Source organism: [Clostridium] citroniae WAL-17108, from assembly GCF_000233455.1.
Lineage (GTDB): Bacteria > Bacillota > Clostridia > Lachnospirales > Lachnospiraceae > Enterocloster > Enterocloster citroniae.
In genome coordinates, this window is record NZ_JH376428.1 from 57,672 (window position 1) to 115,342 (window position 57,671).

Consider the following 57,671-nt stretch of genomic DNA (forward strand, 5'->3'; position numbering starts at 1 on the left):
GCATCTCTCCTGTTCAGCCGCCTCGTACTCCTTGAGGAAATGGCGGCTTTTATCTTTTCCTTTCACCATAAAGGTACAAATGCCGTATCCCACTCCAAAGGGGCCCTGATAGGTCAGGCGTCTGGACTCTACAGCCATGCCGTCCATGGCCCCCGCCATCATGGTAAAGCTTCTGTGGCCGCATTCCCCAGCCTTTTCACAGAATTCTTCCTTAAACTCCAAAAGCTGTCCAAACCGGGCATTCCCCATAATCTCCATGATCCGTTGGTCATACTCCGGCCCCTGGGCGCTGTACCCGTAAGGTCCGTCCCCTTTCAGCTTATGGGACAGATCTCCGCTGGCTATGATTACCACTCTCCGCCCCAGACGTGAGACTGCTTTTTCGATCAGCTGTCCGGCCTTGTAATGATCCGCAAAAGGCAGACCGGAACCACCTATGCGGACCAGCCTGTAATCCCTGTAGTGCTGGTTCACAAAAAACAGCGGTACCATGGTTCCATGATCCAGAGTCCTGTCCCGTTCCCCCTCCGTTCCCATGGGAAAATCCGCTTCATCCGCCAGACTGCGCAGTTCCTTTACCAGCTCCCTGTCATATTCAACCTCCACGGCTTCCTGAGGCGCAAGAAACTGACCGAAATCTCCCCTGGCTCCCCTTCCCGGGGAAATGTGAAAGTAATCCCCATACATTACCGCGTGAGGCGACAGCATCACAATGGTCTCGGGCCGGGATTGCGCCACCAGAAGGGCTGCCTCATGATATGCCTGGACGGTATCCCTGATCAACAGTTCCTGCCCCCTGCCAACAGCCGGTACGATAAGCGGCGGATGGGGCACCATAATTCCTGATATGATAGCCATGTTCTCTCTCCTTCCTTAGTCATGTCCTAAGTTAAGTATAGCATTCCCCATCTCATTTAAAAAGGGTCAATCTTACAGCGCGATCCACAGCAGAACGGCCAAAAAAGCCAAATTTACCGCCGTGAACCAGGCCAGATACCTGCCTCTGTACATGGGGTACAGCCTGGCTATATATTTATAGGAAATAAGACTGGCCATGGATGCGATCAGGGTGCCCAGACCGCCCAGATTCGTCCCCACTATAAGGCATTCCCATCTGTCTGTGAACCCTGACAGCAGCAGGGCTGCGGGCACATTGCTCAGCACCTGGCTGGCTGCCACGGCGGTAAGGATCTCCCTGCCGTTTAAGATATCCTCCAGCATACGGCAGAATGCGGGGACACGCCCCATATTTCCAATAAAGATAAAAAATGCCCCAAAGGTCGCCAACAGGGAATAGTCCACGGCCAGCAGCAGGCTTCTGTCTCCCATCCACACTGCCGCCAGGACAAGGATGAGAAGAAGCTGCCACGGCAGCATATGAGCCACACAGCATATGGACAGCCCAAAGAGGGCCGTGTATGTAAAAAGCGGTCCCAAGGGCAGCTTTTCCCCGGGACATGTTTTCCCTTCCCTGCATTCTTCTCCCCGTTTAAGTCCCCTGAATAATCTTCCCACAATGATCAGACCTATTCCCAGCAGCGCAAAGGATGCCAATGTATAAGGCATCATAAGGCCCACAAAATCCAGGGCCGGTATCCCGGCCCTGGAATACAGATACAGATTCTGGGGATTTCCAACAGGTGTCATCATGCTGCCCAGATTCGCTCCAATGGTTTGAAGCAGGACCACGGGCACCACCATGGCCTCCATGCCCGCCATTTTAAGTACAGTGATCCCAAATGGCACAAATGTGATAAGCGCCACATCATTGGTGATGATCATGCTGAAAAAGAAGCACAGATACACCAGCACGGCCGCCACACAGCCTGCCCGGCTGACCCTTCCCAGCAGTTTTCCGCCGGCTGCCCGAAACACCCCCAGCCGGTTAAAGCCGGCCATGACCGTCATAAGGCAAAACAGCAGCCCCATGGTCCTGTAATCCATGTACGCCAGATACTCTTTGTCCGGTTTCACCAACACCATGGATACCAGTGCCAAAACAATGGCTGCGCTGAGCACTGTTTCCTTTTTTGCAAACGCTTTTATCCGCTTCATACCATATGTCCCCATCCTTTGTTGTTTCATTCGATTGTTCCATCCGGTCTCCCTCAGGATTCCAGCCATAGGAATAATATCACCTACGGGAGAAAGAATCAATGAAGAATAATGAATCCTGCTCCAGGACTCTCCGCCTGCAGCGGGCCGCTTCAGCGGCATTTTCCCTTCCGCCGCAGTGCGGTTTCCGCGGAGCGTTTTTTATATCATAGGGAATTCCAGAGAATTTTCCTTTCATATAAAAACAACACGGACCGGCTGCATATCCTGCAACCGGTCCGTGCCTGAATTTTAAGTAAGGAAAATCAAAAATTATTATGCTGCAAAAGGAGCAAGCTCTTCCAGCAGTTCATTACATTCGTCCGTATGAAGAATAAGCTCTACTGTTTTGGATTTTGCCAGGGACAGCACTCCAACAACAGACTTTGCATCAACCACACGGCTGCCGCACTTAACATCTGCATCATATGCATAGCGGTTGATGATTCTCACGAAATTAATTATCTGGTCTGCCTGCTCGAACTTTACCATTACATGTTTCATCTTTTTTCACCTCCGTATAGTGATCTTGTAAGTCACTGTCAGGTGCATGGGGGATATGGCCCTTGCAGAGCCGGCATCTGACAATGGTTACTGCCTTTTTCTTCTGTAATTCTTTGTACGCTCTTATCATACCACGCAACCATAATGGAATTCCATGGTAATATTCTATTATATGCTGTAAAATTTTCAAATATTTTACCTAAAACTGCGTTTTCCAGTATTCCACGCTGCCTGCATCCACCCGGATGGGCTCGCCGGAAATGATTTCCATACCCCCTCCACGGCCCAATTCCAGCCTGTAGCTGCTGCCGTCCGGCAGCTTGATCTCCTGTCTGCTGGTCCCGCTCTGCCCATTGGTCCCGCTTTGCCCGTTGGTCCCGCTCTGACCGTTAGGATCACCCAGTTCACCGTTTGACAAGCCCAGGGAAAGATAGGCCGCTACCTCCCCCATGACCACAGGATCCCATATGTACATCACAGGGCAGACATCTTCCGCCCCATCACCGATGTGATCAGCCATCTGCCCCGGCAATCCCAGTCCGATGACCTTTACGTCCTTTTCAATACCCCGGACGCTGACCACATCCGCGGCAGCCTTGATCCCCTCTGTGGACAGGCAGCAGATCACCTTCATATCCGGGTATGTGTCCAGCAGCCGTTTTGTCTCCTCATAAGCGGTTTCATAGATTCCTTCCCCGAATGCTATGTCCACCAGCCTCAAATCCCGGTACCTGGTTCCCTCCAGTTCCTTTTTCATCCAATAGATCCACTCGTTCTGATTGGCCGACCGGCTTCCCGCAGACAGGATGGCCCACTGTCCGCTGCCCCCGCACACATCGCACACGGACTGTACCAGCTGCTGCCCCAGCTTCCCCGCGTCCACGGGTTTGACATAGATGCTCCTGCTCCCTGCCTCCGTATCCGCATCCAGCGTAACCACCGGTATGCCTTGATCCATTGCCTCCTTCAGTACAGGAGACAGGGCGTATTCATCATTGGCAGCCACGGCAATTCCATCCACCTGTTCGTGGATCAGGTTGCGGATCAGGCGTATCTGCTCCTGGGCCGTGGCATTATCCGGGTACAGGGTAATGCAGTTCCTTCCCGCCGCCTCGATCACCTGTCTGTATCCGCGGCTGGCCAGCTCATTATACCAATTATTCCTGGATTTCATGATGATGGCGTAGGTCCCCTTGTCGTGGACCTGCTCTCCATAGCAGGAACTCACGAAAATACCCACGATCATAAAAATACATGCCGCCGCCCACAGCCCGCGCTTGTCTTTCATTTCCAGCCACCACCTTTGTCCCAATTCTTTTTTCCAGTATATACCTAATGAGGTATTTTGTCTATTTTCGTTGCAAATTGCCGATTTCTTGTTAAAATGATTGTATGACTGAATGAAAGGTACGTGCATATAGATGAAACTTTTGATTGCTGATGATGAAAAACTGACCCGGGAGGGGATCCGTGACAACCTGGACTTACAGAGCCTGGGGATCACCCAGGTATTCCTGGCTGACGATGGGATCCACGGGCTGGAGACAGGCCTGAGGGAGCATGCGGATATCGTACTTACAGATGTCCGCATGCCCCGTATGAACGGTGTCCAGATGGCGGAAAAACTGCTGGCAGCTCAGCCGGATACGGTTATTATCTTCATGAGCGCCTATTCGGATAAGGAATATCTGAAAGCCGCCATCAAGCTGAAGGCAGTAAGCTATGTGGAAAAGCCCCTGGATATGGAGGAACTGGCCAGTGCCGTGAGGGAGGCAGTGGAAAACTGCCGCACCATGAGCACGCGCCAGGTGGCCGCCAGGAGCCATGAAAAGGAACTGCTTGGACACCTGTCCATGCTTCTCACGGAACAGAATACGGATTTTATGGAGGAGGCATCCGGGATCATCAACCGCCTGTCCCTCTCCATCACACCCACCACCTGCTTTTGTGCATTGATCGTGGAGAGCAGGACACCCTTAAGCCTGCTTCCGGAGCAGGGGATGGAACAGATCAGGAAATCATTTACCGGCTTTGTGGCCGACAGGGGAATGCATCAGATGTATCTTCTGAGAGCGGACCGGTACATCATCATTTTCCTGTATTCCGGCACCAGGCAGGAGGAAGAGGTGATCTGGTCCTGTGCCAAATTCCTGTCCGATCAGATCCGGGATTATTTCCTCTCCTTTATATCCGTGGGTCCCATGGTCAGCGGAATGGAGCGGGCCCATGTCTCCTTCCTGGACGCCCAGGAATATCTGAAGGAAAGCTTTTTCCATGAGTACGGCTCCATCCTCACAAAAGATATGGTCAATGTCCCCTTTCATCCGCCTGCTGACGTGATGCTTGACTTTACCGTTGCCCTGGCGGAAAAACAGGAGGAACACGCTCTTAAACTGGCGGACCGGCTGTACCGCTCCATTGTGCCCAGCAGCATGCTGGGAGCCAGCCAGGTAAAGGATATCTATTACAGATATTTCAGCAAGCTGGATGAGCACAGTATGAACAACTATATTTCCCTGTGGCAGAAGGAGGGCCTGCACGCGGAAAGCATCTGGGACGGTGTTATGGGGTGCGCTACCTTAAAGGAACTCCATGAGCTTTTATGCGCCAAGCTGCGCCTGTATTTTGAGCAGCTAAAGGCAGACAGCGGGGAGAACCCCATTGTGTTCCAGATCAAGGAATTCATACGCCAGAATTACGGAACCGCATCCCTGTCCGTGCCGGATGTCAGCGAACATGTCCACCTGTCCCCCAGCTATGTGTGCACCATATTTAAAAATGAAACAGGCCAGACCCTGAACCAGTACCTGACGGATTACCGGATCAAGATGTCCAAGCAGTTCCTCAGCGATCCCCGGTATAAGATAACCGATATATCCTCCAAGGTCGGATACAGCGATGGCAATTATTACAGCAAGGCGTTTAAAAAGCTGGTGGGGCTTTCCCCTTCTGAATACAGGGAGAAAATGCTGTCATGAAAAATCCCATTAACCAGCTGGTCCACCGGTACACCTATGACCTGCGGCTGAAGACAAAACTCATCATATCCCATATCATCCTGATCCTTCTGCCCACAGCAGTGCTGTCAGGTTTCTTTTTCCTGCGTATTTACGGGATCGTGATGAAGGACAACATACGCTCCGAGCAGGTACTCTCCTCCCAGACAGTCAACTCCATCGAGAACCTGATGTCCCATGTGGCTTCCTCCTCGGATACCATCACCAACTCCCTGTTTGTGCAGGATATCTTCCGTATCCCCACCGACATAGCAGGAAACAGGACCATTACCACCTCGCGGATGAACAGCCTGTTCCACCTGGCCCAGAACATCACGGATACATCCCTGATCACGGATGTGAAGATATACTATGATGACAAGGCTTACAACGACCTTATGCAGTACAACCGGGTGGGAAATGCCCTGTTCATCCCCATGTCCTCCATTTCCAGCAGCTACTGGTATGGGATCTACAGCTCCTCCGACCGCATCCACCTGCTCTGCCCGGAGCTTTACCTGACACCGGACGAAGCGGAAAAGAACGGGAAACTGGCTTATATTACAAGGATCCCCTACACAAACGCCGATCAGATGCCGGCCGGCTCCAACACCGCTTCCGCCTATGTGGCGGTCTATCTGTCCCGGTCAGCCTTTGACGATGTGCTGAGAAAGGATGCCACGGTAAGGGATGAGGCTGCATTTATCATCAATGAACGTGATGTGATCGTGTCGGCCTCGGACATGAGCCTGGCCGGCATGTATTTCATCCCCCAATCCCAGCTTAGCACCCGTATGGGCACGGAAAAGGAATTTTCCCTTGTATCATTCCTGGACAGCACGGCCTATGCCGCTTATTTTCCCATCAATGACACGGACTGGACCATGGTTTCCATTATCCCGGCCCTTCATATCACAGATGCGGGCAGGGGGATGATGATGCATTTTGCAGTTGTCTACCTGCTGTTCACCGCGGTCGCCATGTATATCTCATTCCAGCTGTCAAACTCCATTGCGGACCGTATCATTGCCGTGGCCCTGCAGATGGAAAAGGTGCGCTCCGGGCGTCCACAGCCCATGGACATTGAAGACACCGGCTGCGATGAGGTAGGTGTACTGGCCGATACCTACAACTATATGACCGAGGAGATCGGCCTGCTAATGGACAGTCAGAAACAGGCGGCCGATGACTTAAGACGTGCCGAGTTCCGGGCATTGCAGGCCCAGATCAATCCCCATTTCCTGTACAACACCCTGGACATGATCAACTGGCTTTCCCAGACCGGCCGCAGCGAGGAGGTCACCCAGGCCATCCAGGCCCTTTCCCGTTTCTACAAGCTGACCTTAAGCCGCAAAAGCCTGATGAATTCCATTGAGACGGAACTCCAGCACGTGAGCCTGTATGTAAAGCTTCAGAACATGCGCTACGATGACTGCGTCACCTTTGTGATCGATGTCCCGGAGGAGCTTTATGAATATACCATCCCCAAGCTCACCTTCCAGCCCATTGTGGAAAACGCATTTCTCCACGGCATCATGACCACGGAAGAAAAAAAAGGCAGCATCCTGCTCACTGGTTGGAGGTCAGGGGATGACATTGAGTTCATCATCTCTGACGATGGAGCAGGCATACCGCCTGAAAAACTTGATACTTTGATGTATGATGTGGACCATACGGACACTGATTCCGGAGTAAAGCAGCCCGCCATTCCCGGACACATTGGAATCTATAACACCAATTTGCGCTTAAAGAGTCTGTATGGCGAGTCCTATGGCCTTTTCTTTACCAGCACGCTGGGGAAGGGCACGGAGGTGACCTTTAAGATTCCGGCACGGCATATTACGGATTCCCTGGAACGGATGTAGGCTCACCGGCCGGACGCTGACTCCCCAACCGGACGCTGGCTCCCCAACCGGACGCTGACTCCCCAACCGGACGCTGGCTCCCCAAGAAGTACAGACTACCAAAGGAGATGCAGGCTCCTAGTTGACCCCTTTCACCTCCCAGCAATAGGACTCATAGGCCTGCACCAGATTCATGGACGCAGTCTCCTTGGCCGCCTGCTTTTGTGCGTAGGCGGCTTCCCCTTCCAGGTACTCTGTGTTGGAGAGCAGGCCGGCCGCCTGTTTTCTCTGAAGAGACTGGTAGATAAGCAGGGCGCTTTCATAGGACTCCAGGGCTGCCTGGTATTGGATGACCCTGGATTCCAGCTCCTGGTAGGCATATTGAATGGAGGCCTCTGCCGTGCCCTCGGCCTCCCCCACCTGTTTAAATCTCCTGTTGATATCCGCTGTGCTGTAGGCTCTGGTGTGACGTTCGTTCTGGACGTTGGAATCATTGCCCACGGCTTTTTGTTTATCTGATTCAAAATCAATGGCGGCAATGGCCTCCATATCCGGGGCCGGTATGGCGCCGATGACAACATCCTCTCTATCCTCCAGACCCAGCATGGTCAGCAGGCGAAAGCGCAGTTCCCGCTCCTGCTCCCTGAGGGATTCCAGGGAATTGCGCGCAATGTCCAGACTGCTTTTTTCAGAAAGGACCTGGGCCTGGGTCGCTGAACCGGCTGTACTTTTTCTTACAAGAGCCTGATAGGACGCTTCCAAAGCCTGGACATTTTTTTCGGCAGCATACCGGTTTTGCGCCATCTGATTGTAGGAGTTCATCAGTGTCTGTGCCGTATATGTATAGGAATCCGCTGACTTTTCTATGGTCCTGGCGCTCTTTTCATCCGTCAGGTTTTTAATCTGGTTATAGATACGGCTGGCCGATGCCTTCAGCATGGATGCATTGGAGGAATAAACCGCCGATGTCTCCCCATTCTCATTTGAAAGGTCCTCGGCCTTGTCTTCCATGTTATCCTGTTCCCATTTCATGGTATCCCACATCTCCTGGTAGGCATTGATAGTATCCTCCTGGTCCGCTATGGTTTTTTTCAGGGTCAGGTTCCCTTCCTTCAGAAGTGTGCGGAGATCATCATATTCCACCCTTACAGCCCCAGAGGGATCAGACTCCTCTCCAAAGGATGTGATGGGCGGATTCAGGGCCAGAAACGCGCACAGAAACGCGGATATGAGCACACGTTGTTTGTTCATGCCGATCCCTCCTGTCATGATACAGATGCAAGGCCGTTTACTGCCCACTGGTAATCCAGCTGCGCCCTTAAAAGTTCCAGTTTCTGGGTTTGCACATTGATCTCCGATGTGGTAAACGAGGATTTTTGTTTTTCATAAGCATTCCTGGTCATGGTGCCTGCCTGGAGTTTTCTGTCAGCCGTGTCCATGGTATTCTTTTCAAGCTCATATGTCTGAAGGGCCTGGGCATAGTCTTCCCTGGCCAGCAGCAGGTTCTGGTACGCATTTTTCACACTGTTGGACGCCACTTCCCTCTGGCTTTTATAGGACTGCTCCAGGCTCTCCCTGTTGCTGACGCTGACTGCATTTTCAATCTGTCTTTTCAGTATTTTCAGACTGTAACTATTTTCCAGGGCCAGCGGGATATCGGATTCCAGGGAAATGGATTCCATCCATTCCAGGTCCGGCTCCGGAACATCACAGATCTCCACATCCGCTCCGTAAGTCCAGCCCAGCATGAGGCAAAGTGTTTCCTTTGTCTTGCCAAGGCTACTGTTTGCAGATACAATGGATGCCTCGGCTGTGGTCACCGCTTCTTTGGCGGAAAGCAGGTCCGCCTGAGTGCTCATGCCTGCGCTGAGTTTTGTGGCCGTTGATTCATAGGCCAGCTGGGACTGGAGCCTGCTTTCCTCCAGCCGCTTAAGGGCATAGGTCTGGCTCCAATAGTCGATCATGCTGCTCTGAGCCTGTTTTACCAGACCGGCCTCGGTCTGGTCATACCCCAGCTTCTTGGTATCGCCGTCATCCACATTGTCATCCCCTTGCTCCCTCAGCTTATCCACCTGGATCTGGCTGTTCAGATAAGAGGACAGACGGCTTGCATAGTCGGAATCACTGGAATCCGGATAATCCATGGTGCCGTACACATCATCCGCAGCATCATAATAATCCTGGGAAATATCATCCCGGCTTTCTCCTCTGTACTCCTCGTATTCAATCTGGTTCTGGATGACCGTGTTGTTATACTCATGGACCAGGTCACCGATCTCGTCAAATTCCAGCCTGTTGTCCCGAAGCTGCGCCCATTTCTCAGCGGTATAGGCAAACTCAGGGCTTCCCGCCAGGGCACTGGCAGGGGTCAGAGCCACGCATATTGCACAAAGCAGGACCCCTGCCGCCTTTCTTTTACCCGTCATGTAATCACCTTTCCTTTTCAAATCCTTTTTTGGGCCGGATCCCGCTAAATATCCAGGACCACCCGCTTCTTGTTGCCGTTCATGATCGCGTAATAGATCGGCAGTATGAACAGGGCTACCAGCACACCCGCTGTCAGTCCTCCGATATTAACCACCGCTAGTCCCTGGGTAGTGGAACCGCTGCTTCCAATGGCAAGCGCCATAGGGATCATGGACAGGATGGTGGTCAGGCTGGTCATAAGGATGGGGCGGAGCCTGGTGGCGCCTGCCTCGATCAGGGCTGTCTTTAAATCCATGGTCATTCTGTACTGGTTTACGGTGTCCACGTAAAGGATGCCGTTATTTACCACGGTTCCCACCAGGATCAGGAATCCCAGCAGGGAAGTCATACTGATGGACACGCCGGTCAGCTTCAGGAGTCCAAAGGACCCCACCAGGCTGAAGGGAATGGTGGTCATAACCATGAAGGAAAACTTTGGAGACTCAAACTGGGCCGACATGACTACAAATACCATGAACACGGCAATGGCAATGGCCTGATACAGGGCCGAGAACTCCTCCTGCATCATCCGGTCCCTGGAGTTAACGCCTGTGGTAATGGTACCGGACAGGTTGGGATTTATGACCTCGCTGTCAATGACGGATTTCACATTACCGCCCGTGTAGTCTGCTGTGATCGTGATCTCATAGGACTTATCTGTTTTGGAAATGGAGGCCGGACTGTCCTTAAAATAGATTTCCGCCACATCGGCAAGGGCCACATAACCGCCGGAGGGCTTTGACAATATGATCCCCTGTAACTGGTCCACTGTCCTGTACTCCTCCTCCGGGTATTCAGCCATAACGCTGACCTCCCGGCCATCGATATCCAGGGTGGTAACCTCCACGCCATCCAGCATCTGGCTTACCATGCTTCCTATCTCGGAAGGGGAAAGTCCCTCCGCCGCCGCCATGACAGGATCCACCTCAATGGTCACAATAGGGGCTGTATTTTCAATGCTGGAATGGACATTGGCCACATCCTCCCTGGCTGTCATCTCCTTTACGATCTTATCGCTCACTTCCTTCAGCTCATCATATTGGGTGCCGTGGAGAATGGTCTCATATCCCCTTCCTCTTCCCATAAAGCTCATGGAAGTGGACGCCTCCACGGTAATTGTACAGTTGTCAATATCCGACATTTCCTTTTCCCACAGCGCGGCCACATCCTCCGTATCCATGGTTCTGTCATCCTTCAGATAAGCGGTAATAGTACCGCTGCTGTTGTTATACCGCAGCATGTAGGAATCCACATTTTCATTGGACGCCACAATACCCTCTGCACGGGACAGCATGTCATTGGCCTGGTCGGTGAGAAGGCCGGGCCTGGTCTCTATGGATACGCTTACGGTTCCCGTGTCATCCGAAGTCATAAGCTCTGTTTCCATGCCGTTTGCCAGCACCAGGGTTGCAATGATGATCGCCACCGAAGCAATCATCACCAGGGCTTTGTGTTTTAACAGGCTTGGCATGATGCGCCGGTACGCGTTCTGCATATGGACCACGGGACGGGACATGGGTGCTTTTTCCATCTCCTTGGGTTTATACATCATATAGCTTAAGGGCACCACGGTCATGGCTGAGAACAGGGATGCGCTCATACAGAACACAATGGTATATCCCAGCGGTTTGAACATCTGGCCCGTCATACCCTGTAAGAATACCAGTGGGATAAATACCACGCAGGTTGTAATCGTAGAACCGATGATGGACTGGAGCACGATGCCGGTGCCTCCCAAAGCTGATTTGGCATAGCCCAGCAGTCCCTTGTCCTCACTTTCATCCGTTGCCCTAAAGCAGCTCTCCAGCACCACAATGGAGTTATCCACCATCATGCCCACGCCAAGCACCAGGGCGCTCATGGTTATGACGTTCAGGGAAAATCCAAAGGAGGTCATGAGGATCAGTGAAAGCAGGATGGAGGTAGGGATGGAGCTTCCAACGATCAGGGATGCCTTGTAATCCCCGAAAAACACAAAAATAATGATCATGGAAATAACCACGGCCAGCACCATGGTCACGGCCACGTCCTGCAGGGAACTTAAAATGCTGTCAGCCGTGTCCCTGGCAATGGTAACGTGGAGATCCTCATCCGCTGCTTCCAGGGAGGCAATGGTTTTCTGCACGGCGGACGACACATCCATGGCCGTGCTGCTCTGCTGTTTGGAGATGGACAGGGAAATGGTCTCCTGGCCGTCATATCTGGAAATGCCGCCTCTCTGCTCCTCCGCCTCATATACATTGGCCACATCCTCCAGGTACACGATCTGTCCGCTGGATGTGGTGATGGGAACACGTTTTAAGTCGTCCAATGTGTCATTCTCCACCGAGGTGGTGACGGACAGCTCCAGGTTCCCTGCCACAGCATCACCGGAGGGGTAGGAAAGATTGGCTGCGCTCATAGCTGTCCCGATCTGGCTCATGGTCAGTTTATACTGGGCCATCTTTTCAGACTGGAGTTCGATCCTTATGTATTCCGAGGAACCTCCCATGGCCTCCACATCGGCCACCGAGGTTATTTTTTCAAACTCAGGCACCACCTTTTGGTCCACATAATCGTACAGATCCTTTTCTGTTTTGTGGGAAATGGACAGCATCATAGTCGAGCTGGCATTGTTGTTCATTTCCATGACAGAAGTTTCCACATCATCCGGAAGCTGGCGCTCCAGACTGTCCAGTTTCTTTTTCAAGTCATCATATGCCTCATCCATATCCGTACCGTAGTCATATTCCAACATGACCATGGAACGGCCGTCACTGGAGGATGAGGACATGCTCTTTACCCCTTCCAGGGTGCTGACCTCATCCTCTATGGGTTCTGTCACCAGTTCATTGATATCCTCAGGCCCTGCGCCGGAATATCTTCCCATGACGATCAGCATGGGAGTATCTGTGTCGGGCATCTGCTCCAGGGTAGCTGAAAATACGGAGGAGATACCGAACACCAGCAGGCAAAGCAGGGTCATGACCGTTGCTACCGGCCGTTTTAATACAAGTCTTGTAAGTCCCATGGTATGCCTCCCTATTCTGCCTGATCCGCACTGCTGTCCTGCGCCTGGCCGGATTCTTCTCTCAGCTGAACCCTGGCCCCTTCATACAGGTTGGAGCTCCAGGTGCTTACCACCATGTCATCCTCTGAAATGCCGGACAGGATCTCAGCCTTCTCGGAATCATAAAGCCCCACTTCCACCTGCACCATCTGCGCTATGCCGTCTTTATAGAGATATACATACCCGTCCCCGCCGCTGTAGTAAACAGCATCCACCGGTATGGTCATTGCATTTTCCGTATATTCCGTTACCAGACTCAGTTTAACGGTGCTGCCTGTCGCTATGCCGTCCGCGTCTTTAAGTTCTGCCTTAACCTTAAACAGACCTGTATCCGAGTCCACCATGGAACTGATCTCACTGATATTTGCCTGGTAAGTCACCCCGTCCTTCTGGATATCCAGCGCATCCCCGGATGCTATGTTACCCATCATCCGCTCCGTCACGTAAAAGGATACGCGTTTCTCTCCCTCCCCTGCAATGACGCACAGCTGGGCCGACTGGGACACGCGGTCATGTACTTCTATATCGCAGCTCTCGATCTTGCCGCTGATGGGAGCTGTCACCGTGCTGTATTCCACCTGTTTTTCATAGGCCAGCTTTGCCGATTCATACTGCAGCCTGGCTGACTTGACCTGGTTGGAGTACTGCTCATATTCCTGATCCGAGAGGTCGCCGCTGTTATAAAGGATCTGCATCCTGCTGAGATTGCTCTGGGCCTCGGAAAGGGAAACAAAGGCCGCATCCATGGAATTCTTGGATGTCTCCACCTGCTCCGTGTCAATCTCACAGAGCACCTGTCCCTGTTCCACCACATCTCCGGACTTAACCAGAACGCTGGTCACATCACCGGAGGCTTTGGCATACACATAGACAAAATCAGAGGGCTCCACGGTTCCGGTAAGGCCAGTGGTCAGTCTGATATCCCCCTTAACCGGGTTTTGGGCCTTTACAATGGTAGGGGAAGCTTCCTGGCCTGCCCCCATGGCTTTTTTCTGTCCCTTATCCATTCCTGACAGCACCAAAAGGACTGCCACAACCGCTACAGCTGCCCCAATCCCAATCTTAACCTTCATGCTCTTTTCCATTATCTCTCTCCTTTGCCTTTATCCATTCGTCTCATATAGTAAAGGTTCAAGATAAATTAAACATTAACAAATCCCTAATGTACGTAAAATAAAAGTGAACATTCTGTGATTTATTCATGTTCGCTTTATAAATGAATGCTATAAATGTATAATAGAAATCAATTGGAGGATAATGCCATGTTTCAGATATTAGTAGTGGAAGACGATAAAAACACGCGTAAACTAATGGAGGCTGTTTTAAAAAGCAATGGATTCCATCCGATCATGGCCTGCAACGGGGAGGAAGCCCTGAAGCTTCTGGACAAACACCTGGTAGACCTGGCGGTTCTGGATATCATGATGCCCGGCATGGATGGGTATGAACTTACAAAACAGCTGCGGGCATCAGATTATAACCTGCCCATTCTGATGGTCACCGCCAAGCAGCTTCCCGAAGACAAACGCAAAGGATTTATTGTGGGAACAGATGACTATATGACAAAACCGGTGGATGAGGAGGAAATGATCCTGCGCATCAAGGCTCTGCTGCGCCGTGCTCAGATCGCCAGCGAAAGAAAAATCGTGATCGGTGATGTGATCCTGGACTATGATTCCCTTACCGTGACCAGGGACAGTAACAGCCAGACCCTGCCCAGAAAGGAATTCTATCTGCTGTATAAACTCCTCTCCTATCCGGGCAAGATATTCACCCGCATCCAGCTCATGGATGAAATATGGGGAATGGAATCTGAATCCGATGACAATACCATCAATGTCCACATCAACCGGCTCCGCAAACGCTTTGAGGCATATCCGGAGTTTACCATTGAAACCATTCGCGGCCTGGGTTATAAGGCGGTCAAAAACGTGTGAAGAAAAAAATCAATCACAAACCGCTGCGCACCGTTATCCTGGTACTGTCCCTGGTGATCTTTGTGATCATGTTTGCGGTCATGACACTTCAGGGAACCCTTATGTACCTATACCTGAAGATATGGTATCAGGCCGATATCCCTATGCCTCAGTTCTGGCGTCCCATACCATTTACCATACTGGTAAGCACCCTGGTGGGCGTGGTCCTCACCATACTGGCCAGCCGGATCCCTTTAAAACCCATCCGTGACCTGATCGAAGCCATTAACCAGCTTTCGGAAGGCAATTTCCATGTCAGGGTCCATCTGGACCTGACCCGGGAATTTGTCAGGCTTTCCGAGAGTTTTAATTCCATGGCTCAGGAGCTGGAGAACACAGAGCTTCTGCGATCTGATTTTATCAATAATTTTTCCCATGAATTTAAAACCCCCATTGTATCCCTGCGGGGTTTTGCAAAGCTTTTAAAAAATCCCGACCTGCCGGAGCAGGAGCGGCAGGAGTACCTGGACATTATTATCCATGAATCCAACCGTCTCTCACAGCTGGCCACCAATGTACTAAACCTGTCCAAAATCGAAAACCTGAACATCCTCTCGGATATGGAGCTGTTTGATCTGACCGAGGAGGTGCGCCAGTCCGTACTGCTCCTGGAATCCAAATGGCAGAAAAAACAGCTGGAACTCATCATTGACATGGAGGAGATTGAATATTACGGCAGCCGTAACCTGTTGAACCAGGTATGGATCAACCTGATCGACAATGCCATCAAGTTCTCTCCCGACCACGGCAAAATCAAACTGAAACTTCACCGGTCAGGCACCTCCTCTGTCTTCCATATCCTGGATAACGGCTGCGGAATGAGCGAGGAGACCAGTCAGCACATATTTGACCGCTTTTATCAGGGTGATCTTTCCCATACCACGGAAGGCAACGGGATCGGACTTACGGTGGTGGAGAAGATCATCCGCCTTCACGGTGGGAATATTACGGTTCACAGCGAGGAGGGTATCGGTACCACCTTCGTGGTTACCCTGCCGGATATCCAGCCCCGGAATACGTAGGCTTTCCAAATTCAGGCTTTATTTATCAAGTCTTATTTATCAGGCTTTATGGCCGTCTTGCAGTTATTCTGCGGGAAATTGCAGTGTGGGAAATTCCAGCTCTGTCACAAACAGGCATCCCTCCCTGCTGCAGACAAAGCTTCCCCTGTGGCGGCCCATGATCTTGGCACATGTCTTAAGTCCGATGCTGCTGCTCTCCTTCTGTGCAAGATCCTTTGCGGCATGATTGGTAAATCGGATCCACAGACGGTCCTTTCCCTGCCTGTACTCCACTGTAACAGGGTGGGAAGGATCTGCATATTTCAGGAGATTGGAGAAGATGTTCCCAAACACCCGGCGCACCAGCCCGATGTCCACCATAAGGCGGCAGTCAATGTCGTCTGAACTGCGCTCAATGGCAAATCCCTGGTTTTCCATGTCAAAGAGACTCTCCTCCACCACCTGGCCCAGGAACTCCGCCCCATTAACCTCAATGGTTTCCAGTTCCTCCTTCTCCTTACCGTAAACAATAAAATACTCAAACATCTTATCCGACATATCCTTGATCTGATAGGCTTTGTCCCTAACAGACGCCAGGCACCGCCTGTACTGCTCCTCATCCTTCCACCGCTCCATCTGAAGGATATCCACATATCCCAGAAGTGAGGTCAAAGGCGTGCGCAGGTCATGGGACATGGCTGTCACCAGATCCCGGTTGGCATCCCTGGCCGACTCCTCCTGTTCCTGACGTTCCCTCACGGCCAGGCGCATGGCATCCATCTCAGCCGCCAGGGACGCCAGCTCATCCTTTCCCTTGACCGTGATACTGTAATCCAGGTCCCCGCCTTTCAGAATATGGATTTCCCGCTCCAGCAGGGCAATATAACGCACCTTCCTGCGGATCAGCAGGAACAAAAGGATCATAAAAGCCGAAACGGATATGATTCCATTGACCGCACTCACCGCCGTATAGTATCCGGCCTCGAAGAAATAGCTGATGACAGCCTCCACGGTCCCGTCTGCAAACTGCAGCCGGTAGGCCCACGGAATGCCCATCGCATCCATATCTGTCCTCATCTCATCTTCCCCTGCCTTTTCCTCCTCTGACGAGGTTCCGTACTCCATGTAAGGGATCGCGGCCGCAATCTTTCCGTCATTGCTGTAAAAGATATTATCATTTTTATACAGGGTGATCAGAAGGTTTTTCTGTGTTTTAGCCCATTGGTCCAGCATATTGCTGTCCCCTGAGGACAGGCTGTTTTTTGTCACATATTCCTGGAGGCTGTCTATGCACCCCTGTTCCTTGGCCAGTATCACATCCTCCCTGAAAAGCATCCTGTCTAACATTCCATAGCCAAGGGAATTCAGTCCCATGAACAGGAACATACCGACCATGGCAGAGAGGATGGCAGACAGGGCCAGTTCCATCCCCAGCTTGCTGATCCTGCATCTTTTACTCAACCCGGTACCCCTTTCCCCAGACATTGACCACATATTTGGGATTCTTAGGATCCGCCTCCAGCTTTTTCCTCAAGTTCCGTATATGTACCATCACCGTATTATTTGCACTGTAGAAAAAAGGCTCTTCCCATACGCTCTCATAAATATTTTCAATGGTAAATATCCTTCCCCTGTTGCATGCCAAAAGGAGCAGGATCCGGTATTCCAAATCCGTTAAAAGGAGTTCTTCCCCTGCTCTCCTGACCTCATTCCATGCTTTCTGGATGGTCAGGTCCTTGACCGTAACCGCACCGTCCTCCTTTTCCTCCGTCTTGCCCTTATATACATGGTATCGCCGTATCATGGCCTTCACCCTGGCGGCCAGCTCCGTATAGGAAAAGGGCTTTGCCAGGTAATCATCCCCTCCTGCGCCAAACCCCATGGTCTTATCGGAATCCTGGGTGCGGGCTGTCAAAAACAGGATCGGCACCACGGATTTTTTGCGGATCTCCGCACAGGCGGAGAAACCGGAGCGGCCGGGCATCATCACATCCAGTATGATCAGGTCATAGGTGTCATCCGCCATGGACACTGCCGATATGCCGTCAGCAGCCTCATCCACCCGGTAGCCCTCCCCCTCCAGAAGGATCCGCACCACCTCCCTTATCTCAGCATCATCATCTGCAAACAGAATCTTTCGTTCCATCAAATTCCCATCCTCCAATGTCTGCCTCTTTCCCGGCACTTTTCCCCATTATATCTCAGGCAAGGGACGCATTCCATATAATACAGTAATTCTTAAGTTTTCTTCAGAAACACTCTTTGGGGATCAGTCATGCTTAATGGCCTCCAGGGCCGGGATCCCCACCGCCTTGTTGGCCGGATAATAACCCGCCCCCACGCCAATGGCCACTGAAAACAGGATGGCGAACAGGCTGAGCCACCACGGGATCACGGACAGGCGGGAGGGGATATCCGCCATCCCGTCTATGATCTGCATGGAGGCGGAAACCGGTAACCGGGCAGCTGCCAGGTTCATGACAGCAGAGATCCCATAACTTAGGACCGAACCCGCAATACCTCCCAACAGGCCGATGCAACCGGCTTCCAGTAAAAATATTTTTCTTACGTCTTTTACAAAGCACCCCAGTGATTTCATCACGCCGATTTCCCTTGTGCGCTCTGATATGGACATGATCATGGTGTTAGTGATCCCCAATGCCGCCACAAACAGGGAGATTGCGCCCAGGCCTCCCAGCATCATCTGCTTCTGTCTTGCCTCCTGCTCCATGGGCTTTCGTATGCTCTCCATGGAACTGGTCCTAAATCCCATCTTTTTGATCTCCAATTCCGCCCGGGCCACATCCCTGATATCTTTTACCTTTACCAGAGCGCTTTGGTATCCCTTACGTGAATCCCACTTTTTTCCAGCCAATCGGGCCTGCTGCTCCAAAAGGGACTGGTACATTTCCAGGCTCATCAGCAGGCCCATGGAAGTCTCCTCACCCTTTGCGAAATCCTCTTTCAGCCTCCCTGCTGCCTTAAATGCCTGAACCACCCTTTTTCCGTCTTCCTTTCCGCTGTCCAGTTCCATGGTGACAGGGGTTTTCATAATGTCAAAATAGGGCGGCGGCATCACCGGCATTCCCTTGTCATCCCATTCTCCGCCGTACATATCCACTGTATTTTTTCCCTGGGGCCGTTTGGTATCCTCAAACATATAAGCGAAATTCTGTCCGGCATAAATACAGTCCTTTTTATCCGGCTGCCAATCCCCCTGCGTAAGCTTATAACCCATGGCCCGGGCAGCGGACAGGTCAATTCCCACAATGGATGCGTAACCGGCCTTGTACCGCTTATCCCTTCCCCCATAGACTGTAATGGGAACATTTTCTTCGCTCAGCTTGGGAGTGGCAGCCTCCACCCCCCGGAGTTCTTTTATTTTGTTTATGGCCCTGGTATTCAGCTTTGCGGATTTAGCTCCCTTCCCGGTGGGATACACCTGTATAATGGACAGATCCCCCATCTGCGCCAGCGCCTTTTCCTGGGCGTCCTTCATACCGATCCCAATGGATATCATGATCACCACGGAGCAGCAGCCCACAATGACCCCCAGCACAGTGAGAAGGGTGCGGGCCTTGTGGCGGCTTAAATTCTGGAGGCATACGGTGATCAGATCCCTTGTCTTCATGATCGTCCCTCCCGGTCTGTGTCATCCCGGCTCATATCTTCCAGCTCATCCCACGGATCCAGCCCGGACGCCGCCTCTTTCTTTTTCCTCCTTTTTCTTCTGACTCGGACCACTGCGGCCGGAACAACAATGGCCGGCACCAAGGCCATAAGCCATATCCCGGGGCCTGCGCCGCCCCGATCCTGATCCGTTCCCGCATCCACGGGGAGCTCACTCATTTCAGGTGCAGCCTCCTGCACAGTAAAATTCACCGGAATTTGCAGGGTCTTCACCTCCATGGCCTCATCCTCATAGGTCACGATCACCTGTCCCTTAAATTCCCCCTTTGTTCCAGGCGTTACCACAAAATCAATGGTTCCGCTTTTTCCCGGTTCAAAATTCCCCAGGGTCAGGTCCCTGGACAGGGCATCGATCTCCCCCTCCAGCCTGGCTTCCACATTGTACACCTGTCCCCGCCCCTTATTTACATAGGGAATAGAAATGGCGGCCTCCTCACCCTGGCGTATGGCTTCTGTAAATGAGGGCTCCTTTACCTGGAACCGGTCCGGCTGATATACGGGTATTGCAATGGTTTCATTGGAGTTGGACTGTTTCCGCTCCCTTTTGTCCACATATTCATATTTGCAGGCAATGGTGATCTTGGGTGACTGAAGCTTGGACTGGAACAGGGCCTGTACCGTTACCTTCTCCTTTCTGCTCTCACCCGGCCCCAGCTTTGGAATATAGAATGTGTTGGAGGATGAGTTGATGGAGATGCCCTCCCCAGTGTCCAGGGACATCACCACATTTTCTACTGCTGAGGCGTTACTGGTGTTCTGAAACTCCATCTCCAGATCAAATACCTGGCCGGCCGTCACTTTTTCCCCATATGTATAATTTGTGACGATCACATTGGGTGTGGGATTCCCAGGTCCCTTTGCCTGACCATTGGTGGGGATCACAATCTTTTCACTGTAAGTGCCCTGGACTGCTCCCTTGTCGGAATCATAATCAAATTTCAGTGTCATCCCCAATAACTGGGAAGCAGCTGAGGACAGCTCAGCCCCTGCCTGAAGGCGCACAGGCACTTCCATGGACTGGCCGGCCCTCAGTTCCCCCAAACGCCTGGTATCCGTCTCCTCCAAAAGCGATATCTGGTCATTGGATTCAAAGGTGGCTGCAAGGTTGCGGATATCCTTGTCCGCACTGGTATTTTGAAGGGTCAGCAGCACCTGGAACGCCTCCCCTGGGTTGACGGTCCTTCCAATGCTCCTCCCCACCCTGATGACGGGCTGGCCTGAGACAGAGCCTCCCTTTACGGGAATCAGTACCTTTTGGGAGGAGGTGCCTGAAACCAGATTTCCCCCTGAATAATAATTATATTTCAGCTCCAGGTCAATGACCTGGGTGGGTCCGGATATCTCTGTTCCCGCAATCATGTTGAGTTTTACAGAAGCCGTCTTCCTGGAATCCAGGCGGCTGACGATCCGGGAATTGGTGTCATCCCCGATAAACACGGAACCTCCCGGGCTCACGGTGACCACCATGTCCTCTATATCCGCGTCACTGCTGGTATTTTCCATATCCAGTTCCAGGGTGAAATGGTCTCCGGGCCCCACGGGAGCCTGTGGGCTGATCCTTCTGACTTTAATGACCGGCTGTCCGTTTGTACTGCCCGAATCCCCGTGCTCCCCGGGATAGGATTCCTCACACTCCAGTATGGCGGCTTCCTGGATCTCAGATGGGATTCCCGCCTTTTTAAAACTAGTCCTGAATTTCAGGCCATTGCCCTTTCCAAGATAGGTAAGCCTGGCAAATGTAACCGTAAACTCCAGATCATCTTCCTTTTCCGATGTTACCTTTACCTTTGGATTCCCGGACATTTTAAAGCTGTCATTGAGTTTTGTGACGGAAATATTGGTCTTCCCCACATCCTTTGTGCGTATCCCCGTCCCCTTTACATGTACAAGCACTTTGGCCTGCCTGCCTTTTCGCAGGTTATCCAGCGTATCCCTTGATCCGGCCACTGCATAGATCTCATAGCCGTCTATGCTCAGGTTCAGCGGAGCGCCCGGTACTTCTTCCGTTTCATCATTTTCTTCCTTTTCTCCGCTTCCGGATGGTCTGGGAGATGCATTCGATGGGGTCCCTGTGGCTGCCCCCGCTCCTCCCCTGCCCGTCTGGGCCAGGGCACGCCCTGCAGTCCCTCCTGCAAAAACCGAGGCCATAAGGACCACGGCTGCCAGAAATACCTCCAGTCTTTTAAGTCCCCTATATTGATTCAGCATATCCGTCCATCCTTTCATCTCCAATTACATTGCCGTCCTTTAACGTCACAATGCGGTCCGCAAAGCGCGCCATACCCGGGTCATGGGTGACCAGGATAATGGTTTCATGGTATTTCCTGGCAAAGCCCATGATCATTTTCATGATCTCCTCCGTGGTCCTGGAATCCAGGTTTCCGGTGGGCTCATCTGCAAACACCACCTGGGGCCTGGTCACAAAGGCCCGCGCGATCCCGGCCCTCTGCTGCTGGCCGCCCGACATCTGCCCCGGATAGTGATGCAGACGGTGGGACAAGCCCACCCGTCTTAAAAGCACCTGGGCAATGCCCTCCCGCTTTTCCTTTTCCATTCCCCTGAACATCAGGGGCAATGCCACGTTTTCCACCGCTGTCATGGACGGCAGCAGATTGTAGGACTGGAAGATAAAGCCGATATGTTTCTGACGGAACGCCGCCAGTTCCTCCTCATCCATCTGTGATATATTCATTCCCTGGATCAGGACCCGTCCCCTGGTAGGTTTTTCCATGCCTGCCAGCTGGTTTAACAGGGTGCTCTTTCCCGACCCTGAGGTCCCGAAGATGCAGCACACCTCACCTTTATATATTTTCAGGTTGATCCTGTTTAAGGCCACCACTTCCTCATCCCCCATCCGGTAGACTTTGCGCACATCCTGAACATGGATCATCAGCTCCTTTTGCTTCATTTGTCCCACTCCTTTTTTTCATACCACCAATCATACAGGCTAAAATCTCATGATCTGCCTCATATAATTCTTAAGAAATCTGAAGTTGTGACACTGCTATGCGCAGGTTGGATTAAGATCCTAAAAAACACCCCATCCGTTTGTATCCAAATAGATGGGGTGTTTTTAATCGATATCAATTAAATATCTCTATGTTTTAATCGGCATCCCAGGAACAGGGTGCAGTCAGGCCATAGATGCACAGATCGTATATGGTCTTAATCGTTATCAGGCATTAGTTTAACCGTGACCATGATATACTTTATGAAAGAACCCTGCTCCAATGTGATATCATCATAGTGGGACTGGGATGGGAAATCGTAAGTCCCTTCCTCAAACTCCACCCAGAGCCAGTTGTATGCTGCATATCTTGCATTCTCTACTGCATCCTCCAAATCCGGTCCATCCGCCACACAGTACTCCAGATCCGGAAATTCCACATGAAAACCCGCATCTTCCTTATGGGGTGTAAATACAGCCGGGTACGTAAACGTCATAATAGTTTTCCTCCAACATTCATAGTAAACACCCCCATTATATACTTAATTTTCCCCTTTGTACAGGCTTTCATTGTTCTAAATCAGGGCCATGGGACGCTGACGGTATCCTTCAGTGTCAGGACTGCCACAATTCGTTTCCAATTATTAGGCTTTTCTTCAAATCATTTATAAAATTTCTGCTGTAGGCCTCAAAACTGATGGCATGATCATATCCTGCCCCTTTTAGCGCCTGGAAAAACGCATCATACTCCTTTCGGTTGGAATCCCTCAGAAAACCGCGGTGTTCAGGGTCTGCCATGTGCACATGGAGCAGATGTCCTTTTCCATAATTGGAAATATGGTCAAGGGATTCCTTCTCCTCACACAGATGGTAAAAATCTACCAGCACCTTTATATTCCGTTCATTGACATCCTTTGCCAGGCTGCACCCTTCTTTGAATGTGTTGATAATATTACACTCAGCTTTGCGCAGGGGCTCGATCGCCAAATTTATGCCATAAAAGCCGGCCACCGGCGACAGGCTCCTTAACAGGCCCACGATCTGGCCGTAACCGGCTTCATAGGAAATACCGTCTGGTATACACCTGGCGGCCCCGCTTCCGAAAACCACACAGGAAGCCCCCAGGCTGCCGGCCCTCTGCAGTGCTGCATAAGCATATTTAAGCGCCCTTTCCCTTTCTTGTCTCTCCCCGATCAGCCTGAGTTTTCCCGGAAAAAAATTATTGCAGGCCCTGCACCTGATCCCCCCATCTCCCAGTCTCTGTTTTAAAGCAAGAAACTCCGGTTCCATCATGTGCATGATCTCTGCCAGGGGAAGCTCCAGGTAATCACAGCCCGCCATGGCGGCCTGGGGGATCCACTCCATCCCGGTTCCATCCGGTCCTGATGACACCATATTTAAGCAGCAGCCAAATTTCATCCTTCCCTCCACGTTCCGTTACAGTTCCCAAATGGTTTTAACCGCATCCACGATATGTTCTTTTGTAAGGCCGTGATGCTCCAGCACTTCCTGGTAGCTGTGTCCGCTGCAGCCAAAGGTATCATTGATCCCCACAAACTCAACGGGCCTGCCAGTCTTTGCAAGAGCCTGGGCAACCGCGCTGCCCAGACCGCCTATGACTGTGTGCTCCTCCGCTGTCACCACGCCTTTGCAGGTCCTGGCCAGCTCAATGATCATGGTTTGATCCAACGGCTTGATGGTACTCACATTCACCACCCTGACAGAGATTTTCCCTTCCAGCTCCCGGGCGGCCGCAAGGGCCAGGGACACCATATATCCGGTGGCAAACACGGTCACATCCGTGCCCTGCTTAAGGACCGAGAGCTTCCCTATGGTAAAAGGCTTTCCCTCCTCAGTTACATTATCGTAATCGTTTCTGTTTAATCTCAGATAACACGGCCCCTTGCTCTGTATCATAGCCTTTACGGCTTCCACGGTCCTCAATATAGTCTTCCCAGGTCAGCTTGTCATCCAGGCTGATATCCAATCCGAACTTCTCCGCCGATGCCTTGTTCATATAAGCGGTTCGCGCATTCATTCCCGTTGGCAGGGCAATGAGCTGGTCATTAAATACGCAGAAGCTGTTCAGGAATTCCTCGTCAAATCCGGAAACATCCATCAAATCCGGATAGTCCTGTAAATGAATAAAAAAATCTCCCTTGTTGGCATAATCCGGCATCCAGTTTGCGTTAAGCTGTATGATATCCGGCGCTGTCTGTCCTGCAAGCTGTGTGGAGATCTTCTGCTGATAGCCGTCAAACCCCCCGTACTCCGCTTCAATGGTCACATTGGGATTCCTGTCCATATACAGCTCAATGGCTTTTAATGTGGCCTGGTGCCTTCCTTCATCTCCCCACCATGCAAATCTCAGTGTTACCTTTTCCTGCTTCCCCGCAGTTTTTCCTGCCTGGGCCGTGGTCTCATTGCCGCTTTCCTTGGGCGCGGCTGTCTGGTTCCCCCCGGAACATCCTGTCAGACTTCCGGCTGCCAAAGCTCCTGCCAAAAAAAGTGCCCCCATGTTTTTTAAATTCATTTAACCTTCCTCCTGTCTGTTGCGGTATTGATGATGACCGATCCAACTGATGTTAAAATTATATCCAATATGATCCTCTTTTCAAAGGTTGCTATTCTACAAAATCGGGATGGCAATCTACAATTTGAGGCATTTTTGTTGAAATTCCATACATTTCACCGTATAATGAAAAAGCATTCATATATTTACTATTTATGGTAAAAATAATCGCACAACTCTGAGGGGGATTTTATGTACAGTCTGCTAATTGTAGATGATGAAAAGAAACTGCGGGAAGGGATTGCATCCTTATATGACTGGAACAGTCTTGGATTTGAGGTAGACGCATGCCTGGAAAACGGAAAACTGGCCATTGATTACATTCTCCACCATCCGGTTGACGCGGTCCTCTGCGATATCCGCATGCCGGTCCTGGACGGAATCGCCTTTGCCAAGTATATCCACGACCAAAAGATACACACAAAGGTTGTTTTCCTCAGCGGTTATTCTGATTTTGAGCTGGCCCAGAAAGCCATCCGGTACCAGGTTACGGATTATATCCTGAAACCCACCACATATATGGAAATATTTACTGTTTTTAATAAGATCAAAGAAGTACTGGACAGTGAGCATTTACAGACATCCCTGATTCCCGGTACAGACCAGGGAGATTCCCCGATCATCCCCTACATAAAACGCTATGTGTCGGAAAACCTTGCCTCTGCTTCCCTGAATAAGATCTCACTGGAGCTCAATCTGACTCCCAACTACCTTTCCAAACTATTCAGGGAGCAGATGGATATCACATTTACAGAATACCTGATACAGGAAAAAATGAATTATGCGTGCCAGCTTCTCCAGAACGTAAATTTCAAGGTGTATGAGGTGTCCTTAATGTGCGGTTATGACAATCCGAAAAACTTTGTAAAAACCTTCCGCCAGTCCATTGGATGTACTCCCCAGGAATACAGAAAGGGGCGTACAAAATGCTGAAACGTTCCCTGCGCAACAGTTTTCTGCGCATTGCCAGTCTGATCTGCCTGCCCATCCTCTGTGTCGGCACCCTGGTCTTTTATTTTTCATTCACCACCCTTGTAAAGGAGACTCAGAACCGTATTAATGCCTCCTGCCATCTGATGGAGCAGTCCCTGACCAATGTTTTCCGTGAAGTCAACAAGCAGAAATCGCTGTTTGAGGGCAATTCCATTCTGTATCTCACCATCCTGCAGCTTCTCAACAATGAAACGCTGACCTACGAACAGGTACAGACCCTGCGCACCATCACTCCGATCTTTAACAGCACTTTGGGATACGACAATATTTATCACTCCCTGTATGTTTACATGCCCAACCGGTTTGACAATTTCTTTTCGTCCAATAACCGCAGGGAGAACCTTAAGACAACCAGGGACCCGGAGTGGTACCAGACGTTCCTCAATATGCCGGAAGATGAAAATATACTGATCCAGCGCAGGACCATCCGGGAATCCTCCCTCCTCACCTATGATGTGATATCTATTTACCAGCGCTTTCACAAAAACAATGTGATCGTGATCAATATCCGCAGCTCCTATTTTGAGAATATCCTCACCGATGTGGCTGAGCTGGAGAACATGCAGTTTTTCCTGCTGGATCTTAAGAACCAGCCCCTGGTATCCAGCCTTAACACAGAGGACAGCCATGGCATAGATTTTACATCCATCATGGAGCAGGATTCAGATACCATCACCATCCGCCATCAGGATTATTTCGTGGAAGCGGTCAATGACAACCCTTATATGAACTATGTGTTTCTGATCCCCCGCCGATCCCTGTACGCCCTGTCCAATAAGATCCTGGCAACCACGTTTCTCACAGGCGGGCTGGGGCTTCTCATAAGCATCAGTATCGCCTGGTACACAAATGACCAGAGAAGAAACCAGATCTTCAGCATTTTGTCGGTTTTTGAAGCCGCGGAAAAACAGCAGCAGCTTCCTGAAATGGTGCCTGTTATCACAGATGAATACAGCCTGATCCTGAACAATATCATAAAGACGTTTTTGAGGAACAATGAGCTGAATATGAAGCTGACCAACCTTCAATACCAGAAGGCATCCGCTGAGCTGGTTGCCCTGCAATGCCAGCTCAATCCCCACTTCCTGTTCAATACCCTGCAGACCATTAATTTTGAACTGATGCAGCTTCCCGGCTCTGCCGGTGCTGTCCGGATGCTGGCCAACCTTTCCCACCTGCTGCGCTATACTTTGGATTCCCCTGAAAAGCTGCCTTCCCTCCAGGATGAGATATTGGCGACCAAGGAATATATCGCCCTTCAGAAGGTCCGGTACGGGGACACCTTTGACGTGCTGTGGGATTATGAGGAGGATGCATTGCAGGAACTGGTGAAGCGGCTTCTGATCCAGCCTATCATCGAGAATTCCCTTCTCTATGGCATGAAGGGAAAACAGGGAAAAATGATCATCAAGATCAAGATCCTGAAACAAAACCATGCACTGAACTATACCATTATAGACAACGGAACCGGCATGGCTCCCGCCCGTCTCCGGGAAATCGCAGAGTGCCTGAAGCAGGAGAATTACGTGCCTCATAACCATATCGGCCTGGCCAACACCAATCAGAGGATCAAACTGCAGTATCCCGGATCACCGGGCATCCATCTCTATTCCAAAGAGAATATGGGCACTATTGTATCCTGGTCCTGCCCTCTGGCAGAACCATGACAAATGCCTTTCACACGTCTCCCAGCGCCCGCTTGAGCAGCCCGTTAAAGCGCGCCACGGGTGTAAACAAAAAGGAGAAGACCTGTATCTCAGATCTTCTCCCTTTCAAACTCATCCAGAAATCCCATGGCATCCTTCAGGGTATTCCTCCAGCCAAATTTCTTCAGATCCACCCGGTTATCCGGAGATACGGCCACTCCCTCATCCATCAGGAGCTGCTTTTGCAATCCCGGATAATCAAAGCTGGCCGCCCCGCTTAGGAATCCCTGGCCATTGACCACGCGGTGGGCCGGGACCTGGCCGGACAGATCATTCCTAAGGGCGTAGCCCACCTGCCTGGCGTTCTTTGGGCGGCCGCAGAGCAGGGCGATCTGTCCATAGGTCACCACACGCCCTTCCGGCACAGCCCTCAGAACCACTCCTACGCGGCGGTAAAAATCCACGGCCGCCCCGGACCCTGTCTTCTGCTTAGGATCCGCCTTACCGGTTCCTCTGTCCATAATATGCGTTTGGACCATGCTTGCGCATGAAATGCTTATCCAGCATACACTGTGGGGCGGGCTCCACCTGTGGGTTAAGCATCTCGGTCATGTAATTCATCTTGGCCACTTCCTCCAGCACCACGGCATTGTGCACTGCCTCAGCCGCGTCCTTTCCCCAGGTAAAGGGCCCGTGGTTCTTGCACAGCACTGCCGGGACATAGACAGGGTTCTTGCCTGCAAAGGTCTCCACGATCACCTTGCCAGTGTTCATCTCATACCCTTCCTCGATCTCCTCCTCGGTCAGGTTCCTTGCGCATGGGATCTCTCCGTAAAAATAATCCGCATGGGTGGTCCCATAGCATGGAAGCGCCCTTCCGGCCTGGGCCCAGGCCGCGGCGTGGGGAGAGTGGGTGTGCACAATGCCGCCAATGTCCTTAAATGCCTTGTACAATTCCACATGGGTTGCAGTATCTGAGGATGGGTTCATATCGCCCTCCACCTTGTTGCCCTCCAGATCTACCACTACCATCTGGGATGGTTTCAGCTTGTCATAGTCCACGCCGCTGGGCTTGATCACAAAAAGTCCCTTTTCCCTGTCAATGCCGCTGACATTTCCCCAAGTATAAGTGATCAGCCCTCTTCTGGGCAGTTCCATGTTTGCTTCATATACGATCTGTTTCAGTTCCTCTAACATCTCTGTTCCTCCATCGGCCTTTTGCCTGTTATTCCGTCTATCTCATATGATCCACAGCCGCCCGTTCAATGGCAAGCCCCTGTGCGTACCGCTCCATAAATGCCTCAAAGCCTTCCACGTCTTCCTTCACCGGCTCCACACAAATGCCCTGATCTCCTCCGAATACCTGATCCGCCAGATACCGGTCCAGGCTCTGGCCCTCTTTCTTGTTCCTCATAAAGGCTGCCAGCAGGGCAATTCCCCATGCTCCGCCTTCACCGGCCGTTTCCATCACGGATACAGGCGCGTTCATGGCCCCTGCCAGGATCCTCTGACCCACACCCTTTGTCTTAAACAGGCCTCCATGGCCCAGCAGGGTATCCACCTTCACATGTTCCTCCTTTAACAGGATATCCATACCTGTCTTAAGCGCTCCCAGAGAAGTATAAAGGTGTACCCTCATAAAGTTGGCAAGGCTGAACTTGCTGTCCGGCATGCGCACAAACAGGGGGCGTCCCTCCTCAAAGTGGGTGATGTGCTCTCCGGAGAAATAGTTATAGGCCAACAGGCCGCCGCAGTCCGGATCTCCCTCCAGCGCCTTATTATAAAGCGTTCCAAACAGGTCGTTCATATCCGCCTTCATGCCCATTGTCTCTAAAAATTCCTTAAACAGGTTCACCCATGCATTGAGGTCGGAGGTGCAGTTATTACAGTGCACCATTGCCACCATGTCACCGGCCGGCGTGGTTACCAGATCGATCTCCGGGTACACATGCTCCAATTCTTTTTCCAGAACCACCATGGCAAACACACTTGTACCAGCAGACACATTGCCGGTGCGTACCGCAACACTGTTGGTGGCCGCCATGCCGGTTCCCGCATCCCCTTCCGGTGGACACATGGGAATCCCTGCCTTCAGGCTACCGGATGTATCCAAAAGCTTTGCGCCTTCCTCTGTAAGTGTGCCCGCATCCTCTCCAGCCACCAGGGCTTTGGGAAGTATATCCCGCAATTTCCATGGGAAATGCTCCCCGGCCACCAGTTCGTCAAACTGGTCGATCCTCTTCTGGTCAAAATCCTTTGTATGGATATCCACCGGGAACATACCAGCCACATCACCGATTCCCAGGACCTTCCTCCCTGTCAGCTTCCAGTGCACATATCCCTCCAGGGTAATGAGGTAGTCGATCTCCTTTACATGCTCCTCCTTGTTAAGGATGGCCTGGTACAGATGGGCAATGCTCCATCTCTGAGGCACGTTGTAACGGAAGACCTGGGTCAGCTTCTCAGAGGCCGGACCTGTGATGGTGTTCCTCCAGGTACGGAAGGGAACCAGCAGATCGCCCTCCTTATTAAATGCCATGTAGCCGTGCATCATGGCTGAAAATCCAATGGAGCCAACCGTGGTAAGAGTGACGCCGTACTTATCCTTCACATCCGCCGCCATGGCTGCGTAGCAGTCCTGTATGCCGGTCCAGATATCCTCCAGGGTATAGGTCCAGATATGATCCACATACCGGTTCTCCCAGTCATGGCTTCCGGAAGCAATCGGAGTGTGGTCCTCCCCGATGAGCACTGCCTTGATTCTGGTGGAGCCCAGTTCGATTCCCAGCGATGTGTTTCCTTTTTCAATCCATTCCCTGACTGTATTATGATCTAAACTCATAAAATCCCCCTCCCTTATCTGTAGACCGCCCCATTCCAGCGCATCTCGTTCTTCAGTCCTCTGATGGTGGTATCCTTGTCAATATAAACCACTTCAATGCCCATGGACTCTGCCCAGTCTCCCATCTGCTCTGCCGTCAGGTCATAGGAGAATGCGGTATGATGGGCGCCACCGGCCAGGATCCATGCCTCCGCACCTGTTGCCAGGCTGGGCTCAGGGGTCCAGAACGCGGTTGCCACGGGAAGCTTAGGCATTGCCTTCTCCGTCTTCCTGCATTCCACATCATTGATGATCAGGCGGAACCTGGTTCCCAGGTCCACAAGTGAGGTTGCAATGCCATGTCCTGTCTTGGACGTGAACACAAGCCTTGCAGGGTCCTCCCTGTCGCCCATGGACAGCGGATTTACCTTGATGCTGATCTCCCCATCGGCGATGGACGGGCAGACCTCCAGCATATGGGCCTCCAGGATCCCCTCCTTGCCCGGCACCAGATTGTATGTATAGTCCTCCATAAAGGATGTGCCCTTTGCGTTCTTAACGCCCTGGGCCATGATCTTCATGAGCCTTACCATGGCGGCTGTCTTCCAGTCTCCCTCGCCGCCAAATCCATAGCCCTTTTCCATCAGCCTCTGGATCGCCAGGCCCGGAAGCTGCTGCAGCTCGCCCAGATCGCCGAAATGGGTCACAATGGCATGATAATCCTTTTCAACAAGGAATCTCTCAAGTCCTGCCTCGATCTGCGCCTGCACCGCCACATGGCGTTTAAATTCCTCAGGATCCCTTCCCTCCAGCAGGATGGTATATTTGCTGTAATACTCGTCAACCAGGGCTGTGATATCCCCTTTGGGAACCGCCTTCACATACTGGCACAGTTCATTTACCGGGTAGGCATCCACCTCCCAGCCGAATTTCACCTGGGCCTCTACCTTATCTCCCTCTGTGACAGCCACGTTTCTCATGTTGTCGGCAAATCTCACCACCCTCACATGGCTGCTTTCCATGATCCCCACCGCAGTGCGCATCCAGCCCGCAATTCGGCCGACCACCTTCTCATCGCTCCAGTGTCCCACGATCACCTTCCGCTCAATGCCCATGCGTGTGACCATATGGCCGTATTCCCTGTCGCCGTGTGCGGACTGGTTCTCATTCATAAAATCCATGTCAATGGTGTCATAAGGGATCTCCCGGTTAAACTGGGTATGGAAATGCATCAGAGGCTTTCTAAACTCCTGGAGTCCCAGAATCCAGGACTTGGCCGGTGAAAATGTGTGCATCCATGTGATGACGCCTGCGCACTCCTCATCAGCATTTGCCTCGTTAAACGTCCTGCGGATCAGTTCATTGGTGATCAGGGTTGGTTTCCATACCACTTCGTATGGAAGGATCCCTGACCGGTTCAGGCTTTCCACAATGATCCTGGAGTGCTCCGCCACATGTGCCAGGCACTCCTCCCCATACAGATCCTGTGAACCGGTGCAGAACCAAAACTTATAATTTTTAACTCCTGTCATTTTTATCGTCCTCCTGGATATTATAATATTTTTTTACTGCTTTGCATCATCATCTTTTATAAGCTTTACGGAATCCCGCCCAATCACATCCGGGTCAAAGCGATAGTTCCCGTCAAAACATGGATTCTCGATCATCTTCACAATATTCTCAGCCGCTTTCCGCCCCAGCTCCTCCATGGGATAGGGCAGGGATGTGATTGGCACCTCCGCCAGGGTGGAAAGCTCCGAATTGTCAATACCCACCAGGGAAAGCTGGTCCGGAATGGAGATTCCCCGTTTTTCACAGATGCCGGACAGAATATAGGCCACCTCATCATTATAACACACAACAGCCGTACAGTCCCCGATGCGGCGGAAGAGATAGTCTGACCAATACTCCATCTCCACCATATCCTCGGAATCGATCCACACCACATTCCTGTCCTTGGCCCTTAAACCAGCCTCCTCCATTCCCTGCATAAACCCCTTGTAGCGCAGAGGCCCCTGTCCGTCATCGCATTTAAAGATACCGCCGATCTTCCTATGTCCGGCCTTTACCAGGTACTCCACAGCCTTTCTGCCCACACTCACATCATCCATTGCCACAAAGGGCAGGCCCAGCTCCGGATACGTGCAGTTAAAGAACAAAACCGGTATATGCCTATTCATCAGTTCCCTGTAGCAGCGCAGGTTGGGATTAGGCAGAGCGCTTTTGGCCGGCTCCACGATCAGGCCGTCTATCATATCCTTGTCGATCAGGTTGCTCAGTATCTCCTGCTCCCTGCCGGTCCGGTTGCCTGTAAAGGCGATCTGGGTCGTATATCCCTTCTGTGACAGCACGCTTTCTATCTCCCTGAGTACGGTGGGAAATACATAGCTGTCCACATAGGTGCTGATCACGGCAATGTTCATATACCGCTCCTGGCGCCCCAGCCTGCCCTCTCCGCCCACATAGGTCCCGCTTCCCCTGACCCTGGTCACCAGTTTCTGCTGTTCCAGCAGGTCGATGGCATGGCGGATCGTCTGGCGGCTCAGCTGAAACCGCTGGCTGAGTTCATTCTCCGAGGGAAGCCTGGCCCCCAGCTTCAGACTCCCATTGCTCATACTGTCCACAATCCAGTTATAGACCACCCGATATTTTGGTTCCTGTAATCCCATAAGCAGCCCCTGTTCCTCATTTTTATGTACGTACAACTTACCCGGTAATCATGCAGCCAAGTTTCGGTGCACGGGGCAGCCTATCACAGGTCTTTTTCGCAAAACGCATGCATCCATCTGCGGTTTTGATCATAATATCTGCCCATATCCCTGGATTTTTCGTTTATTTAACCAATCAATCCTCTTTATTCCTACTATACATTTTTCCGATATAGATGTCAACAAGTATTGATAACTTTTTTGAATTCTAAAAATATGTACGTACAACTTTAGTGCGGAGATAAACAGAGACAGATATGGCTTTGAAATCATTTCTCAAACCTTTTTTGATTTTATATTGACACAGATGTTATATTATGAGATACTTTAATATATAGTTTTGATTACTACATATGGAGGTATGAGATGAAGACTGCTATTTTAATTGACTCAGGCTGCGATGTATCCGATGAACTGGCCCGAACATATCACATGAAGGTAATGCGCCTTCATATCATTTATCCTGAAAAAGATTATATTGACGGAACGGACATAACAGCTGAGACCGTTTACCAGCGTTTCCCCAGGGAGATCCCCATCACCTCCACCCCCAGTCCCCAGGATGTGAGGGAGATGCTGGACGAGATCAAATCAGAAGGTTACACCCATGTGCTGGCCTTCTGCATTTCCAGCGGTTTAAGCGGCACCTTTAATACGGTGGGATGTGCCCTGGAGGAGGACACGGACCTGACCTCTTTTGTGCTGGACACCAGAAGCATCTCCTTTGGAGCCGGCATACTGGCTGTGTGGGCCGCCATGCAGCTGGAGGAGGGAAGGACCTTTGATGAACTGAAAGAGATCCTTCCCGGAAAGGTAAAGGATTCCAAGGTCTTCTATTACATGGACACCCTGACCTACCTGCGCAAGGGCGGCCGCATCGGCCTGGTCACCTCCGTGGTGGGCAGCATGCTGAACATTAAACCCATTATCTCCTGCAACGGTGACGGCGTCTACTACACAGCAGCCAAGATACGGGGCGCAAAGCAGGGCCTTACCAGGCTTCTGGAAGAAGCAGGGAAATTCGCGGGCAACGGCCCATGTCTCACCGCTCTGCTTAACGGCCAGGGACAGGACGCCGCTGATGCGCTCCGCCCCAGACTGACCACCGGCATCCCCAATGGGACACTGATCATGGAAAAGGCCATCACCGCATCCCTGGCCGTACATACCGGCCCCGGGCTTGTGGGGATCGGAGTTCTCCGCCTGTAAATTCCAGTCTTTATTTCCGTATTCAAAATCCCGGTACTGCATCACATCCCTTTCGATGCAGTACCGGGATTCTTGCTTGTGTCCATAACTCTCTGTACATGATCCGCTGCCGCGTAATTCTACTTATTCTTTCTCTTAAATGCCGCGATCAGGCTCTGCAGTACAATAAAGAAACAAAGCAGCGCCGCAATGGTGATCCTGGTCCACCAGGAGGACAAGGTTCCCTGGAAGGTGATAAATGATTCAATGGTTCCTTTGATCAGCACGCCGAACAGGCTGCCGATCACATTTCCCACACCGCCGGTGAGCAGGGTGCCGCCGATGACGGATGAGGCAATGGCGTCCATCTCAAAGCCCTTGGCCTGCTCCACAAAGCCGGAACAGGTATTCATACAGAACAGAAGTCCTCCAAGTCCTGCCAAAAAACCATCCAGCACATAGGCCTGGAGTTTTATCTTCCTTACATTCAAACCTAAAAGCAGGGCAGACTGCTCATTTCCGCCGATGGCGTAGATGGAACGTCCGAATTTGGTATACTTTAAAAGGATAAAGATAAGCACCAGCATCACCAGGGCAATGATCACACTTGGGTAGATATAGGGATAGATCATGATCCCCTTCTTGTTCAAATAACCGCCAAAGGGAAGATACATCTTAAAGGTTGCCATGGACTTAAAGGTCTCATTATTAATGCTGATCATTTCCTGGCTGATGATGGAGGTCATGCCCCTTGCAAAGAACATGCCTGCCAGTGTGACGATAAAGGGCTGTATCTTCAGATACGCCACCAGGAAGCCCTGCACCAGGCCAAAGACGCAGCCGGTGAGCAGGACAATGATGATGGCGGGGACAGCGCCGATCCCCCCCTTTTCCATCATCCACGCCAGCATCATACACACCATGGCCACAACAGAGCCAACGGAAATGTCAATGCCGCCCGTGATCATGACAATGGTCATGCCCGTTGCCACCACGATCAATCCTGCATTGGAGATAAACAGGTTCAGGAAATTCTGCACCTTGGCAAACCCGCGGCCGCCAAACATGAGGATACCCACAATATACATGACAAAAAACAATACAATGGTCACTACCAGCAAAAAGGAGTTGCCGTCCAGTTTTTTCTTTGTGTTGCCGTTCTTCATTATGCCGCTCCTCCTTCCACTGTCTTAGACGCATGCTTTGCCGTCAAACGCTTCTTAAACTTCTTAAGCTCCTCGGACTGCACTGCCACAATGATGATGACCACGATCGCCTTGTACACCGGAATCTGGTCCGAAGGCACGCTCATGGCATAGAGGGTGGTGGTCAGGGCCTGGATGGTGTAGGCGCCGATAACAGAGCCCAGCAATGAGAATTTTCCGCCTCCCAGGGAGTTTCCTCCCAAGGCCACGGCGGCGATGGCGTCCAGCTCCATGTTAAGTCCGATGTTGTTGGCATCCGCGGAGTAGATACGTGATGATGCCACCAGTCCGGCTATGCCTGCGCAAAGGCCGCAGAACGCATAAGCCATCCAGATGATCTTTGTGGACTTAAGACCCACCAGGCGGGAAGCCCGTTCATTAATGCCCACGGCCTGCACGTACATTCCCATGGCCGTCTTTTTAAGGAGTACATAGGTGAGGACCACCACCAGGACCGCCACAAAAATGGGGGTGGGAATGGGGATTCCCGGGATATTGGAGCCCAGCAGCTTATATCCGTCCACACGGATATAGGTGATCTGTCCGTTGGTGACCAGCTGTGAGATTCCCCTTCCTGCCGTGAACAGGATCAGGGTGGCTACCATGGGCTGTATCTTCAGCTTCGCTACCAGAAAGCCGTTAAAGCAGCCGCACAGGACAGCCACGGCCAGACCGGCCAGCACGGCCAGTATGTATGGATTGGCGTATTCATTGACCGAGACCTCTCCTCCGGCCAGCACATGGGTACATACGGAAGCCGCCACCGCCATGACAGCGCCCACGGAAATATCCGTTCCCGCCGAGGCAGACACCACCAGAGTCATGCCCACGGCCAGCACCACCAGCTCGCTGGCACGGTTGATCACGTCAATGATGTACCCGTAAAGGACTCCGTTGGTAATGGATATCTTAAAAAATGTGGGGGTGGTTACAAGATTAATAAGCAGCACAATCAGCAGACAGGACAGGGGAAGAAAAAGCCTGTATCCTGTTACCTTCTTCACTTTCTCCATCATTCTTCCCCTCCTCCTGCAATTGCTTTCATTATGGAATCCTGGCTCAGCTCGCCCTCCGCCAGTTCCCCTACCTTTTCGCCGTCCCGCATGACCGCCATGCGGCTGCAGGTGCGCAGCATTTCCTCTATCTCCGATGAGATGAACACCACGCTCATTCCATCCTCAGCCAGCTTCAGCACCAGCTTTTGTATCTCTGTCTTTGTACCGATATCAATACCTCTGGTAGGCTCATCCAGGATCAGGAAATCCGGCTGGGTGAGAAGCCATCTGCCCAGGATCACCTTCTGCTGGTTGCCTCCTGACAGCTGTTTAATGGGGGTTTCCCTGTCAGCTGTCTTGATCTGGAGGATATCGATATACTGGTCCGTGAATTCTTCCTGTTCTTTTCTTGACATCAGCTTAAACATGCCTTTTTTTGCCTGGAGGGCAATGATGATGTTCTCACGCACGGACAGGTCCGCTATGATTCCCTCTTCCTTGCGGTTTTCCGGAAGATAGGCCATTCCGTGCATCATAGCGTCAATGGGGGTTCCTGCCTTTAACTTCCGTCCCTTGACCGAGAGCTCACCGCTGTCCGGCTTATCCGCCCCGTAAATCGCCCTCACCAGCTCGGAACGTCCTGAACCCAGAAGTCCTGTAAGCCCGATCACCTCGCCCTTGTGGATGTCCAGGTTAAAGGGCTTGATGGTTCCCTTGTGGCCCAATCCCTTTGCGCTGATGACCACTTCCTCCTTAACCGTGGAAATGCCTTCCTTCTTAATGGCTGCCAGGTCGTCAAAGTCCTTGCCCATCATCTTTGCCACAAGCTGTACCCTTGGCAGGTCCTCAATCTTGTATTCCCCCACCAGGGTCCCGTTTCTCAGGACCGTAATCCTGTTGCATACCGCATATACCTGCTCCAGGAAATGGGTTACAAAGATGATACCGATCCCCTTATCCCGCAGCTGTCGCATCAGCACAAACAGCTTTTCCACCTCGCCGTCATCCAGGGATGATGTGGGCTCATCCAGGATCAGCACCTTGGCGGACATATCCACTGCACGTGCAATGGCTATCATCTGCTGGATGGCAATGGAATAGTTTTCCACTGCTGCCGACACATCAATATGGATATCCAGACTTTCCAAAAGCGTCTGGGCATTCTTTCTCATAGTCTTCCAGTTAATGAGAGGCCCGACCTTTGGTTCACGCCCAATGTACAGGTTTTCTGCAACTGACAGGTTGGGGCACAGGTTCACTTCCTGGTAAACCGTACTGATACCATTTTCCTGTGCTTCCTGGGGAGACCGGTTAATGATCATACCGGACGAACCATCCATTTGGATCGTGCCGGTCTCAAACTCCTCCACGCCGGTAAGAACCTTGATAAGCGTTGACTTTCCGGCGCCATTTTCCCCCATAAGGGCGTGGATCTCGCCTTTCCTCAAGGTAAAGTCCACGTTCTCCAGGGCCTTTACTCCGGGGAAATTCTTATTGATTCCCCGCATTTCCAAAACAATGTTCTGCTCCATGGGATTTCCGCCTTTCTACCGTTTTTTGCCCAGGTTTACAGGGCTCCCTTCCTGTCATCCGCACTCCGGGCTTAAAAAGGGAGAGAGCCGTGCAACGACTCTCCCCACCGCCTTTCCTCTGATGACTATTAATAAGCGCGCTCAGCCTTGATGGCTTCCAGATCCATGGATGTATCGAAGTAAGCCTCATCTACATACTGGATTTTCTCTACAGTCTCGCCTTTTTCCAGCTTCTTGATGATCTCATCCACACGTGGTCCGTGAAGTGGGTTACACTCAAATGCTGCGTTTAAGTCGCCTGCGATCATTGCGTCAAATGCTGCCTTAACTGCGTCAAAGGAGAAGATGATGATGTCACCATCAGGTCCGCAGGTCTTGCCTGCTGCTTTGATCGCATCGATGGCGCCAAATGCCATGTTGTCGTTCTCAGCCACTACTACATCAATATCGTCATAGGACTTTAAGAAGGACTCCATCACTTCCTGACCCTTAGCCTGTGTAAATTCACCGGTCTGCTTATCTAACATCTTCCAGTTGCTGTGCTCGGCAAGGATATTGGCAAAACCTTCTGTACGGCCAACCTGTGCAGATGCACCGATGGTTCCCTGAAGGGTTACAATGTTGATCTCCTCATCACCTCTGCCCTGATCCTCCAGGTACTTGGCCAGCCATGTGCCTGCGTCCTCGCCTTCCTTGATGAAGTTGCCTCCTACCCAGCACTCATATAAGCTCTCATCCACATCCATCATACGGTCGGACAGGATAACCGGGATTCCTGCTTCCTGTGCTTCCTGGAGCACTGCCTCCCATCCGGTCTCAACCACGGGTGCAACTACAATATAGTCTACATCCTGCTGAATGAAGCTTCTGATGGCCTTGATCTGATTCTCCTGTTTCTGCTGTGCATCATCAAAGATCAGTTTATATCCGTTTTCTTCCGTAAATGTGGACTTAAAGGACTCTGTGTTGGCAGTTCTCCAGTCAGACTCAGCGCCAACCTGTGCGTAACCAACCACGATCAGGTCATCAGATGACGCCGCATCAGCTGCAGGTGCTTCTGTGTCAGCTTCAGGAGCTGCCGTGGTGTCGGCTGCAGGGGCTGCCGTGGTTGCTGCGGGAGCTGCTGTGGTAACATCAGCTGGTTTGCTGGAACCTCCGCACCCTGAAAGCAGGGACGCTGCCATTGCTGCACCTAACATAACACTCAAAGTTTTCTTTCTCATAATACGTAAACCTCCTTGAATATGTATTTTATGATTTTTGATACCCCGTGATGATGGTTATATGATACCAGCTGTGAATAACAAAAACAACGGAATTTCTCCGTTGTTTTGTACACGATTTTTTGAATTTTCACAGTTTATTCACACTTTCGGGTGTTTTTTTACGAAAAAAGGTGGAATTTTTCAAACTGCCTCATTTTCCATATCCAACGGGATGGTGACCACTGCCGTGGTGCCCTCCCCCTGGACGCTGTGAAACTCCAGGCTACACCGGCTGCCATAATTCAGCCTCAGCCGTTCCGCCACATTAAAAAGCCCAAAACCGCCTTTGGAGGCAGAACCGCTTTTGGCATGGGACCTGTCCTCACCCCTGAGCTTGCGTTCCACTGCTTCCATCTCCTCCTTTGACATCCCTGCCCCGTCATCCCGGATCTCAAAAACCGCCATGTCATCCCTGGCATATCCGCGGACACAGATCCGTCCCCTTCCCCGTTTATTCTTGATGCCGTGGTAGAGGGCGTTCTCCACAAGTGGCTGAAGGGTGAGTTTGAGCATCCTGTACCCGTTGAGGGATTCATCCAGGGAGACTTCATAATCCATGATATCCTGGTAACGTACCTTCTGGATCTGAAGATAGCTCTCTATATGCCCCATCTCCTCCTTTATGGTGATAAAATCCCTCCCCCCGCTTAGGGTAGTCCTAAAAAACTCGGACAGGGAGGTTACCATGTCCACCACCTCCCGGTTCTGCCCGCCCTCGGCCAGCCACACAATGGTGTCCAGAGTATTATACAGGAAATGGGGGTTGATCTGCTCCTGGAGCAGCTGCAGTTCCATCACCCTGCGCTGGTTCTGCTCCTGCCGTATATCCTCGATCAAACGGCCGATTTCCCCCTTCATATGGTCAAAACTGCCGGTGAGGATCGCCAGCTCATCCCCTGACTCGATCTTGGGTCCTGAGGTAAAGTCTCCCCTGGCCACACGCTCCGTTTCATTGCACAATTTTTGGATGGGTTCGGTGACGCTCTTTGTGATCCTGCGGCTGAGGGTCAGGCCCAGGATCAGGATGATCCCCAGAAGGCTTAAGCTCACCACCATGGCCGTGCGCTCCTGGCTTTCCAGCTGGCGCTGGATCTCCTGCACATGGAGGGTCTCATAGTATATAAACTCCTGACTCTGTTCCGCAATGTCCTCGGTCAGCATGTACACGCCCATTTCCAGAAGCTGCATATTCTTGTCATAGCCCCCATAGGGAAGGTTGTCCTCTATCTCATCCACCCGATCCTCCAGCTGGTCCAGGCAGTGGATGATCCAGCTGATCCTGCGCCGGTTCCCGTCATCTGAGGTGCGCTTTAGCAGCTGCCTGTACACTTTTCTGGTGGAGTTGATCATCTCGTGGGGATTCTTGATCTGCTCCCACCCGTACGGCCTGTCCTCCTCGGGCATATCATGGATATCCTGATAGGTCATGGTGCCGATGGCGATCCGGTACATGGTATAATCCATGTCCTCCCTGAAATACGCCATGGTATTGTTCACATCTGTTATATTCACAATGCTCTGGTTATAGGCATTACAGAACTTGACCACCGTGGCCATGAGATAGATGACCAGGACCGTCAGGGGGATGATGATGATAAAGGTCATGGTGTTCAGTCTTTTTTCCAGGGGAAGGCGGTCTAAGAACCGCTTTTCTTTCTCCCGGAGCCATCCTGGCGCCCTCATGAGCGCTCCCTGCTTCCGGCCCTGTACTCCTTGGGCGTGCATCCCACCGTCTTTTTAAACAGATATCCGAAGTAATGGGAATCCTTGTACCCCACCTCATAGCCGATCTCCGATGTCTTCATGTTTGAGCACATAAGCAGCTCCTTAGCGCGCTCCATACGCACGCTGGTGAGATACTCCACAAAGGTCACGCCCATCTCCTGGCTGAATATGGAGCTGAAATAACTGGGGCTGATATTCACCCTGGACGCCACAGTGTTCAGAGAGATCTCCTCCTTTGCATAATTCTCACGGATAAAAGCCATGGCCTCCTCCAGGACCTGACTGTATTTGCTGGCTGTCTGTCCGTCCCTCAGTGACATTGTCTCCTTAAAAAGGCTTACCAGGCGTTCCTTTAAGGTTTCCATGGAATGGCTCTCCTTCAGGGTTCCCTCCATGTCCGTAACCTCACGGGGCAGGTTCTTCATATCCATTCCCAGTTCCTCCAGGAAGGTCCGGGCACAGAGGTAGCAGTCCATAATGATATACTGGCGGAACATAAAGGAATGGTAGTTCTTCTCCCCTATGTTCTGGAAATACTCCTCCACAAAGCTGACGGCCTCCTCCACGGTTCCCTGCTTCAGGAAATGTTCCAGCGTCCTCCGGTTCACCTTGGACCCATCCACGGAGTGAATGTCAATGGCTTCCCCTGCCGCTGAATATACCTGCTCCATCTCGCTGTAACTCACCACCTGGTTCATTTCCGAAAAAAAGCGGCTGGCAAAGGCACGGCCCGCCTGTCCGTATGACTGCTGCAGATCTCCCAGCCGGTTCACGCAGCCCCCGATGCTTCCAAAAAACTGTATGTCCTTATAGGTGCGCACCAGATCCCCCAGACCGGCGGCGCAGTCCCGGGTCCTGCGCTCCACCTCCTGTTCCGATTCCCCGGTGAGGATAAAGGCCCAGCCCTCCTCCCCCCGGTCGAACACCAGGATATGCTGCCTCCCCTCCATGCGCTCCTCAATGGCCTCCTGGCAGGACAGCACCCGGTCCGACCAGACGCTGGAAGGGCCTGAGGGGATCAGCTTAAAAAGCATGAGCTGGTAAAATGAGGCGGACAGTTCCATTCCCAGCTGCTCCCCCCGCTCCAGGGCCTCCTTAAAGCTGATGCGGCTGGTCACCAGATCCTTAAACAGGCGCTGCCTGTCCAACACCGTGTTCTCCGCCATCTCCAGGCGGTACCGCTCCAGCATATTCTCCTCTTCCCGCTCCCGTTCGATCACCTCTGCAACCTTTTTCACTGCCTCCAAAAGCTTGGATGCAGTGATGGGCTTTAGGAGATAATCCGTGACTCCGATATGTATGGCCTGCTTTGCATAGTCAAACTCATTGTAGCCGCTAAGGATGATGATCTTGATCCTGGGAAATTCCTTTTTCACAAGCTCGGAAAGCTCCAGGCCGTCCATGAAAGGCATGCGGATATCTGTGATCAGTATGTCCGGCTGGACCTTCTTAATCAGCGGATAGGCCAGTTCCCCATCGCTGGCTTCCCCAGCAAATAACAGTCCTTCTTTTTCCCAGGGTATGTTATTCTTAATCCCGTTGCGCATTACAACTTCATCTTCCACAAGAAATATCTTAATCATAAAACTGCCCGCCCCTCGTTTGATTTGATTTATAGTATAGAGTATAAACCGGGCAAATTCAAGAAGTTTCCATCCCGTATGATTTCCCTACAAAAACAAAGCAGAAGCCGTTCCCTTCCAAAGAGTACCGTCTTCTGCTGCTGTTACTTCTGCTGTCTGCTGCTGCCTTGTGCTGTCTGCTGCCGCCTATCACTGCTGTTTATTGCGGCTGTGTCACTGCTTCTCCACATTCTTTCTGTTGATCCACTCCGTAGACACATCCATGGCTGCCCGGCAGGCCTTGGTCTGGTCCAGGGAATTAAGCATCACAAAGTCGTGTATAATGGCCTGGAAACGCACGGCAGTGACATCCACTCCCGCTTGCCTCAGCTTTATGGCATATGCCTCCCCTTCATCCCTGAGAACATCCGCCTCCCCGTTAAGGATCATTGTATCCGGCAGGCCCCTCAGCTGTTCCAGGTTTGCCCGCAGAGGTGAGGCTGTGATCTGATTCCTGTCTTTTTGCGACATGGTGTACTGATTCCAGAACCACTCCATACCTGCCCGGTACAGGTAGTAGCCCTGGGCGAATTCACAGTATGAACCCGTATTAAAGCAGGCATTGGTCACCGGATAATACAGAAGCTGCTTTTGGACCGCCGGACCTCTGCGAAACTTTGACATCAGGGTCAGGGCGGTGGCCATGTTGCCGCCCACGCTGTCTCCCGCCACGGTAAATGTATCAGGGTTTGCAGTATACCCCATGTTCCGGACCAGCTCGGGCACCATACACATCACACTGTAGCACTGCTCAATGGCAGTTGGATACCGGACCTCCGGTGAGCGGCTGTACTCCGGGAATATGAGCAGCGAACCGGTTCTGGCAGCCAGCTCCCTTACCAGCTTTTCATGGGTATGATAACTGCCGAACACCCAGCCCGCGCCGTGAATGTAAAGAATCACATTGGCGGGTGTGCAGACAGTTTCCGGCTCCACCAGATATACTGGGATCGCACCCCATCTTCCGGTATTGACCACCACCCTTTTTGCCCGGGCCGGATATTTATATACAGGGCTGTCCTGGGCCTCTTCCAGAACCATCCTCCCCTGGGCCACGGGCAGTTCAAAAATAAGGGGTGGTTTGGAACTGGCCTGACAGACAGCCTCGGCCTGAGGCTCTAACGGTACACAACGTTTCATATGGTAACTCCTTGATCCTGTTTTCTATTATCAGGATATTCCGGATTTCCTGTTATGCCCGCATTTTTGTATCTTTATCTGCTACTTTTCCTGATCCGGCCCGTCCTTACCTGTCTTGTAGCGGGTAATATCATGGCATGCCAGCAAACATGCGTCCTTCTTTCCCCAGCGGATCACGGACGCGTCCGCCAGGGACCATACCTTGAGAAGAGGATTGTATACTTCCATGGTACAGTTTATCTTATGGCGGATATCTTCCATGGGGCATCTGGCGCACGGTTCCTTTCGCCCAAAAAAGGCTTTATGGCAGCTCATGCCCAATTTGGCCTCCGGCGCGATCCGCTGCGTCTTTTCATTGATATACAGCAGTTCCCGGGTTCCGATGTCCACCACATAGATCCATGAGTTCTGGTGATCCAGGACAGCCCTCAGATCCCCCGCCAATTCCATGACATTGTCCTGGGCCCTCTGCTTTAAAAGAAACAGGGACAAAAGCTCGGAGATAAATGACAGCACCTCGATCTGGTTGATGGTCCACAGGCATTTGGACGTACAGTCGTCAAATCCCACCCAGCCCTTAAACACTCCGTTGTCTTTGATTGCACACTGGAGCATGGACTGGATCCCCTGGCTTTCCATCAGTTCCCTGATGTCCCGTGGAAACTTTCCTATATCATCACAGTAGAGGATGCCTCTCTCGTTAAAATAATCTCTGTAATCACTGTCAAACTCTGAGTATGCCATGTTCTGCATCTTATCCTTCTGCGGCTCAATGCCTTCTGCGCACCACTCAAAGGTATTGCTGTAAAACAGGTTGTCCTCGGAGTTTTCAAACACGTAGGCCCTGCTCACCTGAAGCCGCTCCCCCAGCAGTTCCAGTACACTCTCAACCGCCCGGTCCAGCTGCTCCGCCTTGCTGAGGATATTAAACGCCCTTGGAAGAAGATCGCTTAACACCAGTTCCGTCCCTTCCGACTCAATGGTAGTGTTTGCCGCGGTCTGTCTCCCCGCATTCTGCCCGTAGGCCCTGCTTTCCATGGACTGGTCATAAATCTGGTACTGGTTCTTGCCGCAGGCCTTGGCGTGGTAGAGGGCCACATCCGCCCGCTGGAACAGGGTCTGGAAATCATCCCCATCCCTTGGGCAGACAGCGATCCCAATACTGCTGGTAATGCTGCACTCTCTGGGCAGTTCCTCCAATACCCGGTCAAAGCATTCCAGGATACGCCCTGCCACCATCTTCACCTGCTCGTCCCCCAAAACCCCCTGGAGAAGAGCCATGAACTCATCCCCGCCAATCCGCGACACGATATCGCTGCTTCTGAACAGACGGGAAAGCTGGGACGCTATCTTTGTCAGCACCGCATCCCCAAACATATGGCCATACTGGTCATTGACCATCTTAAAATTGTCGATATCAATGATAAACAAGGCTGCTCCCTCAGGTTTTTCCCGGTTAGCCAGCAGATATTCGATCCTCTGTCGGGCGGAAGCTTTGTTGTACAGCCTGGTAAGGGTATCCCTCTCCGCGCGTGCCTTCAGCTCCTGGGCTGCCATCTTTTCTTCATTGATATCAATTACGATCCCGATTGCCTTGCAGGGCTTTCCCTGGTCGTCAAACTGTGTGGTTGCCCTCAGTTTGCACCACTGGTAACGCCCCCTGGAATCAGAAACCTTAAATTCCAGTTCCCCGTACCGTCTGCCTGAGCGGATCTGCTGGATAAATGCCCCAAAGGGAGCCATGTCCTCCGGGTGGAGGTGGGATATCTTAGGAATCCGCTCCGAAGCCCTGGCGGAGATGGGATCATAGCCAAACTTCCCTTTCCAGTTAGGGGAATAGTTGACCGTGTCCGTCTCAATATCCCACTCAAAAAAGATATCATTGGTCTGTTCCATGATGATCTTATACCGCTCCAGTCCAAGGCGCAGTTCCTCCTGTGCGCGCTTCGTCTGGTTGATATCAATGATCACACTGTAAAGGCACTCCTGTCCATCCTGGTCCGTGATCAGGCATCCCTTGCCTAATACCCAGTTGCTCACCCCGTCCGCATCCTGTACACGGTACTCCAGTTCAAATTCATTTCCATGGTTCAGCTGGTCCGACAGTTCCTTTTTGACCCGTGTCCGGTCATCCGGATGGATCATGTCCAGATAGTGGCCGTGGAACCGGCTGTTGATCTCATCCCTTCCATATCCCATGAATCCATCGTCAATTTCCAGGATGGTAAACCACTGGTCGTTGCGGTAACGGGATATGCCTTTCAGGATGCTGTGGAGAATTTGAACATCATCCTGAAGTTCCTCCCCTGTTTCCTGCTGTCCGCCCGTTCTTCCGGCTGAAATATGTTCCGCCTCTGCTTCCAGTGCTTTCCACAAAAGCAGGGCCTTTCTCTGGCGCGGGTGTTCGATATCGATCCTTAGGATGGTCAGGTCAAACCAGCACCATCCCTGCCCGTCCCGTACGCGGTGCTTCCATGATTTTTTCAGCATTCCCTGCTGGAAAAAACCGGGCATTCCCATAGCCCATGCCTCCCGCATATATTCCTGGTCCTGCGGATCCACCATCTCGGCAATGTAACGTCCCACCGCGTCCTCCAGACGCTCCCCCTGGAACGAACGCTTAATGCGCAGATTAGGGGCATACACCATATGGTAGCTTCCCGTGGAGAAATCCACCTCCACCACCATGGTGTTTTCATACCGCAGCATGGCCAGATACTTCATCTGCTCCAGCTGCAGGGCGCTGACGCTTCCCTCCGCCACAGGCATCAGGGAGGCTTCCTGGGACAGGGAGTGCTCCCTGGGTACATTCCCGTCCGCATACTGCCGGCACAGGCCGGCCAGCGCAGGCTGAACGGTCTTAAAACATTCCAGCATCTTTGGAGAAAAAGCGCCGCATTCCCCGTTAAGGATCATATTGGCTGCCTGCTGATAGGGGATGGCATTCTTATATACACGGTCGGATGTAAGGGCATCATATGCATCCACCACGGACACCGCCTGGGCGCAGATGGGGATTGCATCCTTGCAAAGTCCTTCCGGATATCCCTTTCCATCCCATCTCTCATGATGGTAATGACAGATGTTATATGCATATTGCAGATATTCCTTGTCACTCATCCTGCCCAAGCTGTCCAGAATCTGGCAGCCCTTTATGGTGTGGGTCTTCATGATCTCAAATTCTTCCGGGGTAAGGCGACCCGGTTTATTCAGGATCCTGTCCTCTATGGCGATCTTTCCGATATCGTGGAGGGCGGAAGCCGATGCAATAACCTCTATCTTCTGCTGGTCCAGACCGTATTCCGGACAGTTCTTTGACACCTCCTCCAGAAGTACCCTGGTGAGAAGGCGTATCCGCTTGATGTGCTGTCCCGACTCCAGGCTTCTGTACTCAATGACGGAAGACAAGGCATCCACCAGTATGTCGTTGGATTCCTTCAGCTTGCGGGCTTGGTGGTCCACCATATCCTCCAGGTTATGCTTGTGAAGGTAAAGTTCAATTATATTATGTACACGGCGCTTTACCACATGGGGTTCAAAAGGCTTTACAATGATGTCCGATGCCCCCAGGTCAAATGAGCGAAGTTCGCCCTCCAGGGAATTGTCCGCGGTGATCACCACCACCGGCACCTCATCCAGGAAACCGCCTGCCCCCATCTCCTTCATTACCTGATATCCGTCCATCACAGGCATCACCACATCCAGAAGCATGATGGCAATATTGCTGTGGTACTGCTTTAACAGCAAAAGGGCCTGTTCCCCGTTCTCCGCTTCCAACAGATGGTATTCATCCTGAAACAGGCCGCTCAGTATGACCCGGTTTATCTCCATATCATCTACAATCAGTATCGTATCCCGCTGGCGCATCTTACTTTTCCTCTCTGCGATCCGCCTGGATCCGTGGATTCAGGCGATTGATACATTCAAATAAGGCTTTTGTACAAAACTCAGGCCTTGGAAAGGATCTCACAGATCTCATCATATGCTTTCTTCAGTTCACCATACTTCCCGGACGCTTCCGCAAACTTATCCCCTCTGATACAGTCCACCATCTCTGAGGATATGCCGTAGAGCCTGGTAAGCCCCAGGTTGGCTGTCAGTCCCTTAAAGGTATGGGTGGAAGTCAGGGCAGCCTGTGTATCCTCTGCCTCAAAGGCGTTTGTCACATCCTGAAACGTGGGATCGGACAAAAACTTTGTAAGAAAGCGCTCATAAAGCCCGGAATTACCGCTGAACCGTCTTAAGGCCCCTTCTGTATCCACCCCTGCATTCTGAAGTACAAGTATTGTATTCAAATCCATATATCCTCCTTTTCCGGCCAGTAAGCCGGACCCTTTACATGGCATTATTTTATCATATTTCATCCTAAAATTACACCTGTATTTTTATGGATCCGCCTGGTATCCGGCACGATCCCGATCCTTTGCCGTATTATGATATAATACAAAAAAGCCTAGTATACACTAGGCTTTTTAGTGCGGGAGATGGGACTTGAACCCACACGAGCATACACCCACAAGATCCTTAGTCTTGCCTGTCTGCCAATTCCAGCACTCCCGCAACACGAATGGTAGTATAGCATAGAATTTTACAATTGGCAACTGGTTTTTGAAAAATATTCTAATTTTTTTTCTTTTGGCAATGTCAGGAAATTTTTTCAAAAATATAGTTGACAAATAGGCCAACCTATCTTATAATAACCTTCGTTGCTTGAGACAACTACTCGACAGCAGCAGAATGCAGAAGTGGCGGAATTGGCAGACGCGCACGGTTCAGGTCCGTGTGGTAGTAATACCTTGAGGGTTCGACTCCCTTCTTCTGCAGTAGCGGAATCCCAGATCATAACGGTCTGGGATTTTTTGTATCACGGGAAATTTAAAAACACTCCGCGGGATCACACCGCGGCGGAAGGAAAGATGTCGCTGAAGCGCCCCGCCGAAGGCGGAGAATCCTGCGAGCAGGATTCTTTGTTTCTTTTTATCATTGACCCTTTAGTCATCTCACTGCCGTCACCGGAACATATTCAGGTAATACCAGGGAGGGAACATTTTTCCCACCTGGTCAAACACATCCAGATACCTACCTGCATCTATAAACACAGGACAGAACAACAGGCTTCCTATGACAAAAAAGGGGATGATGCAGCAGAGTACCTGGGACCTGCGGCAGGCCAGCTTTAAAAGCCAGGATACGGCCGTTACCGCCCCGCAGTAAACTGCCATGACAATTATCTCCTTTGCAGGCGCTCCCAGGCTCCTGCCGGCCCACAGAGCCATTAGGCCGGATATGGACGCCAGGAACACAGGGGCTGCCATGGACGCCAGGCGGCAGGGCGTCCTCAAGCCATAGGACAACGGAAGGTATAATCCCCTTTCTTCGTCCCCGCACAGCACCACAGCACCGTACAGGCCTGTTATAAACACATACACGGCCACCAGCCCCCTGACGGGAAATACGGTCCCGGACAGGGCATCGGAAGAGGTTTGCTCACGGCCTTTCTGATCCAGAAAGCTGTACTCAAACCGGAAAGTACTTCCGTTAGCAAGCCATTTGTCATAGAGCTCCCCCGACTGTGCGGCGGCTTGTTCCCGCTGCGCGCTTCCCGGTGCTCCCAGCTGTTCAAACAGGGACTCCTCACCCACATAATCCATTAAAAGCTGCCTGCCATAGATTTCCATCAGCGCGGCAAATACCGTTTCCGTGGACAGGGACGCCGACACGGTGGAAGGAGCTGAATACACACCTATGCTGCGCCTGTAGTTTCCGGCATCCAGTTTTTCCTTAAAATCCTCATATACCACAAACCCGCACTCCGCCCTGCGGGAAGCCACCTCGTCCTTAACAGCTTCTTCATCCCGGCATTCATAAAACCGGAACATGCCGGCGTCCCGGCCCAGTCTGCGGTTTATTAGACCTTCCGCCAGTTCAGCGCCCAGTTCATTCTCCTGGCCGTTCTGGACAGCGATGGCAATCTTAATCTCCTGCCCCTTATCTCCCTGCCCCTTATCAACTGCCAGGATCACAAGCGGAAGCAGAAGAAGGATCAGCAGAAAGGAGAGCTTTTTAATATATCGCTTGCAGGAGAGCAGGAACCATACCATTACTTTTTTCATCTTCTTCCCACCTCCACCCAAAGGCTGAGCAGAAAGCATACGGCTGCCACTGCTGCCAGTTTACAGAACACCGCGATACTGAAAGCCGAAGTCACTGCCATCTTCACACCTTCCATAAAAATATAGGTGGGCAGGAAGGCTGCCGCTGTCCGTAAGGAGGCTGGCAGGAATACAAGGGGAAGGAACCCGCCTGCAAGAAAATGCATGGCCGTAACCGCCAGAAACAGGAGCATCACGCCCCCCATCAGGCTGCCCGCGGCCTGGTACAGGAATACGACCATGGAGGAAGCCGCCACGCATACGGCTGCAACAGACAGGATCCCCGGCAGGCTCCATGTGATCCAGCCAAGGCCCCATGCTGCTGCCAGGGCCAGCAGGGCGGTTACCCCCATCAGCAGGCCCAGGCCCAGGATTCTTGCGCCTATGACCGTGGCATTGCCCACACCTATAAGAGACAGTTTCTGCCTCATGGTCCGGCTGGCAGGTGACAGGTAGGCCGACACCGGAATGGCGCACAGGAGAAGGAACAGCACAAACGCGCTGATCCCGTAAAAGTGGTACGTATCCACATCCCCGGTAGCCGTGACCCTTACATTCCTGAAATAATCCATCCGGGGAAGGCTGTACCCCATAAAGATCCGGTTCAGATCCGCCTCCAGGCGGGGAATGGAATCAGTCATCCCCTCCAGAACACAAAGCTCATCGCCGGCATAGATTCCTGCCTGGCTGGCTCCCAGCGTCCTGGAGCCGGCATCTGTGAGTTCCTTGAAGATCCGGCTCTCCAAACCTGCCCCTTCCGGCAGTATGATGCGCACCGGTGTATTGGTCCCATTCATAATATCCTGGACAAATCCCTCCGGCACCTCCATTACCCCGAACAGCTTCCCCGCCCTCAGCCTGGCCACTCCTTCCTCACGGTCCATATATTCAAAATCACAGATACTCTTTACGCTTTCCAGAGAACTAACCATGGCAACCGCCTTCTTCGCCACCGCATCTCCCTCAGGAAGCACCACCCCTACGGTGATCCTCCCTGATACCTGCTTCCCATACAACATCTTACTTGCCAAAAAGGCAACCGTACCCGCCAATAGTAACAGCACGATTGCCCCTGCAATGATGTGGGGAAGCTTTTTACATGCTCGTTTTAACTCCAGTTTAAGATAAACCAGACGTGCAGACATATTTCCCCATTCCTTTTGTCACGCCCGGATCCCTGACCCTTTGGTCAAAAACTCGGGCACGTTTTTCAATTACTTGTATTTCACGGCTTTTCAGTCCGTATTAACTACAGCGCCTTAGCCGTATTTACCGCAGCTGCCTTAGCCGCCTTAATACATCGGTACATCCAGCTGTCCTGCCAGACCCATCACGCCGAATACCATTTCCATCATCACATTGTTCCAATCCTGCTCCGTGGCTGCCAGCACATCCAGGGTCTCACCCTCCAGAGGCGTTACTTCACTGCTCAGAGGTCTGCTGTATACCTCGCCGCTGAGGACCACATTCATGGTATTGTCCATGGCCGCGATGTCCAGTGAATCGATATCCATGTGGAAATTCTTGCCCTTTTCCAGCTGATCCATCACGCCTGTGGCGGACATCTTAAGGATCTGGGAACCTTCGCCGCCCACTTCCACACCTGCATGGTAGCTTCCGTCTGCAGAATCATAAGTTCCTGTGTACATGAAATTGTAGTTGGCATCCTCCGGAAGTCCGATATCCACGGACAGGTCACAGGTCAGTTTTTTGCCGTCATAGGTTCCCTGCTTTAAAAGGTCCACTGTCACTGTGTCTGTGGCATCCTCCAAAACAACACTGCCCGTCAGATTCTGCGTCAGATAGGCTCCGCCCTGAAGCTCTAACTTAAAGTTAACTGCCACGTATCCGTCTTCCACGCCTGGTTCATCTTCCACGTACAGGTTCGTGCTTCCGTCCACTGCGGCAAGGTTTCCGCTCTTGTCAACATAAACTGTCATCTGCACATCTGTCAGTGACTTCTCCAGATATGTGATCATTTCGTCCACAGTTTCCTTGACCTCATCATAGGTCTGCTCCTGCATCTCCTGTGCAGACACGGAACCGGCTCCTGTTACAGCGCCGCCCATCAGCTCGCTCATTCTCACGGTGGCTTCCAGCTGCTTTAAGTAATCACCTTTCAGGGTCTCATCCTGCAGGAAGAAATCAGAAGATGTGCGCAGGAACTCGATCATGGAATCCTTGCTGATCACAACGTCATACCCCTGGCAGCTGACCTGTGCGCCGTTCATGGTGTAGGTACCCTTGTCCGCCTTGGTAACGGTGAGAGCCGCCTTGAAGTTGTCCTGTGCCTTGCAGCCTTCCTTATAACGGTTCATAAGGGCTTCGATATCAAATGGAGCTTTTCCCTCCTCCTCAGCCTTCTCGGCTTCATCGATCAAGTCTGTAAAATATCCTGCCAGGCCATCCACATCCACGCCGCTGTCAGCCAGCATAGGGCCGATGGTGGGTGAGTTCTTAATGCGGTCCGCCAGTCCTTCTCCCAGATCCACGGTAAACACCTTGCTGCTCAGCTCGGGGATCGCCATCATCAGGGTATCATCGCCATAGTAAGCATCAAAATTGGCAAGATCCATTCCGTTGTAGATCACACCCATGTTAAAGGCGTTCCGGTTGTTGGTCCTGTCTTCCCTGCCCTCCAGGCGCAGTCCGCTGCCTGCAAAAGCATTCACACTGGGATCCGAACAGCTGTCCATCTTAAGGGTCATACCGCTTTCCCTGTCTTCTTTCAGTGCCGTGTCGGCAAAGTCCTTAAAGCCGAACAATTCCTCTGACGGGAATACCTGGCCGTCCTTGTAAATGTTTTCAAAGGCATCAATCACTACCTGCTTTGGATCCTTTGCCGTCATCTTTACATATGCCAGTGCTGCTGCGGCAGCAACAAATACAATGGCAATGACTGCAAAAAGGATCTTCATGAATTTCTTATTGGGGCCCGGCTCACCGGCTGATGTCTGAACCGGCTGGGTAACTGCCGGCTGTACAGTCTGGTCTTCCACTGCTGGCGGCTGGTCTTCTGCGGCCAATGCCTGCTCTGAGCCCGCGCCTTGTGCCGCTGTTTCTCCTGCGGTCTCTGCCACTGTTTCTCCTGCAATTTCTTCTACAATCTCTGTCTCTCCTGAAGTTTCCTCTGCAGTCTCTGCCGCTGTTTCTCCTGCGGTCTCTGCCTTTGTTTCCTGGCCTTCGCTGTCCAATGGAGCGCCGCACTGGGTACAGAATTTCACTTCATCCCCGCACTCCGCTCCGCATTTTGTGCATTTCATTCTTTTTCTCCTCCCTTGCATCGGGTCCATGCATATTCTGCATGTCCTGTTGTATTTCTATCGAAACTGGCTGATCAGCTCATTGGCCGACAGACCATTTTCAATCTTTGTCAAGCGGCCCTGCCTCAACACATGCATCTGTGTGCACAGAGCCAGTTCGGCCAGTTCATGGGAAGTCAGCACCACCGCACCGCCTCCTGCCATATACTCCCGAAGGTAATTCCTAATCAGTTCCTTGCATTCCAGATCCAGGGCAGCCCCCGGCTCATCCATGATCAGCACAGGCGCATGGTTGGACAAAGCACAGGCAATACTGACCCTCTTTTTCATTCCTCCTGAAAGCTTTCCGGCCGTGCGGTTTAACATCTTATCCACCCCCAGCATGGCGGCGGCTCCGTTTTTCAGATCCTCTTCCATTCCCTTCCTGCTTCCCCTGTACCACAAAAGCAGGTTGTCCCTGACCGTCAGTTCTTCCATCAGAGGATTCTCCTGAGGCACATAGGCGGCCTCCTCGGCAAACACCCGAGGACGTCCCACCGCCTGTCTGCCGTTAAACACAATACTGCCCTTGTCCGCTTTTAAGGCTCCTGAGATAATTGACAAAAGAGTGGTCTTTCCACAGCCGTTATATCCCACAATTCCTACACAGTCCCCCGGTTCTACCGTTAGTTCCACCCCCTCAAGGATGACTTGCCTGCGATAAGATTTGCATATTCCTGATATTTCCAGCATTGTTTTAGACCACTCCTGATGTTCGTTAAAATTGTAACTCTATTTTTTAGTGTAGCACAAATCCGCACTGATTGCAAAATAATAATTATTACGGTTTTTTAACAGGCTTCTTAATATAGAGGTTGATGGCTGCCTATTTTACTTTTCCTGAGCAGCCAGGCTGTTGCCGATCATTCCGGCCACGATCACCGCAATGCCGGCCAATCCGGCCTTGTCGGGCACACCGTCCTGCAGCAGGAAGATACCGCCCAGCAGGGTGAATACCACTTCCCCGCACTGCGTGGCTTCAACCACTGCCAGCTGCCTTGGATTGTGCTTTACCATATCCGTTGCCCGAAAGAACAGCACGGTGGCGATCACACCGGAAAACAGGGCCACACACAGCGACTGCATCACCTGTCCCCTGCCGGGAAGCCCGGACCTTACCGCTGCCCAGAGGGACAACAGAAGCCAAAAGGGCATGCTGCAAAGAGTCATTCCAAACACCCTTTTGATGGTTGACATGGATGGAGGGCAGCACGCCATCATCTTCCGGTTTCCCAGGGGATAGGAAAATGCCGCAACCAGGATGGGAACCAGGGTGAGGAACACGGTTCCTCCATCGGCCCGTTTCAGATGGGGAACCTGGAGCAGGAAGATCCCTGCCAGGATCAGCAAGGACCAGGACAGGTTCCTGACCGGTATCCTCTTTCCAAAAAGAGGGGTCAAAAGCACGCCCGCCACAATGGTCAGCTGCCATGTGGCCGCTGCCAGCCAGGACTCCCCAAACACAGACCCAAAGGTCAGCGGCGCGTAGAACAATCCGAATCCCACCGTACTCCACAGCACCCATTCAAACGGGCGCAGGCATATCTCCCTCCAAACCTCTGCCATCGCCCCCTTCTCCCTGGCCAGCATCAGAACCAGCATGGGAAGGGTGAACAGATAGCGCAGACAGGCTGCCCACAGCCAGTACCCTCCTGCAAGGTTCATGCTCCTGTTCAGTATAAAGGTAAAAGCGAAAAAAAATGATGCCAATATACCATAAAACAAAGCTTTTTTCATACGGTCTTCCTCCTGATATGGTCTATCTCCTGCTTTTGCAGAACCATGTGTATCATGGCAGAGCCTGTTCCCATAGGGACTGCTTTCCGCAGACTGAAAAAGACCCTGGGCATCCTGCTGTTCCAAGGTCTCACGTTTTAACAACTCAGGATATTGTACCTCAGATCGGGCGTTGATGCAACCAGTTCTTAGGAGCCATATGTCCATACCTCACCGCCATGCCATATGGTCACAAAAGGCATGGAGAGCCGGCGGCCCCTGAGGGCCATGTTGTCTCCATGCCTATTGGATTTCCTGTTGCCGTGGCAGATAGGGTTTTACCACGTACTATTTAATAAGAGACAGGGAAATATGCGCTTTTCCCTTTTCCTTTTTCTTTTTATCCCATTCCCATAGAAGCTGCATGGCCAGGTTCGCCACTTCCAGGTTATGATCCACCGTGCTGTTGTCATACTGGAAGGAATTCTCCACCCGGTTGGCCACCACGGTAAAAATAGCGCCTGCACGCATTTTGTAAAGGGAGCTGATGGTGAGGACGGTCGCTGCCTCCATCTCGAAGTTAAGTACTCCGGCCGCCTGCATATCCGGCAGCAATGTCTTCATGAAACTCTGGCTGTATCCGTTGTGCCCCGGACGCCCCTGTCCGCAGAAGAAGGAGGAGGCCGTGTATCCAATTCCCACATGGTAGGTATACCCCAGCTGCTCCGCCGCCTCGATCAATGCCATGGTCACCTCGTGGTCAGCCACGGCCGGATAGGAATTGGTCACATATCCATCGCTGGTCCCTTCCTTTCTTACCGCTCCTGTGCAGATGATCAGATCGCCCGGTTTGATATAGGTCTGGATTGCTCCGCAGGTTCCCACACGGATCAGTGTGTCACAGCCGACTTCCGCCAGATCCTCTAATGCACTGGCCGTTGAACCGCCGCCTGCCCCTGTGGAACAGGCAGAAATATCCATATCCCCGATCTTTCCCGTATAGGTCACATGCTCCCTGTAGTCTGCCACAAGGTGGCCGCTGTCCCACATCCGGGCAATTTTCCCCACCCGTTTGGGATCACCGGGCAGCAGGCAGTAACGGGCCACATCCCCCTTACCGCACTGGATATGATATTGTTTGCCGTCCTTATCCGTTGGACGGGATGCATTTTCCCACTCGTTGTTTGTCATATGTCTGTACTCCTCCATTGCCATTCAGTTCTCAATATGATCTGTTCCAATATCTGTGCCGTATCAAGTCTCCACATGCTTGCCCACACCTGCCGGTGCCTTGCCTCCCTTTAATCCAAAGGTAATGACAAGCAGGGTAAATACATAGGGCGTCATCATAACCAGCTGGGATGGAAGGATGCTCTGGAAAATGGTCTGCAGGGAATCAAAAAATCCAAAGAAAAGGCTGCCGCCCAGCGCACCCACCGGGTTGTACCTTCCGAATGCATTGATAACCACGGCAATGTATCCTCTTCCTGAAGTCATATCTTCCACAAACAGGTTCATCTGTCCCAGGGACAGATAGGCCCCGCCCAGTCCGGCAAAGGCGCCGCTCATGGCCACTCCGAAATACTTGTAAATACGGACATTCAAGCCTACGGTGCTGGCCGCCTGCGGATTTTCACTGACCATTCTCATCCGCAGCCCCAGGGTCGTCTTATATAAGAAGATCCAGCTGACAATGACCAGAAGTATGGTCAGGAAAAACAGTATGTTCTGGGCTCCCAAAATCCTGCCAATCACAGGTATCTTCTGGAGTATGCCCCAGTTTGGCTTTGCGAATGCCGCCACGCTCACAGACTTTCCGCTCATGCCAAAGATAACGTTCAGCAAAAGAGGCGTCACGGCGCTGGCCAGCAGGTTTACGCACATTCCGCTGATGGACGCGTTTACCTTGTAAGAAATATGCATGACTGCGTGAAGCATGGAAAAAACAGCGCCGAACAGGATGCCGGTCAAAAGCCCGATCCACGCATTTCCTGAGATCCAGGAACCCAACACCGCAAAGAAGGAGCCTGCCAGCATCATACCTTCCAACCCCAGATCACTGACACCGGCCCGCATGGAAAAACAGCCTCCCATGGATGCCAGGATCAATGGCACGGAACTGCGCAGGGTGGACGCTAAAATGGAATATACCAAATCTATATTAAACTGCATCAGCTTTCACCTCCGTAAGATTCCTGTTTCTCCTTCTTAAATTTATGTACCTGTTTCAAGATAGCCTGGATCAGTGCCGGCGCCGCCACAAAGATGATGACCAGAACCTGGATCACATCCACGAACTCCACCGGTATGGACGTGGTCCTGTTCAGTGTGATGGTACCCGCCTTCAGGATTCCGATCAGGAATGCCGAAAGGATAACCCCCACCGGACTGTAGGCTGCCAGCGCTGCTACGGAAATGCCCGCAAATCCATAGCCGGAAGAAAAGCCCTCAATAAACCGGTAATTGACTCCCAGCACCATGGCCGCTCCCCCAAGGCCTGCCACTGCTCCGCTCAGAGCAAA

46 protein-coding genes and 2 tRNA genes (2 of these 48 cut by a window edge) are annotated in these 57,671 nt (G+C 51.8%); 8 read left to right on the plus strand and 40 right to left on the minus strand.

Going from position 1 to position 57,671, the window contains the following annotated elements; genetic code table 11:
- The 4 genes from amrA to HMPREF9469_RS23455 all read right to left on the minus strand — a co-directional run.
- Nucleotides 1–858 carry the 5' portion of an AmmeMemoRadiSam system protein A gene (gene amrA, locus HMPREF9469_RS23440; protein ID WP_007867832.1) on the minus strand. Its footprint begins 549 nt before the window's first position, so only the first 858 of its 1,407 coding nucleotides appear in the window; the start codon lies at nt 856–858; its stop codon lies beyond the left edge, outside the window.
- Nucleotides 859–930: 72 nt separating this feature from the next.
- Entirely contained in the window at nt 931–2,055 is a 1,125-nt protein-coding gene (locus HMPREF9469_RS23445) for an SLC13 family permease (RefSeq protein WP_007867834.1), read from the minus strand.
- Between the two features lie 315 nt (nt 2,056–2,370).
- On the minus strand, nt 2,371–2,598 hold the full coding sequence (locus HMPREF9469_RS23450) for an HPr family phosphocarrier protein (RefSeq protein ID WP_007867837.1): 228 nt from the start codon (nt 2,596–2,598) through the stop codon (nt 2,371–2,373).
- A gap of 199 nt (nt 2,599–2,797) precedes the next feature.
- Entirely contained in the window at nt 2,798–3,886 is a 1,089-nt protein-coding gene (locus tag HMPREF9469_RS23455; protein ID WP_007867840.1) for a substrate-binding domain-containing protein, read from the minus strand.
- 133 nt (nt 3,887–4,019) lie between these two features.
- Here HMPREF9469_RS23455 and HMPREF9469_RS23460 point away from each other — a divergent pair, with 133 nt between their 5' ends.
- Entirely contained in the window at nt 4,020–5,576 is a 1,557-nt protein-coding gene (locus HMPREF9469_RS23460; protein ID WP_007867842.1) for a response regulator, read from the plus strand.
- Complete coding sequence (locus HMPREF9469_RS23465) at nt 5,573–7,459, plus strand: cache domain-containing sensor histidine kinase (protein WP_007867843.1); 1,887 nt, start codon at nt 5,573–5,575, stop codon at nt 7,457–7,459. Before HMPREF9469_RS23460 ends, HMPREF9469_RS23465 begins: the two co-directional genes overlap by 4 nt.
- A gap of 117 nt (nt 7,460–7,576) precedes the next feature.
- On the opposite strand, the gene HMPREF9469_RS23470 is transcribed toward HMPREF9469_RS23465, so the two are convergent.
- The 4 genes from HMPREF9469_RS23470 to HMPREF9469_RS23485 are packed head-to-tail and all read right to left on the minus strand — an operon-like array spanning nt 7,577 to nt 14,038.
- Nucleotides 7,577–8,689, minus strand: a complete 1,113-nt coding sequence (locus tag HMPREF9469_RS23470; RefSeq protein WP_007867845.1) for a TolC family protein — start codon at nt 8,687–8,689, stop codon at nt 7,577–7,579.
- Between the two features lie 14 nt (nt 8,690–8,703).
- Entirely contained in the window at nt 8,704–9,864 is a 1,161-nt protein-coding gene (locus HMPREF9469_RS23475; RefSeq protein WP_007867847.1) for a TolC family protein, read from the minus strand.
- Between the two features lie 44 nt (nt 9,865–9,908).
- On the minus strand, nt 9,909–12,914 hold the full coding sequence (locus HMPREF9469_RS23480) for an efflux RND transporter permease subunit (protein WP_007867849.1): 3,006 nt from the start codon (nt 12,912–12,914) through the stop codon (nt 9,909–9,911).
- Nucleotides 12,915–12,925: 11 nt separating this feature from the next.
- Nucleotides 12,926–14,038 (minus strand): efflux RND transporter periplasmic adaptor subunit, encoded by a 1,113-nt coding sequence (locus tag HMPREF9469_RS23485; protein WP_007867851.1) that lies wholly within the window; start codon nt 14,036–14,038, stop codon nt 12,926–12,928.
- A gap of 177 nt (nt 14,039–14,215) precedes the next feature.
- Between HMPREF9469_RS23485 and HMPREF9469_RS23490 the strand changes: the two genes are divergently transcribed.
- On the plus strand, nt 14,216–14,890 hold the full coding sequence (locus HMPREF9469_RS23490) for a response regulator transcription factor (protein WP_007867854.1): 675 nt from the start codon (nt 14,216–14,218) through the stop codon (nt 14,888–14,890).
- A complete protein-coding gene (locus HMPREF9469_RS23495) occupies nt 14,887–15,951 on the plus strand; it encodes a HAMP domain-containing sensor histidine kinase (RefSeq protein WP_007867855.1) in 1,065 nt (354 codons plus the stop codon). Before HMPREF9469_RS23490 ends, HMPREF9469_RS23495 begins: the two co-directional genes overlap by 4 nt.
- 63 nt (nt 15,952–16,014) lie before the next feature.
- On the opposite strand, the gene HMPREF9469_RS23500 is transcribed toward HMPREF9469_RS23495, so the two are convergent.
- From HMPREF9469_RS23500 to HMPREF9469_RS23540, 9 genes are all read right to left on the minus strand, one after another.
- The gene (locus HMPREF9469_RS23500) at nt 16,015–17,391 is read right to left on the minus strand and encodes a HAMP domain-containing sensor histidine kinase (RefSeq protein WP_050814487.1); all 1,377 of its coding nucleotides are present in this window, start codon (nt 17,389–17,391) and stop codon (nt 16,015–16,017) included.
- Nucleotides 17,384–18,076, minus strand: coding sequence for a response regulator transcription factor (locus tag HMPREF9469_RS23505; RefSeq protein WP_007867859.1), 693 nt, complete (start codon nt 18,074–18,076; stop codon nt 17,384–17,386). Before HMPREF9469_RS23505 ends, HMPREF9469_RS23500 begins: the two co-directional genes overlap by 8 nt.
- Nucleotides 18,077–18,199: 123 nt before the next feature.
- A complete protein-coding gene (locus tag HMPREF9469_RS23510; RefSeq protein ID WP_007867861.1) occupies nt 18,200–19,561 on the minus strand; it encodes an ABC transporter permease in 1,362 nt (453 codons plus the stop codon).
- Nucleotides 19,558–21,828: a COG1361 S-layer family protein gene (locus tag HMPREF9469_RS23515; RefSeq protein WP_007867862.1), complete on the minus strand. Its 2,271-nt coding sequence runs from the start codon at nt 21,826–21,828 to the stop codon at nt 19,558–19,560. Before HMPREF9469_RS23515 ends, HMPREF9469_RS23510 begins: the two co-directional genes overlap by 4 nt.
- The gene (locus HMPREF9469_RS23520; protein WP_007867867.1) at nt 21,812–22,528 is read right to left on the minus strand and encodes an ABC transporter ATP-binding protein; all 717 of its coding nucleotides are present in this window, start codon (nt 22,526–22,528) and stop codon (nt 21,812–21,814) included. Before HMPREF9469_RS23520 ends, HMPREF9469_RS23515 begins: the two co-directional genes overlap by 17 nt.
- A 257-nt stretch (nt 22,529–22,785) precedes the next feature.
- Nucleotides 22,786–23,064, minus strand: a complete 279-nt coding sequence (locus HMPREF9469_RS23525) for a type II toxin-antitoxin system HicB family antitoxin (RefSeq protein ID WP_007867869.1) — start codon at nt 23,062–23,064, stop codon at nt 22,786–22,788.
- A gap of 118 nt (nt 23,065–23,182) precedes the next feature.
- Nucleotides 23,183–23,986, minus strand: coding sequence for a sugar phosphate isomerase/epimerase family protein (locus tag HMPREF9469_RS23530; RefSeq protein WP_007867872.1), 804 nt, complete (start codon nt 23,984–23,986; stop codon nt 23,183–23,185).
- Nucleotides 23,987–24,004: 18 nt separating this feature from the next.
- Entirely contained in the window at nt 24,005–24,484 is a 480-nt protein-coding gene (locus tag HMPREF9469_RS23535) for a transketolase family protein (RefSeq protein ID WP_007867876.1), read from the minus strand.
- The gene (locus HMPREF9469_RS23540; RefSeq protein WP_007867879.1) at nt 24,429–25,100 is read right to left on the minus strand and encodes an ABC transporter substrate-binding protein; all 672 of its coding nucleotides are present in this window, start codon (nt 25,098–25,100) and stop codon (nt 24,429–24,431) included. The genes HMPREF9469_RS23535 and HMPREF9469_RS23540 overlap by 56 nt, the downstream gene beginning before the upstream one ends.
- A 231-nt stretch (nt 25,101–25,331) precedes the next feature.
- On the opposite strand from HMPREF9469_RS23540, the gene HMPREF9469_RS23545 reads away from it, so the two are divergent.
- Nucleotides 25,332–26,072 (plus strand): response regulator transcription factor, encoded by a 741-nt coding sequence (locus HMPREF9469_RS23545; protein ID WP_007867882.1) that lies wholly within the window; start codon nt 25,332–25,334, stop codon nt 26,070–26,072.
- The gene (locus HMPREF9469_RS23550; RefSeq protein WP_007867883.1) at nt 26,066–27,799 is read left to right on the plus strand and encodes a sensor histidine kinase; all 1,734 of its coding nucleotides are present in this window, start codon (nt 26,066–26,068) and stop codon (nt 27,797–27,799) included. Before HMPREF9469_RS23545 ends, HMPREF9469_RS23550 begins: the two co-directional genes overlap by 7 nt.
- An 89-nt stretch (nt 27,800–27,888) precedes the next feature.
- Here HMPREF9469_RS23550 and HMPREF9469_RS23555 read toward each other — a convergent pair whose 3' ends face one another.
- The 5 genes from HMPREF9469_RS23555 to HMPREF9469_RS23575 are packed head-to-tail and all read right to left on the minus strand — an operon-like array spanning nt 27,889 to nt 33,268.
- Entirely contained in the window at nt 27,889–28,242 is a 354-nt protein-coding gene (locus HMPREF9469_RS23555; protein ID WP_040417236.1) for an MGMT family protein, read from the minus strand.
- A 37-nt stretch (nt 28,243–28,279) separates the two neighbouring features.
- A complete protein-coding gene (locus HMPREF9469_RS23560) occupies nt 28,280–28,975 on the minus strand; it encodes an L-ribulose-5-phosphate 4-epimerase (protein ID WP_007867889.1) in 696 nt (231 codons plus the stop codon).
- 37 nt (nt 28,976–29,012) lie between these two features.
- On the minus strand, nt 29,013–30,620 hold the full coding sequence (locus HMPREF9469_RS23565) for a xylulokinase (RefSeq protein WP_007867891.1): 1,608 nt from the start codon (nt 30,618–30,620) through the stop codon (nt 29,013–29,015).
- A gap of 14 nt (nt 30,621–30,634) precedes the next feature.
- Nucleotides 30,635–32,131 carry an L-arabinose isomerase gene (araA, locus tag HMPREF9469_RS23570; RefSeq protein WP_007867893.1) on the minus strand — a complete coding sequence of 499 codons (1,497 nt, stop codon included), beginning with the start codon at nt 32,129–32,131 and terminating at the stop codon, nt 30,635–30,637.
- A 33-nt stretch (nt 32,132–32,164) separates the two neighbouring features.
- Complete coding sequence (locus HMPREF9469_RS23575) at nt 32,165–33,268, minus strand: GntR family transcriptional regulator (RefSeq protein ID WP_007867895.1); 1,104 nt, start codon at nt 33,266–33,268, stop codon at nt 32,165–32,167.
- Between the two features lie 405 nt (nt 33,269–33,673).
- Here HMPREF9469_RS23575 and HMPREF9469_RS23580 point away from each other — a divergent pair, with 405 nt between their 5' ends.
- Nucleotides 33,674–34,516 (plus strand): DegV family protein, encoded by an 843-nt coding sequence (locus HMPREF9469_RS23580; protein ID WP_007867898.1) that lies wholly within the window; start codon nt 33,674–33,676, stop codon nt 34,514–34,516.
- 119 nt (nt 34,517–34,635) lie between these two features.
- On the opposite strand, the gene HMPREF9469_RS23585 is transcribed toward HMPREF9469_RS23580, so the two are convergent.
- The 10 genes from HMPREF9469_RS23585 to HMPREF9469_RS23630 form a co-directional block, all read right to left on the minus strand.
- Nucleotides 34,636–35,661 (minus strand): ABC transporter permease subunit, encoded by a 1,026-nt coding sequence (locus tag HMPREF9469_RS23585; RefSeq protein ID WP_007867900.1) that lies wholly within the window; start codon nt 35,659–35,661, stop codon nt 34,636–34,638.
- The gene (locus HMPREF9469_RS23590) at nt 35,661–36,716 is read right to left on the minus strand and encodes an ABC transporter permease (RefSeq protein ID WP_195415716.1); all 1,056 of its coding nucleotides are present in this window, start codon (nt 36,714–36,716) and stop codon (nt 35,661–35,663) included. Before HMPREF9469_RS23590 ends, HMPREF9469_RS23585 begins: the two co-directional genes overlap by 1 nt.
- Nucleotides 36,713–38,227, minus strand: a complete 1,515-nt coding sequence (locus HMPREF9469_RS23595; protein WP_007867916.1) for a sugar ABC transporter ATP-binding protein — start codon at nt 38,225–38,227, stop codon at nt 36,713–36,715. Before HMPREF9469_RS23595 ends, HMPREF9469_RS23590 begins: the two co-directional genes overlap by 4 nt.
- Nucleotides 38,228–38,355: 128 nt before the next feature.
- Nucleotides 38,356–39,450, minus strand: coding sequence for an ABC transporter substrate-binding protein (locus HMPREF9469_RS23600; protein WP_007867919.1), 1,095 nt, complete (start codon nt 39,448–39,450; stop codon nt 38,356–38,358).
- 183 nt (nt 39,451–39,633) lie between these two features.
- Complete coding sequence (locus tag HMPREF9469_RS23605) at nt 39,634–41,175, minus strand: sensor histidine kinase (RefSeq protein WP_007867924.1); 1,542 nt, start codon at nt 41,173–41,175, stop codon at nt 39,634–39,636.
- On the minus strand, nt 41,172–42,800 hold the full coding sequence (locus HMPREF9469_RS23610; protein ID WP_007867928.1) for a response regulator: 1,629 nt from the start codon (nt 42,798–42,800) through the stop codon (nt 41,172–41,174). The genes HMPREF9469_RS23605 and HMPREF9469_RS23610 overlap by 4 nt, the downstream gene beginning before the upstream one ends.
- Nucleotides 42,801–43,013: 213 nt before the next feature.
- Complete coding sequence (locus tag HMPREF9469_RS23615; RefSeq protein WP_007867930.1) at nt 43,014–43,979, minus strand: alpha/beta hydrolase; 966 nt, start codon at nt 43,977–43,979, stop codon at nt 43,014–43,016.
- 81 nt (nt 43,980–44,060) lie between these two features.
- Entirely contained in the window at nt 44,061–47,846 is a 3,786-nt protein-coding gene (locus tag HMPREF9469_RS23620; RefSeq protein ID WP_007867932.1) for a sensor domain-containing diguanylate cyclase/phosphohydrolase, read from the minus strand.
- Nucleotides 47,847–47,926: 80 nt separating this feature from the next.
- Nucleotides 47,927–48,280: an Hpt domain-containing protein gene (locus HMPREF9469_RS23625; RefSeq protein ID WP_007867935.1), complete on the minus strand. Its 354-nt coding sequence runs from the start codon at nt 48,278–48,280 to the stop codon at nt 47,927–47,929.
- A 175-nt stretch (nt 48,281–48,455) separates the two neighbouring features.
- Nucleotides 48,456–48,539 (minus strand) — tRNA-Leu (locus HMPREF9469_RS23630).
- 179 nt (nt 48,540–48,718) lie between these two features.
- Between HMPREF9469_RS23630 and HMPREF9469_RS23635 the strand changes: the two genes are divergently transcribed.
- Nucleotides 48,719–48,802 (plus strand) — tRNA-Leu (locus HMPREF9469_RS23635).
- Between the two features lie 186 nt (nt 48,803–48,988).
- Here the strand turns inward: HMPREF9469_RS23635 and HMPREF9469_RS23640 are convergent.
- From HMPREF9469_RS23640 to HMPREF9469_RS23675, 8 genes are all read right to left on the minus strand, one after another.
- On the minus strand, nt 48,989–50,092 hold the full coding sequence (locus tag HMPREF9469_RS23640; RefSeq protein WP_007867939.1) for a hypothetical protein: 1,104 nt from the start codon (nt 50,090–50,092) through the stop codon (nt 48,989–48,991).
- The gene (locus HMPREF9469_RS23645; protein WP_007867941.1) at nt 50,089–51,276 is read right to left on the minus strand and encodes an ABC transporter permease; all 1,188 of its coding nucleotides are present in this window, start codon (nt 51,274–51,276) and stop codon (nt 50,089–50,091) included. The genes HMPREF9469_RS23640 and HMPREF9469_RS23645 overlap by 4 nt, the downstream gene beginning before the upstream one ends.
- A gap of 147 nt (nt 51,277–51,423) precedes the next feature.
- Complete coding sequence (locus HMPREF9469_RS23650) at nt 51,424–53,394, minus strand: zinc ribbon domain-containing protein (protein WP_007867944.1); 1,971 nt, start codon at nt 53,392–53,394, stop codon at nt 51,424–51,426.
- Nucleotides 53,395–53,451: 57 nt separating this feature from the next.
- Entirely contained in the window at nt 53,452–54,126 is a 675-nt protein-coding gene (locus HMPREF9469_RS23655; RefSeq protein ID WP_007867952.1) for an ABC transporter ATP-binding protein, read from the minus strand.
- Nucleotides 54,127–54,264: 138 nt separating this feature from the next.
- The gene (locus HMPREF9469_RS23660) at nt 54,265–55,170 is read right to left on the minus strand and encodes a DMT family transporter (protein WP_007867954.1); all 906 of its coding nucleotides are present in this window, start codon (nt 55,168–55,170) and stop codon (nt 54,265–54,267) included.
- 327 nt (nt 55,171–55,497) lie between these two features.
- On the minus strand, nt 55,498–56,340 hold the full coding sequence (locus HMPREF9469_RS23665) for a nucleoside phosphorylase (RefSeq protein ID WP_007867955.1): 843 nt from the start codon (nt 56,338–56,340) through the stop codon (nt 55,498–55,500).
- Between the two features lie 63 nt (nt 56,341–56,403).
- The gene (locus tag HMPREF9469_RS23670; RefSeq protein ID WP_007867956.1) at nt 56,404–57,321 is read right to left on the minus strand and encodes an ABC transporter permease; all 918 of its coding nucleotides are present in this window, start codon (nt 57,319–57,321) and stop codon (nt 56,404–56,406) included.
- On the minus strand, nt 57,321–57,671 hold the final stretch of the coding sequence (locus HMPREF9469_RS23675; protein WP_007867958.1) for an ABC transporter permease. It continues 744 nt past the right edge of the window; 351 of the gene's 1,095 nt are visible here — the last part of the coding sequence; its start codon lies off the right edge, out of view; its stop codon occupies nt 57,321–57,323. Before HMPREF9469_RS23675 ends, HMPREF9469_RS23670 begins: the two co-directional genes overlap by 1 nt.

Excerpts from the sequence above, each read along its gene's own strand:
- HMPREF9469_RS23505 (WP_007867859.1), bottom strand. The coding sequence starts at position 18,076 with ATGGAACGAAAGATTCTGTTTGCAGATGATGATGCTGAGATAAGGGAG.
- HMPREF9469_RS23670 (WP_007867956.1), bottom strand. The coding sequence starts at position 57,321 with ATGCAGTTTAATATAGATTTGGTATATTCCATTTTAGCGTCCACCCTG.
- HMPREF9469_RS23485 (WP_007867851.1), bottom strand. The coding sequence starts at position 14,038 with ATGGAAAAGAGCATGAAGGTTAAGATTGGGATTGGGGCAGCTGTAGCG.
- HMPREF9469_RS23545 (WP_007867882.1), top strand. The coding sequence starts at position 25,332 with ATGTACAGTCTGCTAATTGTAGATGATGAAAAGAAACTGCGGGAAGGG.
- HMPREF9469_RS23490 (WP_007867854.1), top strand. The coding sequence starts at position 14,216 with ATGTTTCAGATATTAGTAGTGGAAGACGATAAAAACACGCGTAAACTA.
- HMPREF9469_RS23620 (WP_007867932.1), bottom strand. The coding sequence starts at position 47,846 with ATGCGCCAGCGGGATACGATACTGATTGTAGATGATATGGAGATAAAC.
- HMPREF9469_RS23585 (WP_007867900.1), bottom strand. The coding sequence starts at position 35,661 with ATGAAGAACGGCAACACAAAGAAAAAACTGGACGGCAACTCCTTTTTG.
- HMPREF9469_RS23650 (WP_007867944.1), bottom strand. The coding sequence starts at position 53,394 with ATGAAATGCACAAAATGCGGAGCGGAGTGCGGGGATGAAGTGAAATTC.
- HMPREF9469_RS23595 (WP_007867916.1), bottom strand. The coding sequence starts at position 38,227 with ATGGAGCAGAACATTGTTTTGGAAATGCGGGGAATCAATAAGAATTTC.
- HMPREF9469_RS23655 (WP_007867952.1), bottom strand. The coding sequence starts at position 54,126 with ATGCTGGAAATATCAGGAATATGCAAATCTTATCGCAGGCAAGTCATC.
- HMPREF9469_RS23575 (WP_007867895.1), bottom strand. The coding sequence starts at position 33,268 with ATGGGATTACAGGAACCAAAATATCGGGTGGTCTATAACTGGATTGTG.
- HMPREF9469_RS23465 (WP_007867843.1), top strand. The coding sequence starts at position 5,573 with ATGAAAAATCCCATTAACCAGCTGGTCCACCGGTACACCTATGACCTG.
- HMPREF9469_RS23515 (WP_007867862.1), bottom strand. The coding sequence starts at position 21,828 with ATGCTGAATCAATATAGGGGACTTAAAAGACTGGAGGTATTTCTGGCA.
- HMPREF9469_RS23640 (WP_007867939.1), bottom strand. The coding sequence starts at position 50,092 with ATGAAAAAAGTAATGGTATGGTTCCTGCTCTCCTGCAAGCGATATATT.
- HMPREF9469_RS23625 (WP_007867935.1), bottom strand. The coding sequence starts at position 48,280 with ATGGATTTGAATACAATACTTGTACTTCAGAATGCAGGGGTGGATACA.
- HMPREF9469_RS23645 (WP_007867941.1), bottom strand. The coding sequence starts at position 51,276 with ATGTCTGCACGTCTGGTTTATCTTAAACTGGAGTTAAAACGAGCATGT.
- HMPREF9469_RS23535 (WP_007867876.1), bottom strand. The coding sequence starts at position 24,484 with ATGATACAGAGCAAGGGGCCGTGTTATCTGAGATTAAACAGAAACGAT.
- HMPREF9469_RS23560 (WP_007867889.1), bottom strand. The coding sequence starts at position 28,975 with ATGTTAGAGGAACTGAAACAGATCGTATATGAAGCAAACATGGAACTG.
- HMPREF9469_RS23450 (WP_007867837.1), bottom strand. The coding sequence starts at position 2,598 with ATGAAACATGTAATGGTAAAGTTCGAGCAGGCAGACCAGATAATTAAT.
- HMPREF9469_RS23540 (WP_007867879.1), bottom strand. The coding sequence starts at position 25,100 with ATGAATTTAAAAAACATGGGGGCACTTTTTTTGGCAGGAGCTTTGGCA.
- HMPREF9469_RS23475 (WP_007867847.1), bottom strand. The coding sequence starts at position 9,864 with ATGACGGGTAAAAGAAAGGCGGCAGGGGTCCTGCTTTGTGCAATATGC.
- HMPREF9469_RS23470 (WP_007867845.1), bottom strand. The coding sequence starts at position 8,689 with ATGAACAAACAACGTGTGCTCATATCCGCGTTTCTGTGCGCGTTTCTG.
- HMPREF9469_RS23455 (WP_007867840.1), bottom strand. The coding sequence starts at position 3,886 with ATGAAAGACAAGCGCGGGCTGTGGGCGGCGGCATGTATTTTTATGATC.
- HMPREF9469_RS23660 (WP_007867954.1), bottom strand. The coding sequence starts at position 55,170 with ATGAAAAAAGCTTTGTTTTATGGTATATTGGCATCATTTTTTTTCGCT.
- HMPREF9469_RS23600 (WP_007867919.1), bottom strand. The coding sequence starts at position 39,450 with ATGAGAAAGAAAACTTTGAGTGTTATGTTAGGTGCAGCAATGGCAGCG.
- HMPREF9469_RS23525 (WP_007867869.1), bottom strand. The coding sequence starts at position 23,064 with ATGACGTTTACGTACCCGGCTGTATTTACACCCCATAAGGAAGATGCG.
- HMPREF9469_RS23460 (WP_007867842.1), top strand. The coding sequence starts at position 4,020 with ATGAAACTTTTGATTGCTGATGATGAAAAACTGACCCGGGAGGGGATC.
- HMPREF9469_RS23610 (WP_007867928.1), bottom strand. The coding sequence starts at position 42,800 with ATGATTAAGATATTTCTTGTGGAAGATGAAGTTGTAATGCGCAACGGG.
- HMPREF9469_RS23565 (WP_007867891.1), bottom strand. The coding sequence starts at position 30,620 with ATGAGTTTAGATCATAATACAGTCAGGGAATGGATTGAAAAAGGAAAC.
- HMPREF9469_RS23530 (WP_007867872.1), bottom strand. The coding sequence starts at position 23,986 with ATGAAATTTGGCTGCTGCTTAAATATGGTGTCATCAGGACCGGATGGA.
- HMPREF9469_RS23520 (WP_007867867.1), bottom strand. The coding sequence starts at position 22,528 with ATGAAGCAAAAGGAGCTGATGATCCATGTTCAGGATGTGCGCAAAGTC.
- HMPREF9469_RS23665 (WP_007867955.1), bottom strand. The coding sequence starts at position 56,340 with ATGACAAACAACGAGTGGGAAAATGCATCCCGTCCAACGGATAAGGAC.
- araA (WP_007867893.1), bottom strand. The coding sequence starts at position 32,131 with ATGACAGGAGTTAAAAATTATAAGTTTTGGTTCTGCACCGGTTCACAG.
- HMPREF9469_RS23605 (WP_007867924.1), bottom strand. The coding sequence starts at position 41,175 with ATGAGGGCGCCAGGATGGCTCCGGGAGAAAGAAAAGCGGTTCTTAGAC.
- HMPREF9469_RS23580 (WP_007867898.1), top strand. The coding sequence starts at position 33,674 with ATGAAGACTGCTATTTTAATTGACTCAGGCTGCGATGTATCCGATGAA.
- HMPREF9469_RS23615 (WP_007867930.1), bottom strand. The coding sequence starts at position 43,979 with ATGAAACGTTGTGTACCGTTAGAGCCTCAGGCCGAGGCTGTCTGTCAG.
- HMPREF9469_RS23590 (WP_195415716.1), bottom strand. The coding sequence starts at position 36,716 with ATGATGGAGAAAGTGAAGAAGGTAACAGGATACAGGCTTTTTCTTCCC.
- HMPREF9469_RS23445 (WP_007867834.1), bottom strand. The coding sequence starts at position 2,055 with ATGAAGCGGATAAAAGCGTTTGCAAAAAAGGAAACAGTGCTCAGCGCA.
- HMPREF9469_RS23480 (WP_007867849.1), bottom strand. The coding sequence starts at position 12,914 with ATGGGACTTACAAGACTTGTATTAAAACGGCCGGTAGCAACGGTCATG.
- HMPREF9469_RS23550 (WP_007867883.1), top strand. The coding sequence starts at position 26,066 with ATGCTGAAACGTTCCCTGCGCAACAGTTTTCTGCGCATTGCCAGTCTG.
- HMPREF9469_RS23510 (WP_007867861.1), bottom strand. The coding sequence starts at position 19,561 with ATGAAGACAAGGGATCTGATCACCGTATGCCTCCAGAATTTAAGCCGC.